At 55.0% G+C, this 55,934-nt stretch carries 59 protein-coding genes (2 of these 59 cut by a window edge); 44 read left to right on the plus strand and 15 right to left on the minus strand.

Annotated features, from left to right (window positions below):
• Positions 1-1,311 carry the 5' portion of a glutamine--fructose-6-phosphate transaminase (isomerizing) gene (glmS, locus tag GO984_RS08435; RefSeq protein WP_157022098.1) on the minus strand. 498 nt of this gene lie to the left of the window's left edge, so 1,311 of the gene's 1,809 nt are visible here — the first part of the coding sequence; it begins with the start codon at positions 1,309-1,311; the stop codon falls past the left edge of the window.
• Positions 1,311-2,666 carry a bifunctional UDP-N-acetylglucosamine diphosphorylase/glucosamine-1-phosphate N-acetyltransferase GlmU gene (gene glmU, locus GO984_RS08440; protein WP_157022099.1) on the minus strand — a complete coding sequence of 452 codons (1,356 nt, stop codon included), beginning with the start codon at positions 2,664-2,666 and terminating at the stop codon, positions 1,311-1,313. Before glmU ends, glmS begins: the two co-directional genes overlap by 1 nt.
• 130 nt (positions 2,667-2,796) lie before the next feature.
• Between glmU and GO984_RS08445 the strand changes: the two genes are divergently transcribed.
• Entirely contained in the window at positions 2,797-3,459 is a 663-nt protein-coding gene (locus tag GO984_RS08445) for an HAD-IA family hydrolase (protein ID WP_138161787.1), read from the plus strand.
• A 78-nt stretch (positions 3,460-3,537) separates the two neighbouring features.
• Positions 3,538-4,761, plus strand: a complete 1,224-nt coding sequence (locus GO984_RS08450) for a DegT/DnrJ/EryC1/StrS family aminotransferase (RefSeq protein ID WP_157022100.1) — start codon at positions 3,538-3,540, stop codon at positions 4,759-4,761.
• A 9-nt stretch (positions 4,762-4,770) separates the two neighbouring features.
• Here GO984_RS08450 and GO984_RS08455 read toward each other — a convergent pair whose 3' ends face one another.
• Together GO984_RS08455 and GO984_RS08460 are read right to left on the minus strand one after the other, a co-directional pair.
• Positions 4,771-5,526 (minus strand): HD domain-containing protein, encoded by a 756-nt coding sequence (locus tag GO984_RS08455; protein ID WP_157022101.1) that lies wholly within the window; start codon positions 5,524-5,526, stop codon positions 4,771-4,773.
• A complete protein-coding gene (locus GO984_RS08460; RefSeq protein WP_157022102.1) occupies positions 5,523-6,119 on the minus strand; it encodes a TetR/AcrR family transcriptional regulator in 597 nt (198 codons plus the stop codon). The genes GO984_RS08455 and GO984_RS08460 overlap by 4 nt, the downstream gene beginning before the upstream one ends.
• Positions 6,120-6,282: 163 nt before the next feature.
• Here GO984_RS08460 and GO984_RS08465 point away from each other — a divergent pair, with 163 nt between their 5' ends.
• Both GO984_RS08465 and GO984_RS08470 read left to right on the plus strand, forming a co-directional pair.
• On the plus strand, positions 6,283-7,446 hold the full coding sequence (locus tag GO984_RS08465) for an isovaleryl-CoA dehydrogenase (RefSeq protein ID WP_157022103.1): 1,164 nt from the start codon (positions 6,283-6,285) through the stop codon (positions 7,444-7,446).
• Positions 7,443-7,946: a lysozyme inhibitor LprI family protein gene (locus tag GO984_RS08470; RefSeq protein ID WP_157022104.1), complete on the plus strand. Its 504-nt coding sequence runs from the start codon at positions 7,443-7,445 to the stop codon at positions 7,944-7,946. Before GO984_RS08465 ends, GO984_RS08470 begins: the two co-directional genes overlap by 4 nt.
• A gap of 109 nt (positions 7,947-8,055) precedes the next feature.
• Here the strand turns inward: GO984_RS08470 and GO984_RS08475 are convergent, their stop codons facing one another.
• Positions 8,056-8,658, minus strand: coding sequence for an OmpW/AlkL family protein (locus GO984_RS08475; protein WP_157022105.1), 603 nt, complete (start codon positions 8,656-8,658; stop codon positions 8,056-8,058).
• Between the two features lie 149 nt (positions 8,659-8,807).
• Here GO984_RS08475 and GO984_RS08480 point away from each other — a divergent pair, with 149 nt between their 5' ends.
• The 29 genes from GO984_RS08480 to GO984_RS08620 all read left to right on the plus strand — a co-directional run bounded on the left by GO984_RS08480 (position 8,808) and on the right by GO984_RS08620 (position 36,772).
• Positions 8,808-10,337 carry an AMP-binding protein gene (locus GO984_RS08480; RefSeq protein WP_157022106.1) on the plus strand — a complete coding sequence of 510 codons (1,530 nt, stop codon included), beginning with the start codon at positions 8,808-8,810 and terminating at the stop codon, positions 10,335-10,337.
• The gene (locus GO984_RS08485; RefSeq protein ID WP_157022107.1) at positions 10,334-10,714 is read left to right on the plus strand and encodes a hypothetical protein; all 381 of its coding nucleotides are present in this window, start codon (positions 10,334-10,336) and stop codon (positions 10,712-10,714) included. Before GO984_RS08480 ends, GO984_RS08485 begins: the two co-directional genes overlap by 4 nt.
• Entirely contained in the window at positions 10,711-12,315 is a 1,605-nt protein-coding gene (locus GO984_RS08490) for a carboxyl transferase domain-containing protein (protein WP_157022108.1), read from the plus strand. The genes GO984_RS08485 and GO984_RS08490 overlap by 4 nt, the downstream gene beginning before the upstream one ends.
• Before the next feature lie 3 nt (positions 12,316-12,318).
• Positions 12,319-12,621 (plus strand): hypothetical protein, encoded by a 303-nt coding sequence (locus tag GO984_RS08495; protein ID WP_157022109.1) that lies wholly within the window; start codon positions 12,319-12,321, stop codon positions 12,619-12,621.
• An 81-nt stretch (positions 12,622-12,702) separates the two neighbouring features.
• Positions 12,703-14,643, plus strand: a complete 1,941-nt coding sequence (locus GO984_RS08500) for an acetyl/propionyl/methylcrotonyl-CoA carboxylase subunit alpha (protein WP_157022110.1) — start codon at positions 12,703-12,705, stop codon at positions 14,641-14,643.
• Positions 14,644-14,723: 80 nt separating this feature from the next.
• Positions 14,724-15,578 carry a hydroxymethylglutaryl-CoA lyase gene (locus GO984_RS08505; protein WP_157022111.1) on the plus strand — a complete coding sequence of 285 codons (855 nt, stop codon included), beginning with the start codon at positions 14,724-14,726 and terminating at the stop codon, positions 15,576-15,578.
• 40 nt (positions 15,579-15,618) lie between these two features.
• Positions 15,619-16,398 (plus strand): crotonase/enoyl-CoA hydratase family protein, encoded by a 780-nt coding sequence (locus GO984_RS08510; RefSeq protein WP_157022112.1) that lies wholly within the window; start codon positions 15,619-15,621, stop codon positions 16,396-16,398.
• A gap of 230 nt (positions 16,399-16,628) precedes the next feature.
• Complete coding sequence (locus GO984_RS08515; RefSeq protein WP_138161775.1) at positions 16,629-16,994, plus strand: NADH-quinone oxidoreductase subunit A; 366 nt, start codon at positions 16,629-16,631, stop codon at positions 16,992-16,994.
• Positions 16,985-17,518: a NuoB/complex I 20 kDa subunit family protein gene (locus GO984_RS08520; RefSeq protein WP_138161774.1), complete on the plus strand. Its 534-nt coding sequence runs from the start codon at positions 16,985-16,987 to the stop codon at positions 17,516-17,518. Before GO984_RS08515 ends, GO984_RS08520 begins: the two co-directional genes overlap by 10 nt.
• A 25-nt stretch (positions 17,519-17,543) precedes the next feature.
• Positions 17,544-18,152: an NADH-quinone oxidoreductase subunit C gene (locus tag GO984_RS08525; protein ID WP_138161773.1), complete on the plus strand. Its 609-nt coding sequence runs from the start codon at positions 17,544-17,546 to the stop codon at positions 18,150-18,152.
• Positions 18,152-19,366 (plus strand): NADH-quinone oxidoreductase subunit D, encoded by a 1,215-nt coding sequence (locus tag GO984_RS08530; protein WP_157022223.1) that lies wholly within the window; start codon positions 18,152-18,154, stop codon positions 19,364-19,366. The genes GO984_RS08525 and GO984_RS08530 overlap by 1 nt, the downstream gene beginning before the upstream one ends.
• Positions 19,367-19,454: 88 nt before the next feature.
• Positions 19,455-20,615: an NADH-quinone oxidoreductase subunit E gene (locus tag GO984_RS08535; RefSeq protein ID WP_157022113.1), complete on the plus strand. Its 1,161-nt coding sequence runs from the start codon at positions 19,455-19,457 to the stop codon at positions 20,613-20,615.
• A gap of 45 nt (positions 20,616-20,660) precedes the next feature.
• A complete protein-coding gene (locus GO984_RS08540) occupies positions 20,661-20,888 on the plus strand; it encodes a DUF5337 domain-containing protein (protein ID WP_157022114.1) in 228 nt (75 codons plus the stop codon).
• A gap of 6 nt (positions 20,889-20,894) precedes the next feature.
• Entirely contained in the window at positions 20,895-22,193 is a 1,299-nt protein-coding gene (gene nuoF, locus GO984_RS08545) for an NADH-quinone oxidoreductase subunit NuoF (protein WP_157022115.1), read from the plus strand.
• Between the two features lie 8 nt (positions 22,194-22,201).
• The gene (locus tag GO984_RS08550) at positions 22,202-22,567 is read left to right on the plus strand and encodes a hypothetical protein (protein ID WP_245231044.1); all 366 of its coding nucleotides are present in this window, start codon (positions 22,202-22,204) and stop codon (positions 22,565-22,567) included.
• A 98-nt stretch (positions 22,568-22,665) separates the two neighbouring features.
• A complete protein-coding gene (locus tag GO984_RS08555) occupies positions 22,666-23,073 on the plus strand; it encodes a DUF5333 domain-containing protein (RefSeq protein ID WP_157022116.1) in 408 nt (135 codons plus the stop codon).
• A gap of 3 nt (positions 23,074-23,076) precedes the next feature.
• On the plus strand, positions 23,077-25,095 hold the full coding sequence (gene nuoG / locus GO984_RS08560; RefSeq protein WP_157022117.1) for an NADH-quinone oxidoreductase subunit NuoG: 2,019 nt from the start codon (positions 23,077-23,079) through the stop codon (positions 25,093-25,095).
• On the plus strand, positions 25,092-25,478 hold the full coding sequence (locus GO984_RS08565) for a hypothetical protein (RefSeq protein WP_138161767.1): 387 nt from the start codon (positions 25,092-25,094) through the stop codon (positions 25,476-25,478). The genes nuoG and GO984_RS08565 overlap by 4 nt, the downstream gene beginning before the upstream one ends.
• A 6-nt stretch (positions 25,479-25,484) precedes the next feature.
• On the plus strand, positions 25,485-26,522 hold the full coding sequence (gene nuoH, locus GO984_RS08570) for an NADH-quinone oxidoreductase subunit NuoH (RefSeq protein WP_157022118.1): 1,038 nt from the start codon (positions 25,485-25,487) through the stop codon (positions 26,520-26,522).
• Position 26,523: 1 nt separating this feature from the next.
• Complete coding sequence (gene nuoI, locus GO984_RS08575; protein ID WP_138161765.1) at positions 26,524-27,018, plus strand: NADH-quinone oxidoreductase subunit NuoI; 495 nt, start codon at positions 26,524-26,526, stop codon at positions 27,016-27,018.
• Positions 27,015-27,422 (plus strand): carboxymuconolactone decarboxylase family protein, encoded by a 408-nt coding sequence (locus GO984_RS08580; protein WP_157022119.1) that lies wholly within the window; start codon positions 27,015-27,017, stop codon positions 27,420-27,422. The genes nuoI and GO984_RS08580 overlap by 4 nt, the downstream gene beginning before the upstream one ends.
• Positions 27,419-28,021 carry an NADH-quinone oxidoreductase subunit J gene (locus tag GO984_RS08585; protein ID WP_157022120.1) on the plus strand — a complete coding sequence of 201 codons (603 nt, stop codon included), beginning with the start codon at positions 27,419-27,421 and terminating at the stop codon, positions 28,019-28,021. The genes GO984_RS08580 and GO984_RS08585 overlap by 4 nt, the downstream gene beginning before the upstream one ends.
• A gap of 4 nt (positions 28,022-28,025) precedes the next feature.
• The gene (gene nuoK, locus GO984_RS08590; protein ID WP_138161761.1) at positions 28,026-28,331 is read left to right on the plus strand and encodes an NADH-quinone oxidoreductase subunit NuoK; all 306 of its coding nucleotides are present in this window, start codon (positions 28,026-28,028) and stop codon (positions 28,329-28,331) included.
• A 6-nt stretch (positions 28,332-28,337) separates the two neighbouring features.
• Positions 28,338-30,449 (plus strand): NADH-quinone oxidoreductase subunit L, encoded by a 2,112-nt coding sequence (nuoL, locus tag GO984_RS08595; protein WP_157022121.1) that lies wholly within the window; start codon positions 28,338-28,340, stop codon positions 30,447-30,449.
• Positions 30,449-31,996: an NADH-quinone oxidoreductase subunit M gene (locus GO984_RS08600; RefSeq protein ID WP_157022122.1), complete on the plus strand. Its 1,548-nt coding sequence runs from the start codon at positions 30,449-30,451 to the stop codon at positions 31,994-31,996. Before nuoL ends, GO984_RS08600 begins: the two co-directional genes overlap by 1 nt.
• Before the next feature lie 14 nt (positions 31,997-32,010).
• Positions 32,011-33,450: an NADH-quinone oxidoreductase subunit NuoN gene (gene nuoN, locus GO984_RS08605; RefSeq protein ID WP_138161758.1), complete on the plus strand. Its 1,440-nt coding sequence runs from the start codon at positions 32,011-32,013 to the stop codon at positions 33,448-33,450.
• A 111-nt stretch (positions 33,451-33,561) separates the two neighbouring features.
• Complete coding sequence (locus tag GO984_RS08610; RefSeq protein ID WP_157022123.1) at positions 33,562-34,311, plus strand: biotin--[acetyl-CoA-carboxylase] ligase; 750 nt, start codon at positions 33,562-33,564, stop codon at positions 34,309-34,311.
• A 15-nt stretch (positions 34,312-34,326) separates the two neighbouring features.
• A complete protein-coding gene (locus tag GO984_RS08615) occupies positions 34,327-35,115 on the plus strand; it encodes a type III pantothenate kinase (RefSeq protein ID WP_157022124.1) in 789 nt (262 codons plus the stop codon).
• Positions 35,105-36,772 carry a ribonuclease J gene (locus tag GO984_RS08620; RefSeq protein WP_157022125.1) on the plus strand — a complete coding sequence of 556 codons (1,668 nt, stop codon included), beginning with the start codon at positions 35,105-35,107 and terminating at the stop codon, positions 36,770-36,772. Before GO984_RS08615 ends, GO984_RS08620 begins: the two co-directional genes overlap by 11 nt.
• A 92-nt stretch (positions 36,773-36,864) precedes the next feature.
• Here the strand turns inward: GO984_RS08620 and GO984_RS08625 are convergent, their stop codons facing one another.
• The 4 genes from GO984_RS08625 to GO984_RS08640 form a co-directional block, all read right to left on the minus strand.
• Positions 36,865-37,059, minus strand: a complete 195-nt coding sequence (locus GO984_RS08625; protein WP_167740263.1) for an RSP_7527 family protein — start codon at positions 37,057-37,059, stop codon at positions 36,865-36,867.
• A 491-nt stretch (positions 37,060-37,550) separates the two neighbouring features.
• Positions 37,551-39,059 (minus strand): DEAD/DEAH box helicase, encoded by a 1,509-nt coding sequence (locus tag GO984_RS08630; RefSeq protein ID WP_157022127.1) that lies wholly within the window; start codon positions 39,057-39,059, stop codon positions 37,551-37,553.
• Positions 39,060-39,243: 184 nt separating this feature from the next.
• Positions 39,244-40,194: a glycosyltransferase family 2 protein gene (locus tag GO984_RS08635; RefSeq protein ID WP_157022128.1), complete on the minus strand. Its 951-nt coding sequence runs from the start codon at positions 40,192-40,194 to the stop codon at positions 39,244-39,246.
• A 30-nt stretch (positions 40,195-40,224) separates the two neighbouring features.
• On the minus strand, positions 40,225-41,832 hold the full coding sequence (locus tag GO984_RS08640; protein WP_157022129.1) for a peptide chain release factor 3: 1,608 nt from the start codon (positions 41,830-41,832) through the stop codon (positions 40,225-40,227).
• 163 nt (positions 41,833-41,995) lie between these two features.
• Here GO984_RS08640 and GO984_RS08645 point away from each other — a divergent pair, with 163 nt between their 5' ends.
• Both GO984_RS08645 and GO984_RS08650 read left to right on the plus strand, forming a co-directional pair.
• Positions 41,996-42,352 (plus strand): BrnA antitoxin family protein, encoded by a 357-nt coding sequence (locus GO984_RS08645; protein WP_209279390.1) that lies wholly within the window; start codon positions 41,996-41,998, stop codon positions 42,350-42,352.
• A 148-nt stretch (positions 42,353-42,500) separates the two neighbouring features.
• Complete coding sequence (locus GO984_RS08650) at positions 42,501-42,968, plus strand: hypothetical protein (RefSeq protein ID WP_157022130.1); 468 nt, start codon at positions 42,501-42,503, stop codon at positions 42,966-42,968.
• 17 nt (positions 42,969-42,985) lie between these two features.
• Here the strand turns inward: GO984_RS08650 and GO984_RS08655 are convergent, their stop codons facing one another.
• Positions 42,986-43,996, minus strand: a complete 1,011-nt coding sequence (locus GO984_RS08655; protein WP_342448069.1) for a Hint domain-containing protein — start codon at positions 43,994-43,996, stop codon at positions 42,986-42,988.
• Positions 43,997-44,209: 213 nt separating this feature from the next.
• On the opposite strand from GO984_RS08655, the gene GO984_RS08660 reads away from it, so the two are divergent.
• The 5 genes from GO984_RS08660 (at position 44,210) to GO984_RS08680 (ending at position 49,906) form a co-directional block, all read left to right on the plus strand.
• Positions 44,210-44,989 carry an SDR family oxidoreductase gene (locus GO984_RS08660; RefSeq protein WP_157022131.1) on the plus strand — a complete coding sequence of 260 codons (780 nt, stop codon included), beginning with the start codon at positions 44,210-44,212 and terminating at the stop codon, positions 44,987-44,989.
• Positions 44,990-46,108, plus strand: coding sequence for a hypothetical protein (locus GO984_RS08665; protein ID WP_157022132.1), 1,119 nt, complete (start codon positions 44,990-44,992; stop codon positions 46,106-46,108).
• A 176-nt stretch (positions 46,109-46,284) separates the two neighbouring features.
• Positions 46,285-47,331 (plus strand): methyltransferase domain-containing protein, encoded by a 1,047-nt coding sequence (locus tag GO984_RS08670; RefSeq protein WP_157022133.1) that lies wholly within the window; start codon positions 46,285-46,287, stop codon positions 47,329-47,331.
• A gap of 90 nt (positions 47,332-47,421) precedes the next feature.
• A complete protein-coding gene (locus GO984_RS08675; protein ID WP_157022134.1) occupies positions 47,422-48,525 on the plus strand; it encodes an ABC transporter ATP-binding protein in 1,104 nt (367 codons plus the stop codon).
• A 193-nt stretch (positions 48,526-48,718) separates the two neighbouring features.
• Entirely contained in the window at positions 48,719-49,906 is a 1,188-nt protein-coding gene (locus GO984_RS08680) for a flavin monoamine oxidase family protein (RefSeq protein WP_157022135.1), read from the plus strand.
• A gap of 686 nt (positions 49,907-50,592) precedes the next feature.
• Here the strand turns inward: GO984_RS08680 and GO984_RS08685 are convergent.
• On the minus strand, positions 50,593-51,066 hold the full coding sequence (locus GO984_RS08685) for a winged helix-turn-helix transcriptional regulator (RefSeq protein WP_245231045.1): 474 nt from the start codon (positions 51,064-51,066) through the stop codon (positions 50,593-50,595).
• A 56-nt stretch (positions 51,067-51,122) separates the two neighbouring features.
• Here GO984_RS08685 and GO984_RS08690 point away from each other — a divergent pair, with 56 nt between their 5' ends.
• Positions 51,123-52,022: an SDR family oxidoreductase gene (locus tag GO984_RS08690; protein WP_157022136.1), complete on the plus strand. Its 900-nt coding sequence runs from the start codon at positions 51,123-51,125 to the stop codon at positions 52,020-52,022.
• Positions 52,023-52,073: 51 nt separating this feature from the next.
• On the opposite strand, the gene GO984_RS08695 is transcribed toward GO984_RS08690, so the two are convergent.
• Together GO984_RS08695 and GO984_RS08700 are read right to left on the minus strand one after the other, a co-directional pair.
• The gene (locus GO984_RS08695; RefSeq protein ID WP_157022137.1) at positions 52,074-52,784 is read right to left on the minus strand and encodes a helix-turn-helix transcriptional regulator; all 711 of its coding nucleotides are present in this window, start codon (positions 52,782-52,784) and stop codon (positions 52,074-52,076) included.
• Between the two features lie 33 nt (positions 52,785-52,817).
• The gene (locus GO984_RS08700) at positions 52,818-53,126 is read right to left on the minus strand and encodes a hypothetical protein (RefSeq protein ID WP_157022138.1); all 309 of its coding nucleotides are present in this window, start codon (positions 53,124-53,126) and stop codon (positions 52,818-52,820) included.
• 221 nt (positions 53,127-53,347) lie between these two features.
• On the opposite strand from GO984_RS08700, the gene GO984_RS08705 reads away from it, so the two are divergent.
• From GO984_RS08705 to tatC, 3 genes are read left to right on the plus strand one after another with little or no spacing between them, the layout of a single operon-like run.
• A complete protein-coding gene (locus tag GO984_RS08705) occupies positions 53,348-53,563 on the plus strand; it encodes a twin-arginine translocase TatA/TatE family subunit (RefSeq protein WP_157022139.1) in 216 nt (71 codons plus the stop codon).
• Positions 53,564-53,569: 6 nt separating this feature from the next.
• On the plus strand, positions 53,570-54,055 hold the full coding sequence (gene tatB, locus GO984_RS08710) for a Sec-independent protein translocase protein TatB (RefSeq protein WP_157022140.1): 486 nt from the start codon (positions 53,570-53,572) through the stop codon (positions 54,053-54,055).
• Positions 54,052-54,978, plus strand: a complete 927-nt coding sequence (tatC, locus tag GO984_RS08715; protein ID WP_157022141.1) for a twin-arginine translocase subunit TatC — start codon at positions 54,052-54,054, stop codon at positions 54,976-54,978. Before tatB ends, tatC begins: the two co-directional genes overlap by 4 nt.
• Before the next feature lie 107 nt (positions 54,979-55,085).
• Here tatC and GO984_RS08720 read toward each other — a convergent pair whose 3' ends face one another.
• Complete coding sequence (locus GO984_RS08720) at positions 55,086-55,748, minus strand: imm11 family protein (protein WP_157022142.1); 663 nt, start codon at positions 55,746-55,748, stop codon at positions 55,086-55,088.
• Positions 55,749-55,875: 127 nt separating this feature from the next.
• A protein-coding gene (locus GO984_RS08725; protein ID WP_157022143.1) for a Stf0 family sulfotransferase crosses the window boundary here: on the minus strand, positions 55,876-55,934 show its 3' end. The gene runs 709 nt beyond the window's last position; the window shows 59 of its 768 coding nt (coding positions 710-768); the start codon falls outside the window, past its right edge; it ends in the stop codon at positions 55,876-55,878.

The following is a 55,934-nucleotide window of genomic DNA, read 5'->3' on the forward strand; positions in this document are numbered from 1 at the left end:
GATCAGCCCTGGGATGGCACGCAGGTCAGCGGGCAAACTCTCAGGAAGTGCAATACCACGCTGTTGGGCGGCACGCAGGGCCATGATCAACAGGATTACCAATTGGCAGGTGAAGGCCTTAGTCGAAGCAACTGAGATTTCGGGGCCAGCGTATAAGGGAAGGACGACGTCGCTTTCGCGCGCAATCGAACTTTCAGAGACATTTACCATCCCAACGATCTGGTTGGCTTTGCCGTTCATGTACCGCAGGGCAGCCAGGGTATCTGCGGTTTCGCCGGATTGGCTGACGAATAGTCCAAGGGTGCGATCTGATACCGGAGGTTCACGGTAGCGGAACTCCGAGGCGACATCGACCTCGACCGGCATTTTGGCGATTTGTTCAAACCAATACTTCCCAACCATACAAGCGTAATAGCCGGTACCACAGGCGACCATGGTCAGGCGGTCGACCTTAGTGAAGTCCAGCTCGTCAGGTAGGGTTATCTCATCAATCTCAGACAGATATGCGTGCAGGGTACGGTCAATGGCCAAAGGTTGTTCGGCGATTTCCTTGGCCATGAAGTGCTTGTGGCCGTCTTTGTCGACACGGGTTGCGTCCAGTTGAATGCGGCGTTGTTCGCGGCTGGTCTGGTTTCCCTCGGCGTCCCAAATTTTCAGGCTGGTCCGAGTCAGGATCGCAAAATCACCTTCTTCCAAATAGGTGATCTGGTCGGTGAGCGGGGCCAAGGCAAAGGCATCCGACCCCACATACATTTCATTGTCTCCATGACCTATCGCTAGCGGAGACCCCTTGCGGGCGCCAATCATCAAGTCTTGTTCGCCATGAAAGAGAAATGCGAGTGCAAAGGCACCCTCCAGCCGTTCAACCGTTTTGCGTGCAGACTCGGCTGAGGAATGGCCCTGGTTCTTGTAGTGTTGACACAATAGCGCAACGGTTTCTGTGTCGGTTTCGGTTTCAAAGGAAATACCGTGCGTGGCCAGTTCCTCGCGCAGGTCTTTGAAATTCTCGATGATGCCATTGTGTACAACAGCAACTGTTCCAGACGAATGAGGATGGGCGTTGCTGACCGTTGGCGCCCCGTGGGTTGCCCAGCGGGTGTGTCCGATGCCAGATTTGCCGGCCAGCGGCTGATGCACCAGCAAGTCACTTAAATTGACAAGCTTGCCAACGGCGCGGCGGCGATCCAGCGCACCGTCGTTGACGGTTGCAATACCAGCGCTGTCATAGCCTCGATATTCCAGCCGCTTCAGCGCCTCCACCAGAATGGGAGCAACCTCGTGACTGCCCAGAACCCCTACAATTCCACACATCAGCTTGCGTCCTCGCCACGTTTTTTCTTTTTGGCACGCAGCAAATCCATCAATTTGCGCGCGCGGCCAGGTTTGCTTACCTGAGGGGCGCGGGCGATTGCCAGAGCGCCGTCTTCAACATCTTTGGTGATCACGGCGCCTGATGCGGTCATGGCGTCATCCCCAACTTTGACTGGCGCTACCAGCAGGGTGTTGGAGCCAATAAAGGCGTTAGCCCCAATTTCGGTATGGTGTTTCATAACGCCGTCGTAGTTGCAAGTGATCGTACCTGCTCCGATATTGGTTTTCTTGCCAACAGAAGCATCACCGACATAGGTCAGGTGATTGACTTTGGCCCCCTCTGCGATCTCGGCATTTTTGATCTCAACGAAGTTGCCGACATGAGTGTTTTCGGCAAGTTCCGCACCAGGGCGCAAGCGGGCGTAGGGGCCAACTTTGGCGCCGCGGCTGACATGACAGCCTTCCAGATGCGAAAAGGCCCGGATCAGCGCGCCGCTTTCCACCGTTACACCGGGACCAAATACGACGTTGGGTTCAATCACCGTATCGCGACCTATTATGGTGTCCAGTGACAGATAGACGGTTTCAGGGGCCATCAGTGTGACGCCAAGCTCCAGCAATTCGGCCCGTGCACGAGATTGGAACACTGCGTCAGCCCGGGCAAGATCTGCACGAGAATTCACCCCCAGAGTTTCGGATTCGTCGCAGGCCACTGCTGTCACTCTGCGCCCCTCGGCGCGGGCCAGTTCAACAACATCGGTCAGATAGTATTCAGACGAAGCATTGGCATTGCCGACTTTGGAGATCAGATCAAAGAGCAGTTTTGCGTCACAGGCCAAAAGCCCTGAGTTGCAGAATGTGATTTCGCGCTCTTCATCACTGGCGTCTTTGAATTCGACAATTCGTTCTAGACTGTCTCCATCCATTAGCAGGCGCCCATAGCGCGCGGGATCGGCGGCCTCAAAGCCGAGAATGACCAAGTCAGCGCTAGTGCGGGCTGCGATCATACGCTCGATGGTATCAGCTTGCAGGAAAGGTGTGTCGCCATACAAGACAACCACATCTCCGTCATAGTCCTTTAACACCGCGCGCGCCTGATCCACAGCATGGGCCGTGCCCAGCTGCTCTGTTTGTAAAACTACGGTTGCCTGTTCGTCGATATCTTCCACGGCGCTGCGCACAGCCTCCGCCTCGTGGCCCGCAACAACAATTGTGTGGTCAGGCTCCAGTGCGCGGCCTGTCATCATGGTATGTGCCAGCATTGGTGCTTGGGCTATGGGGTGCAGGACCTTCGGCAGGTCCGAGCTCATCCGTGTGCCTTTGCCTGCGGCGAGGATGATCAGGGCGGTGCTCATATGGCTTTTCTCTTTGTTTTCTTGTTTAACCCGTTTTATCCGCTGTAGAGCGCGGTGCAAGCCATCAGCGCATCAAACAAGATTGCGGGTTGCAATATCATATGGCGAAATTACGCCGAAAGGGGCGAGAATGCGAACAGTGATTTTTGATCTGGACGGAACATTGGCTGATACCTCTGGCGATTTGCTGGCGGCAGCGAACTGTTGTTTTCGCCAGATGGGGCTCGGGGATGTGTTGGAACATCCTAAAGACGCAGGTCTCGCACTGCGTGGTGCCCGAATGATGCTGAGTGAAGGTTTGAAACGTGTCGAGCAATACGACGCGGCAGTTGTTGAAGAGTACTTTCCTGTATTTATAGATGTTTATCGGCAGTCCATAGACCTGCATACAGTGTTGTATCCAGGAGCGATGGTTGCAGTGAAAGCGCTTAAGGATGCTGGTTATGGTGTTGGAATCTGCACAAATAAACCCGAAGATCTAGCGGATCAGTTGTTACGTTGCCTAGGTGTGCGCGATGATTTTGATTCACTTATCGGCGCTGATACACTTGCGGTACGCAAACCAGATCCGGAACCGCTACGCGAGGCAGCGCGTCGGGCCGGTGGGGATCCGGCAAAGACCATTCTAATTGGTGATACTGATACTGACCGCAATACGTCAGCCGCCGCCGGTGTCCCGTCGATCCTGGTCACCTTTGGCCCGTCGGGGCAGAATATGTCGGCATTGAATCCAGAAGGATTGTTACACGATTTTGAAGACCTGCCTGAGATGGTCTCACGACTGATTGGCTAACAACGATAGAGCAAGCGGGGAGAGATTTGCGTCCGTCGCACAATTTTGGTCCGCCTACTTCAGTGCAGGGAAAACAAGATGAACGAGAAATTTTCGGGTAGTTTCACCCAGCAGGAACCACTTTCTGATGCCGCCATCGCCGCCGCTCTGGAGGTGATGCAGCATGGGCGTTTGCATCGCTACAATGTCGTCGAAGGCGAGTTGGGCCAAGCGGCGTTGCTAGAGCAGGAGTTTGCGGCACAAATGGGCGCAAGATATTGCCTGTCTGTTGCTTCGGGTGGCTATGCTCTTGCCACAGCATTACGGGCTGTTGGGGTGGAGCACGGTGATTTGGTTCTGACCAATGCCTTTACGCTGGCACCAGTGCCAGGTGCAATTGCATCTGTTGGTGCTGTACCCGTCTTCGTCGATGTAACCGAAAACCTGGTGATTGATCTTGATGACCTTGCCTCCAAGGTTGGACAGGCAAAGGTGCTGATGCTGTCGCATATGCGAGGCCATCTATGTGATATGGACCGCTTAATGCAGATCTGTAATGATGCTGGTGTCACAGTCATCGAGGACTGTGCCCACACCATGGGAGCGACCTGGAACGGGGTAGCATCGGGGCGACATGGTGCGATTGGTTGCTATTCCTGCCAGACCTATAAACATGTGAATTCCGGCGAAGGCGGGCTGTTGGTTACTGATGACGAGGACGTCGCTGCCCGCGCCATCATGCTGTCTGGCTCATACATGTTGTTCGAACGACACCTGGCCGCGCCGGATCGTACGGTGTTCGACCGCATCAAATACGACACTCCTAATATCTCGGGGCGAATGGACAATCTTCGCGCTGCTATCCTGCGGCCGCAGCTCCGCGATCTGGATGCCCAGGTGGCGCGTTGGAACGAACGGTATCGTTGTATCGAGGATGGGTTGCGTGAAACACCCGGCTTACAGCTGACTGAACGGCCTGCTGCGGAAACATATGTTGGTTCCTCAATCCAGTTCCTGTTGCTTGATTGGGCCTCTGATAAAGTACAAGAGGTTATACGGCGCTGTGCAGATCGCGGTGTCGAACTGAAATGGTTTGGCGCTCCGGAACCAGCGGCTTTCACCTCGCGCTATGACAATTGGCGCTATGCGCCAGTGCATAGCCTGCCTCAAAGTGATCGTATTCTGGCTGGTATTGTTGATATGCGTGTGCCTTTGACGTTCAGTTTAGACGATTGCGCCCAGATCGCCCGAATTATTCGCGCTGAAGTTGGAGCGGTGTTTCAGCAGGAAAGGGCTTTGCCGAGTCAGGCCCGGCAAAGATAGGACCTAAAGTCACTTGTCCAATGGGTTTGCAAGCGCGAGCTTTTTGAAGCCAAGATTGCCCAAAAGGCCTGCGCGGCTGTGCGGATGATGCTCGGCGCTGATCGTTTCTACAATATCTGCAGTAAAATTTCCCCGTGGGAACTGGCTCAGAACACTGTGAACGGTACTTCGCGACAGCAGGTGCAGATTGCGACCGGTGACATCAAGGTGGGCTCCCAGAGACAGCAGATGCGCCTCCGCTCCAAAACGGCTTGCGGGGATGTCCAGATTTAGATGCAGGGAAATCGCATCAAACACACTGGTGCGGCGCGAGACATCCCAGTTTTGCTCTTGCAAAAACAGATCGGCAAGTCGCGCGCCATTTACGGCGAAACAGCATGACTTGGCTTTTGGTAGCTCAGCTTCAGCAAGGCCCAGATCATGCAGCAGCGCCGAAACATATAGAAGCTCGGGGTCGGGACGCAGCCCCTTGCTACGCGCAAGGATCATGCCCCAATAGTAGGTGCGATGGCTGTGCAAATTCAGACTGCGATTAAGGGTCTCGCTTACTTTGTCTTCGGCTGCCTTGCTGGTGGCGCTGTCTGGAACCATTATATCCGATAGGTCGATATCTACGGCAGCAGGTCCTTTGTTCAATCGGAACTTTCTCGCGATTTCACCCAGCTGGGTTCCCGCCAGCTGGCGCAGCATGGTTATCCGGTCACGTCTGCGCATAATGCCGTTTGTTGTCTGCGCCCAGGCCTTCGCGCCAAAATGATAGGTCATAAATAACCTGCCTTTTCCTGTTCGTTGCGTTTGTTTTGGAAAATGTCACGGATCAAAGATGCATCGCCAAGCACATGCCCCACCGCAAATGCGCCCTGCATGGCAGCGAAAAGAGAGGCCGCAGCGGTCTGTGCCGCGGATTCATTTAAACCAAGAGCACCATATTGCTTTGCCAGCCAGTCAATTGTGTGCCGCATGACCCGCTGTCGTGTTGGCTGGGCATCCGCGGGCCGAGAGGCGTCACAGGCCATGTCCTCGGCCAGCGCCAAGACAGGGCAACCCAGTTCTGCCCGGTTGTCTGCCAATTGAGCGGCTCCATCCCAGAACAGCCGTAGCCGTTGGCGCGGGTCATTTGTTTGGCTTTCGATCATTGCAAGCTGTTCTGCGTAGGTTTCGTGGTGCTTTTCCATAACCGCATCTGCCAAGTCTGCTTTGGTCCGAAAGTGATAAAAAATGCCACCTACCGGTACATTTGCATGCGTCGCAACATCCGCCAAACTCGCACCGCCATATCCCAGGGTATGGAACAACTCGGTTCCGGCAGTCACCAGTTTCGATCTTTTCTCGCTTGCACGTTTCTGTTTCGCTTGCATGGTCGCCCCCTTTTTCGCTGAGATACCGGCCTAAATTAAGTGAGTCAACTGACTTAGTAAATTTGGAAATTCAACCCAAAGTATGCTTGACGTAAGGGGGATGGGTGCGATTAAATGAACGTGTGTTCAAATAAGTTCTAATTGAGTCGAGGGGACGTGCCGCATGTTCAACGCCAGTATGCAATTCGATCTAGGGGAAGACGTGAATGCGCTGCGCGACATGGTGCATCGCTGGGCGCAAGATCGGGTCAGGCCGATGGCGCAACAAGTTGACCAAACGAACGCGTTTCCTGCCGAGCTGTGGCAAGAAATGGGAGAATTGGGCCTGTTGGGGGTTACTGTCCCGGAGGAATTTGGTGGGGCCGGTATGTCTTACTTGGCTCACACGGTCGCTGTCGAAGAAATTGCCCGCGCCAGTGCGTCTGTGGCGCTGTCTTACGGCGCCCACTCCAACCTTTGCGTCAATCAGATCAAATTGAACGGCACTGATGAGCAGCGGACAAAGTACCTGCCACGTCTGGTCAGTGGTGAGCATGTCGGTGCATTGGCGATGTCCGAATCTGGAGCCGGGTCTGACGTGGTTTCAATGTCACTGCGAGCGGAGAAGCGAAATGACCATTACCGGCTGAATGGCAACAAATACTGGATCACCAATGGTCCGGATGCGGATACTCTTGTGGTCTACGCAAAAACCGACCCCGAAGCCGGGTCGAGAGGTATCACCGCATTCATCGTTGAAAAAGAGATGAAGGGTTTCTCGACGTCGCCGCATTTCGACAAACTTGGCATGCGTGGATCAAACACGGCCGAGCTGATTTTCGATGATGTCGAAGTGCCGTTTGAAAACGTCCTGGGAGAGGAGGGGCGCGGCGTCGCTGTTCTCATGTCTGGGCTGGACTACGAACGGGTGGTGTTGGCTGGCATTGGGACCGGGATCATGGCCTCTTGCATGGATGAAATGATGCCTTACCTGGCTGAGCGTAAGCAATTTGGTAAGCCAATTGGTTCTTTTCAGCTGATGCAAGGCAAGATTGCTGACATGTATACAGCGATGAATTCAGCGCGTGCCTATGTTTATGAAGTAGCCAAGGCTTGTGATCGGGGTACCGTGACCCGGCAGGACGCAGCCGCCTGCTGCCTATATGCGTCAGAGCAGGCAATGGTGCAGGCGCATCAGGCGGTGCAAGCGCTGGGTGGAGCTGGGTATCTGTCTGACAACCCGGTGGGGCGCATTTTCCGGGATGCAAAACTGATGGAGATCGGCGCAGGCACATCAGAAATTCGTCGCATGTTAATCGGTCGCGAACTGATGGGGAAAATGGGATGAAGATTGGTGTGACGCTCGCAGCACTGGTGTTAGGTGCAACCACTGCATCAGCACAGGACCTGAAATACTCCAACGCGGCCTCTGACAGCTGTGTGGCGCAGTCTGGTAGCTATGACGCCCAAAAAACCTGTATTGGTTTATCAGCCAGTGCCTGTATGGATGCCACCCCAGACGGATCGACCACGATAGGCATGATGCGGTGTTTGGATGGCGAACGCGACTATTGGGATACCCGGCTTAACCAAGTTTACAAGCGGGTCCGTGGTGACGCCAAAGCGCAGGATGCAGAGCTGGCCGAAATTGGTTCTTCCGCTCCTAAAACGGCTCCGGCATTGCGCGATATGCAGCGTGCCTGGATTGCCTACCGGGATGCCACATGTGATTTTGAACAGTCTCAATGGGGAGGCGGCAGCGGCGGCGGCCCGGCAGTCTTGTCTTGCCTGCTTCAAATGACGGGTGAACAGGCAATCTATTTGGAGCACTCTGGCTTGGGTGGCTAACGGAACAAAGCTTTCGAACAACGGACCTGCGAGACCGAGGGAAGGTCCGCTGGCTCAGTGAGTGGATGGTCCGCCCATATCGGTCGGCCATCCGTATTGGATCAAAGGATTAGAAACGGTGCACGTAGCTAACGCCAACCACAATCGGATCGATCTCGGCTGTGCCGATAGGTGCTCCGTTCAGGGTGGCGTCGCTGTCGATATCGATATACCGCAGGTTCAGACGCACCGCACCATGGTCAGAAATTTGCCAATCCGCACCAACCTGAACCGCGTAACCCCAGCTATCGTCAAGTTCCAGAACACCCAGTGGAGAGGCTTCCTCAAAGAAAGTAGTGTAGTTCAAGCCCAGCCCAAAGAAGGGTTTGATCTTCCCTTTTGTGGGAGGGTGGTAGTTCAACGACAGGGTTGGCGGCAGTTGTCGGGTGGTGCCCGCAAACGATCCGCCAATATTGATGTCATGTTCAAACGGGGTTGCAGCCAGCAGTTCAATCCCAAGGTTGTCGCGAATGAAGTACTCGGCGGTCAAGGACAGTTGTGTATCATCACCGATGGAGCTGGGACTGCCTGCAAGAGTGCCGTTGTCCGATTTGGGATTAACGTTGGCGACACCAACACCAAAGGTCCAGTCTCCCTGCGATTGGGCGATGGCGGGCGCGGCAAGGGCCGCAAATGCAGTGGTCAGCGCCAGGGCAGCGAAGGTGCGTTTCATCGGGGTTCAGCCTTTTGTTTAGTGTACGGCCACAAAGTGTCTGGAGATGAGGTTGTCTACCCTGATCTGGATCAAAAAAATGGCCTCTTTCGTATTGAAAATACAGCACAAAATTGCATACCGGCCATGCATCTGGAGCAGGGCGAAAGATGACTGAAATATGCAAATTTCCCGGACTTTTGAAAAATGGTAGTTGGGATCTACCCGATCAGCTTAACATGGCCGCACAGGCACTGGCGCATCCTGCTGAGCAACTGGCAGTGGTCGATCTGACAGGCACTGACCGTGTGGATGTCACCTATGGCGACTTGGCTGTCATGGTTGATGGGTTGGCGCGCTACTTGCTGACAAGGGTGCAGCCGGATGAGCCTGTAGGCGTGCTGCTGAGCCAGTCCCCCTGGTGTTTGGCAGCGCATTTGGCCATTTGGAAAGTTGGCGGCATTTCAGTTCCCTTGTTCAAATTGTTCAAACGCGATGCTTTGGCTAGCCGGGCCGGGGATGCCGGGGTGCGTTTCGTCTTTACGGATGTGGAGGGGAGCGAGCTGCTAGGTGATTTGGCTGAACCCGTCATAGTCTCTGACGCCGGACTATCCGGAGCTCCCGTAGAATTTGCCAGCACCACGCCGGAAACCCCTGCGGTTCTGATCTACACGTCAGGCACCACCGGCAGCCCCAAGGGTGCATTGCATGGGCATCGCGTACTCACAGGGCATCTGCCGGGTGTGTCCATCAGTCATGACCATTTAGGCCAGCCCGGCGATTGCCTGTGGACCCCGGCGGACTGGGCCTGGATTGGCGGGTTGTTCGATGTGGCCATGCCGGGTTTGGCGCTGGGCGTGCCGGTTGTCGCTGCCCGGCTCGACAAATTTACCCCCGATTCCTGTGCTGAGGTGATCAAACAAGGCGATGTGCGCAACGTGTTCTTTCCCCCAACAGCGCTGCGAATGCTGAAAGCAACAGGGCAGGGGCTCGACGGTCTGCGCTCTGTTGCCTCGGGAGGAGAGCCCCTGGGCGCGGAGATGCTCGCTTGGGGCCAGCGTCGATTGGGCGTGACAATCAACGAATTCTACGGGCAGACCGAATGTAACATGGTGGCCTCGTCCTGCGGGACGGATTTTGATCCGCTCCCCGGGTGCATCGGCAAGGCGGTGTTGGGACATGATTTGGCGGTGATTGATGAACACGGTCATCCGACCAAGAAAGAGGGCGATGTTGCGGTGTGCCGTGGATCGGCCTCGATGCTGCTTGAATACTGGAACCGACCCGAAGAAACGGCTGCCAAGTTTCGGGGTGATTGGTTGGTCACCGGCGATCGTGGTGTCTGGGAAGGCGACTATCTGCGCTTTGTCGGACGCGAGGATGACGTAATCACCTCGGCTGGATACCGGATCGGTCCGGCTGAGATCGAGGATTGCCTGCTAACCCACCCGGCAGTGGCTACGGTTGGGGTGGTGGGCAAACCGGATGAGATGCGCACCGAGATTGTGAAGGCCTATGTGGTGTTGAAGCCGGGCATGACTGCGATCGTGGCAGAGTTGCAAGACTACGTTAAAGAGCGGTTGGCGCAATATTCCTATCCACGTGAGGTCGAGTTTCTGCACGCGCTGCCGATGACAGTGACTGGTAAGGTGATCCGCAAGGAGTTGAAGCGCCGTGCAGCAGGGGAGAGGCAAACGTGAAATTTTCTCAATTCTTGCTATCTATCGCACAATTACGCTGCCCGAACTGTAGCTCTCTGCAAGAGCCGTATGACCTGACCAAGACTGCAGGTTGGATGGCGGAAGATGAAGGTGACCATGTTCCGTTCATAGCATGCAATAAATGCTGCAAGAAATTGCGATTGGCCGATAGGCATGGGGCCCGCTGGGCATTCCAATTCGTGTTTGTAGGAGGAAGCCTATTAGGATTGGCTGTTGTGGGTTTCCTAGGTTTGCAGCTTTCCGAACCAAGCCTGTCTATAATGGAAATTGCCGTTCTTACAGTGCTCTGGTTGGCGTTTGGCGCCGTTCTATTCAGTTTTTCAATGCGCTATCTAAAAGTGGAGATCGTCGAATGAAACTCACATCCAAGGTGATGCCGTCCTCTGAGAGCTTCAAGCAGAACCAAAGCGCTCATCTAGACGCGCTTGCTCAGATCTCCGAGGCCGCAGAGGCTGCACGCATGGGGGGCGGCGAACGATCGCGCGCCCGCCACGAAAGTCGTGGCAAGATGTTGCCGCGCCGTCGGGTGGCTAACCTGCTAGATCCCGGGTCTCCGTTTTTGGAGATCGGCGCAACTGCCGCTCACAACATGTACGACGGTGCAGCACCTGGGTCCGGCGTGATCGCTGGTATTGGCCGGGTACAGGGGCAGGATGTCATGGTGGTCTGCAATGATGCCACGGTAAAAGGCGGCACCTACTTCCCGATGACGGTGAAAAAGCACCTGAGGGCGCAGGAGATTGCTGAGGAAAACCATCTGCCTTGCATTTATCTGGTCGACAGTGGTGGTGCCAACTTGCCGCAACAGGACGAGGTGTTCCCAGACCGCGACCACTTTGGCCGGATCTTCTACAATCAGGCGCGGATGTCGGCCAAGGGTATTCCGCAAATTGCGGTGGTCATGGGCAGTTGCACTGCAGGGGGGGCCTATGTGCCCGCTATGTCGGATGTCACCATTATCGTGCGTGATCAGGGGACGATCTTTCTGGCCGGGCCGCCACTGGTCAAGGCGGCAACGGGTGAAGTGGTCTCGGCCGAAGATCTTGGCGGCGGTGATGTTCATACGCGTCTTTCGGGGGTCGCGGACTATCTGGCCGAAGATGATGCCCATGCGCTGGCACTGGCGCGACGGGCTGTTCTGTCGCTGAACCTGCGCAAGCCACAAACGGTTGACTGGGCGAGCTCAGAAGAGCCCGCTTATGATCCCGAAGAGATTTTGGGCGTGGTGCCGGGTGATCTGCGCACGCCGTATGACATTCGCGAAGTGATCGCGCGTCTGGTGGATGGCTCGCGTTTTGATGAATTCAAGCCGCGCTATGGGGAGACGCTGGTGACGGGTTTTGCCCATGTCAAAGGCTGCCCTGTGGGCATTGTTGCCAACAACGGCGTGTTGTTCTCAGAAGCGGCTCAAAAAGGTGCGCATTTTGTTGAGCTGTGCAGCCAGCGCAAAATCCCACTGGTGTTCCTGCAAAACATCACCGGATTCATGGTGGGGCGTAAATACGAAAACGAAGGTATTGCCCGCCACGGTGCCAAAATGGTGACGGCTGTGGCTTCGACCAATGTGCCAAAGATTACCATGCTGGTTGGTGGCTCGTTTGGCGCAGGCAACTACGGTATGGCCGGACGTGCGTACCAGCCACGGTTCCTGTGGACTTGGCCCAATTCGCGCATCTCGGTGATGGGCGGCGAACAAGCTGCTGGCGTTCTGGCGACGGTAAAGCGCGACGGTATTGAGCGTCGCGGCGGCAGCTGGAGCGCCGAGGAAGAGACTGCGTTCAAGCAACCCACCATCGATATGTTCGAAGAGCAAAGCCACCCGCTCTATGCCTCGGCCCGGTTGTGGGATGACGGCATAATCGACCCGCGCAAGAGCCGCGATGTGTTGTCGCTGTCCCTGAGTGCTGCGCTGAATGCCCCAATTGAGGAGACACGCTTTGGCGTGTTCCGGATGTAAGACATGAGGTTTCGCGGTTTAATTCAAGATGCGTTTCAGCATAACGACAAGAAGGGACTTGTTCTGACGTTGAATCATGTCGAAGGGGTGCCACAGGTGGATATGACCGTACACATTGCTAGGCAGAAAACTCAAATTCTCGATATCGGGCGAAACTCCACCGATGGGCAGCCGGTCTCAACCCGCGCTTGCCTGACAGGGAAACCGGTACCTGCATATGGCTCGATCTTAGTGGACTGGGCACCAGCAAACCCAGACTTCCGTGCGCTTCGCAGCCAATGGGTTGAAGAAGCGAAAACTGGATGAAACGTATCGTTACCCACGTACTGAAGAATTTGCAGGTCCCGCACCTGACCCAATTTCGCCAACCCCGAGAGGATGGATCTGATGTTCGATAAAATCCTGATAGCCAACCGAGGCGAAATCGCCTGCCGTGTGATGGAAACAGCCCGTGCCATGGGGGTAAGAACCGTAGCCGTCTATTCAGACGCTGACCGGGGTTCGAAACACGTGGCCATGGCTGATGAAGCCTATCAAATAGGCCATGGACCTGCGCCAGCTGACAGCTATTTGTTGGGCGATGAGATCATTGCGACAGCGCAAAAATGTGGGGCTCAGGCAATTCACCCTGGATATGGTTTCCTGTCCGAGAACCCGGAATTTGTCGATGCGGTTGAGGCGGCTGGGCTGACCTTTATCGGGCCTTCTGCGGACGCCATTCGGGCCATGGGCCTGAAAGATGCTGCCAAGGTTCTGATGGAGAAAGCAGGCGTGCCAGTGGTGCCGGGGTATCACGGGACCAATCAAGATAGCGAGCACCTGTCAGGCGCAGCGGACGGCATTGGATATCCGGTACTGATCAAGGCGGTGGCTGGTGGCGGAGGCAAGGGGATGCGACTGGTCGAGCGAGCCGCGGACTTCATGGAGGCGCTGGAAAGTGCCCGAAGTGAAGCAATCACCGCCTTTGGCAATCCTGATGTTTTGGTTGAAAAATATATTCAGCAACCGCGTCATATTGAAATTCAGGTGTTTGGTGATGGAACCCATGCTGTACATTTATTTGAGCGTGATTGTTCATTGCAGCGTCGCCATCAAAAAGTGATCGAAGAAGCCCCGGCACCAGGCATGACGCAGGAGATGCGGGCCGCAATGGGGCAGGCGGGTGTCCGCGCGGCTGAGGCAATTGGCTATAAGGGCGCAGGCACAGTCGAATTTATCGTGGATGGGTCGCATGGCCTGCGCGCTGATGGGTTCTGGTTCATGGAAATGAATACCCGCTTGCAGGTGGAACACCCGGTAACCGAAGCCATCACCGGTGTAGATCTGGTGGAGTGGCAGTTGCGTGTGGCTGCAGGTGAACGCTTGCCAAAGCGCCAAGACGATCTGACGATCAACGGGCATGCCTTTGAAGCGCGGTTGTACGCCGAGGATGTGCCCAAAGGGTTTCTGCCCGCCACCGGTACTTTGACCCATCTGCAATTCCCTGCTGAGTGCCGGGCCGACAGTGGCGTGCGGGCTGGTGACACGATCAGTCCCTGGTATGACCCGATGATTTCGAAGGTTATTGTACATGGTCCGACGCGTGCAGTGGCACTGGCCCGGTTGAGCCGGGCGCTGGAGGGAACCCAGGTTGGGGGTACTGTGACCAATCTTGCCTTTCTTGGGGCCTTGGCCGGACATCAAGGCTTTGCCCGTGGTGAAGTCGATACGGGGCTGATTGCCCGAGATCTCGATGTATTGGCAGCCGCACCAGTGGTCGAGCCTTTCCATAGAGTGGCAGCTGGTATGGCCGCACTGAACTTGATTGAACCAATGTCTGACAGTGGGTTTACGCTGTGGTCGTCGTTGCGCCGGGTGGTAACTCTGAGTCTGCAGGGGGAGGAGTTTGAAGTGGAAGTTGAAGTGGACGGTAAAGACCTGCAACTTTGGCATATTGCAGGCGAAAAAGTGATTGTGAGCCGTCGGGGTGAAAGCTGGATCATCGGCAGCCGCCTGATGCCTGATGTTACTCACTCGGGTGGCGCTATTACTGTTTTCGATGGATATGGCCTAGCATTCGACGTTGTCGATCCGTTGGATCGCGATGCGCGAGCCGGAGGTGATACCAACGTTATTGAAGCTCCGATGCCGGGATTGGTCAAGGCTGTGTTTGCCAAGGCAGGACAAGTGGTGGCCGAGGGTGATCGGCTGGCAGTGCTGGAGGCCATGAAGATGGAACACGCGCTTCTTGCTGCCCGTGATGGGGTGGTGGCAGAGGTTCTGGCAACCTCTGGCGACCAGGTCGAAGCGGGGGCGGCATTGGTCCGGTTGCAGGACGAGGGCGAATAACCTTGCTAAAACAGTGAAGGGAACGCAGGCTGAGAGTCGGGAATTGAGTATTTTAGCAAAAAGAAACAGGGAGCCTGAGTATGGGTGATAGGGTCGAGATTTTTGAAGTTGGGCCGCGCGATGGTCTGCAAAATGAAAAACGTGAAATCCCTGTTGCTGAAAAACTGGCCTTGGTGGACTGCCTGAGCCAAGCCGGGTTCAACCGGATTGAAGTGGCCAGCTTTGTTTCTCCCAAAAGAGTGCCGCAGATGGCGGGCAGTGGTGAAGTGCTGGCTGGTATCAAACGTGCCAAGGGAATTCGCTATGCTGCGCTGACGCCAAACATGCGGGGGTACGATGCAGCGATATCTGCTGGCGCAGATGAGATCGCGGTGTTTGCCTCGGCCTCAGAAGGATTCTCGCAGGCCAATATCAACGCTTCAATTGCAGAATCGATAGAGCGGTTTGAACCGATCTTAGAGGCCGCCCGTCATATTGATCTCCCGGTGCGCGGCTACATTTCATGCGTGACCGATTGTCCCTATGACGGCGCAGTGGCGCCTGAAAAAGTCGCTGAACTGGCGGATCATTTGTTTGCACAGGGCTGCTACGAAATTTCGTTGGGCGACACGCTGGGTCAAGCTACTCCGGATTCAGTGGCGCGTATGCTACTGGCGGTGCGCGAAGCGGTGCCTGCAACCCGGCTGGCAGGGCATTTTCACGACACAGCGGGGCGGGCAATCGATAATATCGATGCTGCGCTTGCAATGGGCGTGCGGGTGTTTGATGCCGCTGTGGGCGGGCTAGGGGGCTGTCCGTTTGCCCCAGGAGCGTCAGGCAATGTTGCTACCGAACTGGTGCACGAGCATCTGACACGGCTGGGGTATGAGACCGGGCTGGACGGGGATGTGCTGGTGAAGGCGGCTGAAATGGCGCGCGCCATGCGAGCAGGCTGAAGTGGCGCAACGGTTTCAACAATAAACTACTGGAAAACGAATGTTCAACACAATCACTGTGGCCACGGATTCGCGCGGGGTTGCGACACTAACCTTGGATAGGGCGAACAAACACAACGCTATGTCCGGCGAGATGATAGATGAACTGACCACTGCTGCTTTGCAGATGGCACAGGATGATACTATCCGCGTGGTGATCCTGACTGGCACCGGCAAGAGCTTCTGTGCAGGCGGTGACTTGTCTTGGATGCAAGCACAGATGGCGGCAGATTCGGCGACTCGGTTTGTTGAAGCGCGCAAGCTGGCCGAAATGCTGCAGGCATTAAACACATTGCCCAAGCCGTTGATTGGGGCCTTGCAAGGAAATGCCTTTGGCGGCGGTGTTGGCATGGCCTCTGTTTGTGATGTGGCTATTGGCGTGGACCACTTGAAAATGGGCCTGACAGAAACCAAACTGGGAATCATCCCGGCCACGATCGGCCCCTATGTTCTGGCCCGAATGGGCGAAGCGCGGGCGCGTCGTGTTTTCATGTCAGCGCGATTGTTTGGTGCAATTGAAGCTGTTGAACTTGGATTGCTGAGTAAAACTGTACCAGCGGACCAATTGGCAGATGCCGTGGAGGCAGAGGTTTTGCCCTATTTAAGCTGCGCGCCTGGTGCGGTTGCCGCAGCAAAACAACTAGCCCGTGATCTTGGTCCCCGTATAGATGACAGCGTTATTGACCATACGATTGGGGCGTTGGTGTCACGCTGGGAAACTGCAGAGGCCGCTGAAGGGATCGGAGCCTTTTTTGAGAAACGAAAGCCGAGCTGGCAATAAATCTGGTCAGCCCAATAAAATATGTATCTTGGCCTGACGTTTTTGGCCGGGTTTTAATACTTACTCATTCATTTTATCGAATGTAGAAAAAATGCGTGTCAGTGGCGATTCAACTGCTTACAAAGCCATTGCCTGTGTTGACGATGCCAAAGCGCGAGAGTAGACACAGGCGAAAGTCAACACGCCAATTGACGGCGCGCAGGAACCCGCGCGCAGGAAAGGAGCCACTCGTGGAAGAGATGTTGCGGGAATACCTCCCGATCCTGGTGTTTCTGGCCGTAGCGGTCGGCCTTGGAATTGTGCTCATTCTGGCAGCAGTTGTGCTGGCAGTTCGCAATCCAGACCCAGAAAAAGTTAGTGCTTATGAATGCGGATTCAATGCCTTTGATGATGCGCGAATGAAATTTGATGTCCGATTCTATCTGGTGTCGATTCTTTTCATCATTTTTGATCTGGAAATCGCCTTTCTGTTTCCCTGGGCCGTGGGCTTCAAGGACATCAGCATGACTGGCTTCTGGTCGATGATGGTCTTCTTGGGCGTTTTGACCATTGGCTTTGCCTATGAGTGGAAAAAAGGGGCCCTGGAATGGGAGTGATGACCGGAGCCAATACGGCAGGTGTCGACAAGGAAATTGTCACCCAGGCGCTGAATGCTGAATTGCAGGACAAGGGCTTTCTGCTGACCTCAGCCGAAGACATCATCAACTGGGCCCGCACCGGCAGCTTGCACTGGATGACTTTTGGTCTGGCTTGTTGTGCGGTTGAGATGATGCATACCTCGATGCCGCGGTATGATGCTGAGCGTTTTGGTATTGCGCCACGCGCCTCCCCACGTCAGTCGGACGTGATGATTGTTGCGGGTACGCTGACCAACAAGATGGCTCCTGCGCTGCGCAAGGTCTATGACCAGATGCCCGAACCACGCTATGTGATCTCGATGGGCTCCTGTGCAAATGGCGGTGGCTACTATCACTACAGCTATTCGGTTGTACGCGGCTGTGATCGTATCGTGCCTGTAGATATCTATGTACCGGGCTGCCCGCCGACGGCTGAGGCGCTGCTCTATGGTCTGATGCAGCTGCAACGCAAAATTCGCCGCACTGGCACACTGGTGCGCTGATTGGCGCTGAGTTGGAGAGTAATTGATGACTGATGCGCTGAAAGAGCTTGGCTCTTATCTGGAACAGAAACGCCCGGATTGCGTGCTGGGGTGGGATATCACCCATGACGAACTGAATGTTGATGTGGCTCCGGCCAACATCACCGGGTTTGTCGATTTCCTAAAGACTGACCAAACCTGCAAGTTCTCGTCTTTGGTGGACATCACTGGCGTTGACTACCCTGAACGTGCCAAGCGGTTTGACGTGGTGTACCACTTCCTGTCGATGTACCAGAACCACCGCATCCGTCTGCGGGTTTCGGTGCGAGAGGACGAAATGGTGCCGTCGATTGTAGACATTCACCCCTCGGCCAACTGGTTTGAGCGTGAAGTCTACGATATGTTCGGCATCCTGTTCACCGGCCACCCGGATCTGCGCCGCATCCTGACCGATTATGGCTTTCGCGGCCATCCACTGCGCAAGGATTTCCCAACCACCGGCTATACCGAAGTTCGCTATGACGAGGCGCAAAAGCGCGTTGTGTATGAACCGGTCAGCTTGGTGCAGGAATACCGCCAGTTTGATTTCATGAGCCCATGGGAGGGTGCTGAATACATCCTGCCGGGCGATGAGAAGAAAGAGGAGGCGAAATGATGGACGGCTCCAAAGGTTTCGACGACGCCCAAACCGGCGAACAGAAAATCCGTAACTTCAACATCAACTTTGGTCCTCAGCACCCGGCGGCACACGGTGTGCTGCGTCTGGTGCTGGAGCTAGACGGCGAGATCGTGGAACGCTGCGATCCGCACATCGGCTTGCTGCACCGTGGCACCGAAAAGCTGATGGAAAGCCGCACCTACTTGCAAAACCTGCCGTACTTCGACCGCCTCGACTATGTGGCGCCGATGAACCAGGAACATGCATGGTGTCTGGCGATTGAAAAGCTGACTGGCGTCGAGGTTCCACGCCGTGGCTCGCTGATCCGCGTGCTATACTCCGAAATCGGCCGTATCTTGAACCACCTGCTGAACGTGACCACTCAGGCAATGGACGTTGGTGCGCTGACACCGCCGCTCTGGGGTTTTGAAGAGCGCGAAAAGCTGATGGTGTTTTATGAGCGCGCCTGTGGCGCCCGTCTGCACGCGGCCTACTTCCGGCCCGGTGGTGTCCATCAGGACATACCCGATGCGCTGATCGACGATATCGAAGCCTGGAGCCACGAGTTCCCTGAGCGCCTGCAAGATATTGACGACCTGCTGACCGAAAACCGGATCTTCAAACAGCGGAACTGCGACATTGGCGTGGTCAGCGAGCAGGATATTCTGGACTACGGCTTCTCGGGCGTGATGGTTCGTGGCTCCGGCCTGGCTTGGGATCTGCGTCGCTCGCAACCCTATGAATGCTACAACGAGTTTGATTTCGAGATCCCCGTTGGCAAAAACGGGGATTGCTATGACCGTTATCTGGTCCGCATGGAAGAGATGCGCCAGTCGATCTCGATCATCCGCCAGTGTGTGGCCAAGCTGCGTGACTGTCCCGGTGATGTGATGGCGCGTGGCAAGCTAAGCCCACCAAAACGTGGTGACATGAAAACCTCGATGGAAAGCCTGATCCACCACTTCAAGCTTTACACCGAAGGCTTCCACGTTCCCGCGGGTGAAGTCTACGCCGCAGTAGAGGCCCCCAAGGGGGAATTCGGTGTCTATCTGGTTGCTGACGGATCCAATAAACCCTACCGCAGCAAGATCCGCGCGCCTGGGTTCCTGCACTTGCAGGCGATGGACTATGTCGCAGGTGGCCACCAGCTTGCTGACGTTGCTGCGATCATCGGCACCATGGACGTCGTGTTCGGAGAGATTGACCGTTGATTATTGCTCCATCCCCCGTGCTTCTTTTTGCTGAAAATACTCCCGCCGGAGGCATCTTCGCGGGCAACACACACAGAAAGACGAATTAATGCTGCGCCGTCTTCACTCAGAACAACCCGATAGCTTTGCCTTCACTCCAGCCAATCTGGCCTGGGCTGAAGGGCAGATCACCAAATACCCTGATGGCCGTCAGGCCTCGGCGGTTATTCCGCTGTTGTGGCGTGCACAGGAGCAAGAGGGCTGGCTGTCGAAACCCGCCATCGAACTGGTCGCCGACATGTTGGGTATGGCCTATATCCGCGTGCTCGAAGTGGCCTCGTTCTACTTCATGTTCCAGCTGCAGCCGGTTGGCTCGGTTGCTCACATTCAGATCTGCGGTACGACGTCCTGCATGATCTGTGGTGCTGAAGATCTGGTTGCTGTCTGCCAAGAGAAGATCGCTAACAAGCCACATGAAGTGTCGGCGGATGGTAAATTTTCCTGGGAAGAGGTCGAGTGTCTCGGCTCCTGCACCAATGCTCCGATGGCGCAGATCGGCAAAGACTACTACGAAGACCTGACTGCTGCGAGCTTTACCAAGCTGCTGGAAGAGTTGTCTGCTGGTAAGGTTCCGACACCTGGCCCGCAGAATGGTCGTTATAGCTCAGAGCCGCTGTCTGGCCTGACTTCGTTGCAGGAATACGAAAGCGGTAAGACCAAATATAACGCAAGCGTACAGCTGGCGTCGGACATTGGCGACACTGTCAAACGTATTCAGGGCGACGAAGTCCCATTGCTGACCCCGTGGGTTGGCAAAGATGGTGTTGTTGCGGGTCGCGCGGCCGAGGCTCCGACCCCTCCGGCACCTGCAACTCCAAAACCTGCTGCCAAGCAGGCCGAAGAGGCTAAGAAAGCGGCCAAGCCTGCTAAGAACGCTGCACCCGCCAAAACAACGGAAGCCCCTAAGGCCGATGTTGCTGAGGCAGAACCAGAAGTTTTGAAAGCTGCCCGTGGCGATAAGGCTGATAACCTCAAGTTGCTCAAAGGTGTTGGTCCCAAGCTGGAAGAAACACTGAACAAGCTGGGCTTTTTCCACTTTGATCAGGTTGCGGCCTGGGGGGAGGCTGAAGTGGCTTGGGTTGATGCCCGTCTCAAGTTCAAGGGCCGCATCGAACGTGACGGTTGGATCGAGCAGGCCAAAAAACTGGCGGCTGGTGAAGAGACCGAATTTGCTAAACGTGCCAAAGACGACGGCACCTACGACAAGTAATCCTTCTTCGCTCGGTTGAGCGGAGATCAAGACACATAGGACCACATGAGCAAGGAACAAGACCAAGCCATTGCCCGTAAAGGGCGCCACATCTCTCTGGTGATTGCCGGAACGATGGTTGCGTGGATTGTCTTGTCTCTCATTGGCGGCCCCGTTCTGGGACTGCCGGGGCGCTTTGCTTTGCTGTTCGATCTCGCCGCGCTGGCGGGTCTGATTTATGCAGTGGTCAACATTATTCAACTCTGGCGCATGCGCCAGGATAGTCAAAGGTAGGCAGACATGCTGAAGGACCAGGACCGGATCTTTACCAACCTCTACGGTATGCATGATCGCACGCTGAAAGGTGCGCAGGCACGGGGCCATTGGGATGGCACCGCTGCAATCCTTGCCAAAGGGCGTGACTGGATCGTGCAGTCGATGAAAGACTCTGGCCTGCGTGGTCGGGGCGGTGCGGGTTTCCCCACCGGCCTGAAGTGGTCGTTCATGCCAAAAGAAAGCGACGGTCGTCCGGCTTATCTGGTCATCAACGCTGATGAATCCGAGCCCGGCACCTGTAAAGACCGCGAAATCATGCGCCACGATCCGCACACGCTGATCGAAGGTGCGCTGATTGCGTCTTTCGCGATGAATGCCCACACCTGCTACATCTACATTCGCGGCGAATACATCCGCGAAAAAGAGGCACTGCAAGCGGCGATTGACGAGGCCTATGACGCTGGCCTGCTGGGTAAGAACGCTGCCAACTCTGGCTGGGACTTTGATCTGTTCCTGCACCACGGGGCAGGGGCCTATATCTGCGGTGAAGAAACCGCACTGATCGAAAGCCTCGAAGGCAAAAAAGGCATGCCTCGGATGAAGCCTCCGTTCCCGGCTGGCGCTGGTCTGTACGGCTGCCCATCGACGGTGAACAATGTCGAATCCATCGCTGTTGTGCCCACTATCCTGCGCCGTGGCCCGGAATGGTTCAGCTCGTTTGGTCGCCCGAACAACGTCGGTACCAAGCTGTTTGGTATTTCCGGCCACGTCAACAACCCCTGTGTGGTTGAAGAGGCGATGTCGATTTCCTTCGAAGAGCTGATCGACAAGCACTGTGGTGGCATAAAAGGCGGCTGGGACAACCTGCTGGCCGTGATCCCTGGTGGATCTTCGGTTCCTTGTGTGCGCGGCGAAAACATGCGCGACGCGATCATGGACTTTGATTATCTGCGCAACGATCTGGGCTCGGGCCTGGGCACTGCGGCGGTCATCGTCATGGACAAGCAGACCGACATCATCAAAGCGATCTGGCGTCTGGCCAAGTTCTACAAACACGAAAGCTGTGGCCAGTGCACGCCTTGTCGTGAAGGCACCGGCTGGATGATGCGCGTGATGGACCGTCTGGTCAAAGGCGAGGCCGAGATCGAAGAGATCGACATGCTGTGGGACGTGACCAAGCAGGTCGAAGGCCACACGATTTGCGCACTGGGTGATGCGGCTGCATGGCCAATCCAGGGCCTGATCCGCAATTTCCGCGAAGAGATTGAAGACCGCATCAAAGCCAACAAGACCGGCCGCATGGGCGCGATGGCGGCGGAGTGAGCAGGACTATGAAATATCAGTTTTCTGGCAAAATTGTTTTGCCTGTAGTGCTGTTGCTTGGTGCTGTTGCCCTTTCGGCCTGTGATAAGGCAAAGAGCAAGCGCCCCGTCTATGATGGGGTGCCATTTAGCGTCAAAACAAAAGCGGTTGATAAGAAAGTCTCGCGCGCAAACTTTGTTGTCGAAGTTAAGGATGCAGGCTTGTCGCTGGACGGCGCGCGGTTGGCAGCGGAACATGCCGGCGTCACTTATTGTTTGTCGGAAGCAGGGTATGGCACATCGAACATCCTATGGGACGTAGAGCCTCGGGATCCTGACGCTCAGCTGCGTTTGGTAGATGGGACAGCAGTGTTCCACGGAACCTGCGACGCGTGAGCGGATTTACGGCATATCAAGGCCTTACGGGCACGCTGCTATTGAATAGCGGCCGCACCAGTGCGTGCGATGGGATCTCCAACTATCAGGAGAAAACTATGACTCGTGCCTTATCTGTCGCTATCGCCATTTTTGCCGCAACCCTTCCCGGTGTGGCATCTGCCAAACCAAGCCTGCGGGACGTGCCGCAAGTAGAAAACATCATTTTTGCCGCAGCCGTTGCCCATGAGGTCAGCGAAAAGTGTGGCAGCATCAAATCCCGCCGTATGAAGGCACTGGGGATGGCCTGGGACCTGCGGTCCTATGCTAACAAACTGGGATATTCAGATTCCGAGATCCGCGCCTACGTGGAATCGGACGTTGAAAAAGCGCGCATGCGCAACAAGGGTGAGCGCTTTCTCAAGGCCAATGGCGTTGAGTATGGCTCCCCTGAAACCTTCTGTGTGTTTGGGCATGCGGAAATTGAGAAATCCAGCGCGATTGGCGCGCTACTGAGGGCGAAATAGACCATGTCTGACCTGCGCAAGATCAACATTGACGGTACAGAGATCGAAGTGGATGGGGCAATGACCCTGATCCAGGCCTGTGAAGAGGCCGGGGTCGAGATCCCTCGTTTCTGTTATCACGAACGCCTGACCATCGCCGGCAACTGCCGCATGTGTCTGGTCGAAGTCGTGGGTGGCCCGCCCAAACCCGCTGCGTCTTGCGCAATGCAGGTCCGCGACCTGCGCCCGGGTCCCGAAGGCCAAGCACCGGTTGTGAAAACCAACTCGCCTATGGTCAAAAAAGCCCGTGAAGGCGTGATGGAATTCATGCTGATCAACCACCCGTTGGATTGCCCAATCTGCGATCAGGGTGGCGAGTGTGATTTGCAGGACCAGGCGATGGCATACGGCCTGTCGGGAAGCCGGTTTAAAGAAGCCAAGCGCTCGGTTGATGATCTGGATCTTGGTCCGCTGGTTGCGACCACAATGACCCGCTGCATCAGCTGCACCCGTTGTGTGCGCTTTACCTCCGAAGTGGCAGGCATCACGCAGATGGGCCAAACCGGCCGTGGTGAAGATGCTGAGATCACCAGCTATCTGAACCAGACGCTGGACAGCAACATGCAGGGCAACATCATCGACCTGTGCCCGGTTGGTGCTCTGACCTCCAAACCATACGCTTTTACTGCTCGCCCGTGGGAGCTGACCAAAACAGAAACCATCGACGTAATGGATGCCTTGGGCAGCAACATTCGTGTTGATACCAAAGGCCGCGAAGTGAAACGCATCCTGCCACGCAACAACGATGGCGTGAACGAAGAGTGGATTTCGGACAAGACACGGTTTGTCTGGGATGGTCTGCGCCGCCAGCGCCTGGATCGCCCCTATGTGCGAGAAAATGGCAAGCTGCGCCCCTCCAACTGGGGGGAAGCCCTGGGTAAAGCTGCCGAGGCGATGAAAGGCAAAAAGGTTACCGGTTTGATTGGTGATCTGGTTCCCGTCGAAGCGGCCTATGCGCTGAAGCAACTGGTGACCGGTCTGGGTGGCAAGGTTGAATGCCGTACTGACAACGTGCGCCTTCCTCTGGACAACCGCGCAGCTTATGTTGGAACTGCATCAATCGAAGACATCGACAATGCCAAGGCGATCATGCTGATCGGTACTGATCCGCGCAATGAATCTCCGGTTCTGAACGCCCGCATCCGTACAGCCTGGAGCAATGGCGCAAACATCGGCTTGATCGGTCAGCCGGTTGACCTGACATATGAATACGCCCACTTGGGTACAGACCGTGCAGCTCTGGACGCCTTGCTGAAGGGTGAAACCGCTGGCGCGCTGGGTAAAGACACTCTGGTCATCGTAGGGCAGGGCGCTCTGCGCGAGGCTGATGGCCTTGCTGTTTTGGCGCATGCCCAAAAATTTGCCGAGATGACAGAGTCCAAGCTGTTGGTTCTGCACACCGCTGCCTCGCGCGTTGGTGCGATGGACATCGGTGCCGCGACGCTGGGTGGAATGGAAGCCGCTCTCGAGGGGGCTGAAGTGATCTATAACCTCGGCGCGGATGAAGTTGAAATCGACGCGGGTGCCTTTGTCATCTATCAAGGCTCGCACGGCGACCGCGGTGCACACCGTGCCGACATCGTTCTGCCGGGTGCTGCTTATACCGAAGAGAACGGCCTGTTTGTAAACACTGAAGGTCGCCCGCAGCTGGCGATGCGTGCCGGGTTCGCTCCGGGTGAGGCCAAAGAGAACTGGGCGATCCTGCGCGCATTGAGTGCTGAACTGGATGCTACCTTGCAGTTTGACTCGCTGGCGCAGCTGCGCAGTGCGTTGGTTGCCGAGGTTCCACATCTTGCCAAGATCGACGAGGTCCCAGTTAACGAAGGTGAAGCTCTTGAATTGGGCAAACTGGGCAAGGCCGCGTTCCTGACTGTGATCAAAGACTTCTACCTGACCAACCCAATTGCCCGCGCGTCGGAATTGATGGCTGAGCTATCTGCCAACGTCATGGCACGCGGCAATGAAAAAATCGCTGCAGAATGATCCGAGCTGCACTCATATCCCCTTTTCTGCTGGCTGGGTGTACGCCTACGTCGGCCGATCAGGCTGCGGATTTCAAGCCTGACTATCAGGGCGTGAAAACCAGCCTGCTTGAAGGCGATTTGGTGCAGTTCCACGTCTCAATGACCGGAGCCCGCAGGGGTGAGGATGTTGATAACTATGCTGAATGCGCTGCCGCGCAATACGCGCTGATCCGGGGATACGGATTTGCACGACATTTGCGCACAAATTTGAACCAAGAGGGTGGCGTTTGGGCGGCTGATGCTGTCTACACCATCTCGCCCTCCCTACCGCGCGGTTTGCGCACCATCGACGCAGAAGTCGTGGTCGCGGACTGTGAGGCAAACGGAATACCCACGGTGTGAGGACCAATGGCTGAATTCTTAAACACCCCATTCGGAACCTTTGTTCTGATATTGGCGCAGGTGCTGGCAGTTGTCGCATTTGTCATGATCTCTCTGTTGTTCCTTGTGTACGGCGACCGGAAAATCTGGGCAGCGGTGCAGATGCGCCGTGGTCCCAACGTTGTGGGGGTCTTTGGCCTGCTGCAGTCGGTGGCTGACGCGCTGAAATACATCGTCAAGGAAATCGTGATCCCGGCAGGGGCTGACCGTGCCGTGTTCATTCTGGCGCCTTTGACCAGCTTTGTGCTGTCAATGATCGCCTGGGCGGTTATCCCGTTCAATGATGGCTGGGTCCTAAGTGACCTGAACGTCGCCGTACTCTACGTCTTCGCAGTGTCGTCACTCGAAGTTTACGGCGTGATCATGGGCGGATGGGCCTCCAACTCCAAATACCCATTCCTGGGCTCGCTGCGCTCCGCAGCGCAGATGATTTCGTACGAGGTTTCCATCGGCCTGATCATCATTGGTGTGATCATCTCGACTGGTTCGCTGAACTTTGGTGACATTGTTCGCGCACAGGACGGTGATCTGGGCCTGTTCAACTGGTACTGGCTGCCGCACTTCCCGATGGTGTTCCTGTTCTTCATCTCGGCGCTGGCTGAAACCAACCGCCCACCGTTTGACCTTCCCGAAGCGGAGAGTGAACTGGTTGCCGGTTATCAGGTGGAATATTCGGCCACCATGTTCCTGCTGTTCATGGCTGGTGAATACATCGCAATCTTCCTGATGTGCGCGCTGATGTCGTTGCTGTTCTTTGGTGGCTGGCTGTCGCCAATCCCAGGCCTGCCCGACGGCGTTCTGTGGATGGTTGGCAAGATGGCGTTCTTCTTCTTCCTGATCGCCATGGTCAAGGCCATCACTCCACGCTACCGCTATGACCAGCTGATGCGTCTGGGTTGGAAAGTGTTCCTGCCGTTCTCATTGGGTTGGGTGGTCTTCGTGGCCTTCGCTACAAAATTCGCTTGGTTCGGTGGGCTGTTTGTCCGCTACACGGTAGGAGGCTGATATGACTCAGATCGATTACACCCGCGCTGCCAAATACTTCCTGCTGCAGGATTTCTGGGTTGGCTTCAAACTGGGGTTCAAATACTTCTTTGCCCCCAAGGCGACATTGAACTACCCGCACGAAAAAGGGCCGCTGAGCCCGCGTTTTCGCGGCGAGCACGCGCTGCGTCGTTATCCCAACGGCGAAGAACGCTGCATTGCCTGTAAACTGTGCGAAGCGGTTTGCCCGGCGCAGGCGATCACCATCGATGCGGAACCCCGCGAAGATGGCAGCCGCCGCACCACACGCTATGACCTCGACATGACCAAGTGCATTTACTGCGGTTTCTGTCAGGAGGCCTGCCCAGTGGATGCCATTGTCGAAGGTCCAAACTTTGAATTCTCAACCGAAACCCGCGAAGAGCTGTTCTATGACAAGGAAAAGCTGTTGGAAAACGGGGAACGTTGGGAAGCGGAGATCGCCCGAAATCTGGAACTGGATGCGCCGTACCGATGAGCGATCCCAAAAACCCATTTGAGGCCATGCTGGCCCAGGCCCAAGAGATGGCAAAGGCGCTGAACCCAGCGCTTGAAGATGTCTCTGCCAAGGGGTTTGAGGCGCTCTGGCCCACCATGCCCAAAGAGGCGATGGAAATGATGTTCGGCAAATCCGCTAATCCGGATGGGCTGGACGCCAAGACCCGGCTGTTGCTGACGCTGGCCGGCCTGACATGCCAAGGGGCGCAGGCAGACACTGCTTTGCGCCAAACCGTGCGCCACGCCATCGAGGCAGGCGCCAAGAAACAAGAGATCGTGGAAACGATCGGACAGATGTCGGTATTTGCCGGCATTCCGGCCACGACCAAGGCGCTGGAAACCGCGCAAGAAGTCCTGGACGCACAAGGGGACGATGAGTCATGAGCGTGTTTGCCTTTTACCTCTTCGCCATAAGCGCCATCACCGGCGGGCTGTTCACAGTGATCAGCCGCCAGCCGGTGCATTCGGTGCTGTGGCTGATCCTGGCATTTTTGTCATCGGCAGGGTTGTTTGTTTTGCTTGGGGCGGAATTTGTCGCCATGTTGCTGGTGATCGTCTATGTGGGCGCAGTCATGGTGCTGTTCCTGTTTGTGGTGATGATGCTGGATGTGGATTTTGCCGAGCTTAAGGCTGAGATGGCCAAGTTCATGCCGCTGGCACTGCTGATTGGCTTGGTCATTCTAATGCAGCTGGTTATGGCTTACGGTGCCTGGGACAGTGCACATGGCGCATCAGAGCTGCTGGCCAATCCAATTACAACGGAACACCACAACACCGAGGCCCTGGGCCTTATCCTTTATGATCAATATTTCCTTCTGTTCCAGCTGGCAGGTCTGATCCTGCTGGTTGCCATGATCGGCGCAATTGTGCTGACCCTGCGCCACCGCAAGGACGTCAAACGCCAGGATATTCTGGGCCAGATGTTCCGCGATCCGGCCGAAGCTATGGAACTGAAAGATGTGAAACCGGGGCAGGGGCTGTAAGTCAATGATTGGTATCGAACATTATCTCACCGTCGCGGCGACCCTCTTCGTCATCGGCATCTTCGGGCTGTTTTTGAACCGCAAGAACGTGATCATTCTGCTGATGAGCATCGAGTTGATGCTGTTGGCGGTGAACATCAACCTTGTCGCGTTCTCCAGCTTCCTGGGTGATCTGGTCGGGCAGGTGTTTACCCTGTTCGTGCTGACCGTTGCCGCCGCCGAGGCTGCTATTGGTCTGGCGATCCTGGTCTGCTTCTTCCGCAACCGTGGAACAATCGATGTCGAAGACATCAGCGTGATGAAGGGCTAAGACATCATGGAAACCATTCTTCTCTTTGCCCCGCTCGTTGGGGCCATCCTCTGCGGGTTTGGCTACAAATACATCGGCGAGAAGGCCGCGATGTGGACAGCTACCGGTATGCTGTTCCTGTCGGCTTTCCTGTCGTGGATCTCATTCGTGACCTTCGACGGTGTCACCCAGCACATCGAAGTGCTGCGCTGGATTGAAAGCGGCTCGCTTTCGACATCCTGGGGCATCCGCCTGGACCGACTGACCACTATCATGCTGATCGTGATCACCACGGTGTCCTCGCTGGTTCACCTGTACTCGTTTGGTTACATGGACAAAGACCCGCAGTGGAAAGAAGGCGAAAGCTACAAGCCGCGCTTCTTTGCTTATCTGTCGTTCTTTACCTTCGCCATGCTGATGCTGGTCACATCCGACAATCTGGTTCAGATGTTCTTTGGCTGGGAAGGCGTAGGCGTTGCCTCGTACCTGCTGATCGGCTTTTACTACCGCAAGCCAACAGCAAACGCTGCCGCGATCAAAGCGTTTGTCGTCAACCGTGTTGGTGACTTTGGTTTTGCGCTGGGTATCTTTGGTCTGTTCTTCCTGACCGATAGCATCAACTTCAACGATGTGTTTGCTGCGGCGCCTAAGCTGGCTGAAACGCAGCTCACATTCTTGTGGACCGAGTGGAACGCAGCAAACTTGTTGGCCTTCCTTCTGTTTGTAGGTGCGATGGGCAAATCTGCACAGTTGTTCCTGCACACATGGCTGCCTGACGCGATGGAAGGTCCGACACCCGTGTCGGCGCTGATCCATGCCGCGACTATGGTTACCGCCGGTGTCTTCCTGGTCTGTCGCATGTCACCGCTGATGGAATTCGCTCCGGAAGCTATGGCTTTCGTCACTGTAGTTGGTGCCTCGACAGCCTTCTTTGCTGCGACTGTGGGTCTGGTTCAGACTGACATCAAACGGGTCATTGCTTACTCAACCTGTTCGCAGCTGGGCTATATGTTCGTTGCTGCCGGCGTTGGCATGTACTCTGCGGCGATGTTCCACTTGTTGACACACGCCTTCTTTAAGGCCCTGTTGTTCCTTGGCGCTGGCTCTGTCATCAACGCGATGCACCACGAACAGGAAATGACCGAATACGGTGGTCTGCGTAAAAAAATCCCATTCACCTATTGGTCGATGATGATCGGTACTCTGGCCATCACTGGCGTAGGTATTCCGCTGACACACATCGGTTTCGCCGGCTTTTTGTCTAAGGATGCAATTATTGAGAGCGCCTATGCGGGTGGTTCCGGTTATGGCTTCTGGCTGCTGGTTGTGGCAGCTGCAATGACCTCGTTCTACTCCTGGCGCCTGATGTTCCTGACCTTCTTTGGTAAGGCACGCGGCGACAAGCACACCCATGATCACGCTCATGAAAGCCCGATTACAATGCTGATCCCGCTGGGCGTCCTGTCCGTTGGTGCGGTTCTGGCTGGTATGCTGTGGTACGGGTCTTTCTTTGGCCACGCAGATCAGGTCGGTAAATTCTACGGCATCCCGGTTGCCGAAGCTTCGGCACACGGGGAAACCTCGGATCACGGCGAAGACGCTGGTCACGGTGAACCGGCTGCTGATGACGGACACGGCGAAGCCACAGCTGAAGGCGAACACCACTATGTGTTTGCTGGCAAGCCCGGCGAAGGTGGCCTCTACTTTGGTAAGGACAACACCGTGCTGGATGACGCTCATGCCGCTCCGGTCTGGGTAAAGGTTTCCCCATTCATCGCCATGCTGGGTGGTCTGTTGATGGCGATCTGGTTCTACATCATCAACCCGTCGCTGCCGGGTCGTTTGGCCACAGCTCAGAAACCGCTGTATCTGTTCTTCAAGAACAAGTGGTACTTTGACGAGTTGTACAATGTGATCTTCGTTAAACCTGCTTTGGCAATTGGACGCTTCCTGTGGAAACGTGGTGATGGTGGTACCATCGACGGCTTCCTGAACGGTGTTGCCATGGGCGTGGTTCCCTTCTTCACCCGTCTGGCCGGACGCGCACAAACGGGTTTCATCTTTACTTATGCCTTCTGGATGGTGCTGGGCATCGCAGCCCTTGTCACCTGGATGTCGATCGGCGGAGGAGCCCACTGATGGACAACATACTGTCTATTGTCACCTTTATCCCTGCAGTGGCGGCGGCCATTCTGGCTCTGTTCCTGCGGGGCGAGGATGAGGCAGCACAGCGTAACGCCAAATATGTGGCGCTGTTTGCAACTTCGATCACCTTCCTGGTGAGCCTGGGGATCTATTTCGAATTTGATCCGGCCAACACCGGCTTTCAGTTTGTCGAAGAAGCCGAATGGCTGATCGGCCTGAAATACAAAATGGGCGTAGACGGAATTTCGGTTCTGTTTGTGATGCTGACCACCTTTGTGATGCCGCTGACCATTCTGGCCAGTTGGAATGTTAGATCGCGCGTCAAGGAATACATGATTGCATTCCTGCTGCTGGAAACCCTGATGCTGGGCGTCTTTATGGCGCTGGACCTTGTCCTGTTCTACCTGTTCTTCGAAGCTGGCCTGATCCCGATGTTCCTGATCATTGGTATCTGGGGTGGGGCGAACCGGATCTACGCATCTTTCAAGTTCTTCCTCTATACTTTCCTCGGCTCGGTTCTGATGCTGGTGGCGATGGTTGCAATGTTTGCCGATGCAGGCACCACGGACATCGAAACCCTGATGACCCATACCTTTGCGTCTAACAGCTTTGATGTTCTGGGCATCCACGTTGTCGGCGGAATGCAGACCCTCATGTTCCTGGCTTTCTTTGCCTCATTCGCGGTGAAGATGCCTATGTGGCCAGTTCACACCTGGTTGCCTGACGCCCACGTTCAGGCGCCAACTGCTGGTTCGGTTGTTCTGGCGGCAATTTTGCTGAAAATGGGCGGCTACGGCTTCCTGCGCTTCAGCCTGCCAATGTTCCCGGTGGGCTCCGAAGTGATGACTGATCTGGTGTTGTGGATGTCCGCAATCGCTATCGTTTACACCTCACTGGTGGCGCTGGTTCAGGACGACATGAAGAAGCTGATTGCTTACTCATCCGTTGCACACATGGGCTTTGTCACTATGGGCATTTTCTCTGCCAACCAACAGGGTATCGACGGCGCAATTTTTCAGATGCTGAGCCACGGATTCATCTCTGCAGCCTTGTTCCTGATCGTAGGCGTGATCTACGACCGGATGCACACCCGCGACATCAGCGCCTATGGTGGTCTGGTTATCCGAATGCCTGCCTATGCACTGGTGTTCATGTTCTTCACCATGGGCAACGTTGGCCTGCCGGGGACGTCCGGTTTTGTTGGCGAATTCCTGACCCTGATGGGGGCGTTTCAGAAGAACACTTGGGTTGCTGCCATTGCGACGACTGGTGTGATCTTCTCGGCTTGTTACGCTTTGTGGCTGTATCGCCGCGTGGTGTTTGGAGATATGATCAAGGCTGGTCTGAAAACCATTACTGACATGTCGATGCGCGAGCGGGTTATCTTTGCACCGCTGGTGGTGATGACCATTCTGCTTGGAGTCTATCCTGCCGTTGTCACCGACATTATCGGTCCATCAACCGAGGCGCTGGTCGCCAATTTCAATCAATCACTGGCCGCTGCGGATCTGACCCCAGCGACCCAGACTGTGTCGCACTAAGGGGGCCCGGGCAGATGATCCAAGCTGATCTCAACGTAATCTTGCCAGAACTGATCCTGGCCGTTTACGCCATGATAGCGCTGCTGCTTGCTGTCTATTCCACCAAGGATAAGATGGGGCCATTGCTGGTCTGGTCCACCGCCGGTCTGATGGCGCTGTTGGCGCTGTGGATTGCGGGCAGTGGTAGTGGCAACAACGTTGCCTTTGGCGGTATGTTTGTCGATGATGGGTTTTCCCGTTTCGCCAAAGTCACCATCTTGCTGTCCGCAGCGGCTGTGCTGGTGATGGGGCAGGACTATATGGCGCGCCGTGGCATGCTGCAGTTTGAGTACCCGCTGCTGGTGTCGCTGAGTGTTGTTGGCATGATGATGATGGTTTCGGCCGGTGATCTGATGTCGCTGTATATGGGGCTGGAGCTACAGTCTCTTGCTCTCTACGTGGTTGCTTCGATGCGTCGTGACAGCGTTAAGTCGACTGAGGCCGGCCTGAAGTATTTTGTACTGGGGGCCTTGTCTTCAGGTCTGCTGCTGTACGGTGCATCTCTGGTTTACGGCTTTGCAGGCACAACCAAGTTCGAGGGCATCATTCAGGTGGCACAACACGGCGAAGTATCGGTTGGTCTGCTGTTTGGTATTGTGTTCCTGATCTCTGGTATGGCGTTCAAGGTTTCGGCTGTTCCCTTCCATATGTGGACACCTGATGTTTATGAGGGCGCTCCAACACCAGTGACCGCCTTCTTTGCTACTGCGCCTAAGATGGCTGCGATGGGTCTGTTTGCCCGTGTGATGCATGATGCCTTTGGCAATGCTGTCAGTGACTGGAGCCAGATTATCGCCTTGCTGTCTGTTGCATCTATGTTCCTTGGTGCTGTCGCGGCGATTGGTCAAACCAATATCAAACGCCTGATGGCCTATTCCTCGATTGCCCATATGGGGTTTGCGCTGATGGGGCTGGCTGCAGGTACGGTGTTCGGCGTACAGGCAATGCTGATCTACATGGCGATCTATGTCACCATGAATGTCGGTACCTTTGCCTTTATCCTAATGATGGAAAAGGACGGCAAGCCGGTCACAGATATTGCCTCTTTGAACCTGTATTCGCGTCGGGAGCCTGGTAAGGCACTAGCGATGCTGGTGCTACTGTTTTCGCTGTCGGGCGTACCTCCGATGCTTGGCTTCTTTGGCAAGTTCTACGTTCTGCGCGCAGCCTATGATGCTGGGTTGGCCTGGTTGGCGATTGCCGGGGTTGTCGCTTCAGTGATTGGGGCATTCTACTATCTTCGCATCGTTTACTATATGTACTTTGGTGAAGAGGGCGATGAGTTGGATCGCAATTCGTCTCCCGTTCTCTGGGGCTTTCTGATGGCCTCTGCGGCTGTCATGGTGCTTGGTATCATCAACATGTTCGGTGTCGAAGGTGCAGCGGCTGCAGCTGCGGCGACTCTGGTCAACTAGGTGTTCCCAAAGATCGACCGTTGATTGTGACGCGCCCCTCGGGGCGCGTCACTTTGTTTTAAATCCCGATCTTTGTCTGAAGCTGGATTTTGGGGTGAGAGTGAGGGTGCTATGAGGCAATGGCCTGACGGATATGGGCGGCGGATCTTGGACGAAGTCGACAGCACTCTCAATGAGGCGGCACGGATCGCACCGACTCTTGCAGGACCAGAGTGGATCCTGGCAAAGCATCAAACTGCCGCACGCGGTCGTCGTGGGCGGGCTTGGGTCAACCCGAAGGGAAACCTGTCCTGCACATTGGTCCTGCGTCCAAATGGATCGCCTGCACAGGCGGCACTGCGGAGCTTCGTAGCTTCGCTTGCGCTACTGGATGCTTGTGTTGCAGTGACGGGCCGGAGTGCCGGGTTTTCTTTGAAGTGGCCAAATGATGTCCTGCTCAATGGCGGCAAACTTGCCGGGATTTTGTTGGAAAGCGCTGGCGTAGGAGCGAACCTCAACAACCTATTTGTCGGAATTGGGGCGAACCTGTGCGAAGTTCCGCCTGTTGAACAACTAGAAGACGGTGCGCTGCGCCCTGTGTCATTGTTGTCCGAAACCGGAGCAGCAGTCACACCCGAAGAGTTTCTGGGCGAATTGGCTGCGGCTTATGCCCAATATGAACAACAGTTTGTGACCTATGGGTTTGAGCCAATTCGCAACGCCTGGCTTGGCTCCGCCGCTAAACTGGGTGAGGTGATTACCGCCAGGACTGGAAATTCGCAGACCACTGGCACATATGAGACGGTGGACGGCGAGGGTAACCTTGTCTTAAACACCGCCAAGGGTCGTGTGAGTATTCCTGCGGCAGACATCTATTTCTAGGTAAGGGTCAGCGCGATGCTTTTGGCAGTCGACTGCGGCAATACAAACACGGTTTTCTCTATTTGGGATGGAGAACAGTTCATCGGAACCTGGCGGACTGCAACTGATTGGCGCCGGACGGCGGATCAGTATTTTGTATGGCTGAACACCCTGATGCGGCTTCAGGGAATCGAGGCGGATATCACTGATATGATCATCTCGTCTACAGTGCCCCGCGTGGTGTTTAATCTACGGGTTCTGAGTGATCGCTACTATAACACCCGACCAATTGTGGTAGGAAAATCCGATTGTCTGCTGCCGGTCGAAGTCCGTGTGGATGAAGGCACGGCCGTTGGCCCCGACCGCTTAGTCAATACCGTAGCTGGCTTCGACCACTACGGTGGCAACCTGATCATGGTGGATTTTGGCACCGCGACCACGTTTGATGTGGTGGCCGAAGATGGCGCCTATATCGGCGGTGTGATTGCACCGGGTGTAAATCTTAGCCTTGAGGCCCTGCATCAGGCGGCCGCGGCACTGCCCCATGTTGACATTTCGAAGCCGCAGTCGGTAATAGGCACCAACACAGTGGCCTGCATGCAATCCGGCGTGTTCTGGGGCTACGTTGGTCTGGTACGCGAAATCTGTTCCCGCATCAAAGCCGAGCACGGCGCACCAATGAAAATCATATCTACAGGCGGGCTGGCGCCTTTGTTCCAGCAAACAGCACAACTATTTGACGCTTTTGAGGACGATCTGACCATGCATGGTTTGCAGATCATCCACAAATACAACAAGGAAAACGGTCTCCAAGATGAGCACTGAACGATTGATCTATCTGCCCCTGGGTGGGGCAGGCGAAATTGGCATGAATGCCTATGTCTACGGTTATGGTAAGCCCGGAAAAGAACGTCTGATCCTGGTGGATCTGGGGGTCGCCTTCCCGGACATGGACAGCACTCCGGGTGTTGATCTGATCATGCCTGACATGACCTGGCTGCAGGAACGAGCTGACCAGCTCGAAGGTATATTTATCACCCACGCGCACGAAGACCACATCGGCGGCGTGGCGCATATGTACAGCAAGCTGAACGCGCCGATCTTTGCGCGGGCGTTTACCGCCAATATTGCAAGGCGCAAGATGAAAGAGCACGGTCATCCCGAAGACGCCGTGCAAATTGTTTCTGCATGGCCTGAAGTGATCAAACTGGGTCCCTTCACCGTCGGCGTTGTCCCGATCTCTCACTCGGTTCCAGAAAGCGGAGGCATGGTGATTGATACACCTGCTGGCCGTGTTCTCCATTCGGGCGATTTCAAAACCGACCCAACCCCGATCGTTGGCGAACCGTTTGATCCCGCCGTGTGGAGTGAACTGAGCAAAGATGGCGTTCAGGCGTTGTTGTGTGACAGCACCAATGTGTTCTCGCCCAATCCCGGTCGATCGGAACTGGAACTGGGTCCTGAGATCACCAAGTTAGTCGAAGATGCCAAAGGCATGGTTGTTGCGACCACCTTTGCCTCCAACGTAGCCCGAGTAAAAACGCTGGCTGAAGCAGGTGAACGGGCAGGGCGCTCAGTTGTGCTGCTGGGACGTGCAATGCAGCGGATGGTCGAGGCTTCTATAGAAACCGGGGTTCTGACCCAGTTTCCAAAAGTGGTCAGCCCGGAAGAAGCCACCCAGATGCCACGAGAGAACCTGATGTTGCTGGTTACTGGCAGCCAAGGCGAACGCCGGGCTGCCTCGGCGCAGTTGGCACGCGGCAAGTACCGCGGTCTTCAATTGAAAGAGGGCGATCTGTTCTTGTTCTCTTCGAAGACCATTCCGGGGAACGAAAAAGGTGTGATCGGCATCATAAACCAGCTCTCGGAAAAGGGCGTGGACGTGGTTGATGACAGCTCGGGCGTGTATCACGTATCGGGTCACGCCAACCGGCCTGATCTAGAGACACTGCACGATCTGGTGAAGCCCAAGATGCTGATCCCGATGCACGGTGAACACCGTCACCTGCGTGAACACTCGCGTCTGGGTCTTAGCAAGGGCATGGCCAGTGCTGTTGTGGTCAATGGTATGTTGATGGATCTGACTGGGGACACCCCTGTTGTGGCAGAATACATCGATACCGGCCGCACCTATTTGGATGGTTCGGTGAAAATCGGCGCTATGGACGGCGTTGTTCGTGATCGGATCCGTATGGCTCTGAATGGCCATGTTGTTGTGACTGTCATTCTAGACGAAGAGGATGAACCACTGGGTGAACCTTGGTGTGACGTCAAAGGTCTGGCAGAAACCGGACGTTCCAAGGAAGGGCTGGTTGAAGTTCTGGAAAAGGATCTGAACCAATTTCTAAAACGGGCAGGCAAAAAGACCCTGCGTGATGACGATAAGCTGGAAGAGGGGCTGCGGCGTCTAACCCGGCAAAGTGCTCAGAACGAAATCGGCAAAAAGCCGGAGGTCACTGTGGTGGTCAGCCGGATGCGCTAAGCGCACGACACTCTCTTTGGTACAAAAAAAACGCCCCGGTTGTTCCGACCGGGGCGTTTTCTATTCGAAGTGAGCTGTGGTTGTGTGTTTGGTCACGCGTGGTGTGGGCGGTGAAACAGCCCGGAAACTTTCCGCGGCAGTGCAGCAATTGCGCGCCCAAGCGCACGGAACAAATCGCGCATTGCCTCAGCGCGAAGCTGGTGTGCGCGGGCCTCGATGTTGCGGATATCGGCGGCGGAGATTTGAGGATATTCAATTTTGTTCATGGTATCAACTCGCTGGGTCATCAGTCGTTTGGTTGTCTTACACATCAGATAGGCTGATTTGGCTTCAAGAACATCGGCCAATACGACATTGCCGCCATGCTGCAGGTGCAAACGTAAGTTAACACTCTAGTAGGGGACGACGGTAAGGTGGCCACTTCGAGAGAAAACCTGCTGTCGGATTGGGCATGGCTTCCACCGGACAGCTTTTGCTCATGTACCTCTGTGTATGTGTTCCAAGGGAATATCTAGGCTGCTCTAGTCCCAACAAAGTAGTTGATCATGTGCGATTCAATTGAAAGTAGGAGAGCCCAAAAGTGTTTCTAAACCGCTGGCTTTAAGGCTGTTTTCACTTGGCTGCCAGAAACAATTTGTGCCTTTAGTCTCAACTGGCGGTGCCGTTTGGGTCTCCGCAAGGTCTGCGCATTAGATCAACACAGCATCGGGACATCACAAAAAAATAAGGCCGTACCCCTGGGAGCACGGCCTTTTCAAAATTCAAGCGTGTTGTTGAGTTAGCTAGCGCGGCGCTCTTCAAAGCTCAGCGCAATAAAGCTGGGGAGGTGATCGCCTAAGCCGACCACAGATTTCCCGTTGTCTCGGCCACCGCGTGAACGGTTGGAAGAGGAACGCGAATTCGACCTGTTGTCGGAAGAACGGGACCGGTTATCGTTTGACTTGGGGCGTCGATCTTCAGATTTGGCCTGACGTTCTTCTGTTTTAGGCTGACGATCCTTCGCGCTGTCAGTGGTCTCATCCACTGCCTTGCGTGGCTCGCTTGTCTTCGCGGAAGACCGGCGCGTACGCGTGGTGTATTTCTTTTCCTCCGCACCATCTTTGGCACTGTCTTTTGCCGCTTCTTCTTTGGCCGATTTCAGCGGGTTTTCCAGACGAGGAATTTCCTTTTGGACCAAACGCTCGATGTCGGCGAGGTTCTTTTCGTCCTTGGGAACGCAAAGCATCATCGCCTTGCCGTCACGACCGGCCCGACCGGTGCGGCCGATACGGTGCACATAGTCTTCGGCATGGCTGGGGACGTCATAGTTGAAAACGTGGCTCACGCTGGGAACATCCAGACCACGGGCAGCAACGTCAGACGCCACAAGAACGCGAAGTTGACCTTCGCGAAATGCGTCCAGGGTTTTAGTACGCTGGCTCTGGTCTAGATCGCCGTGGATTGCAGCCGCATCGAAACCATATTTTTTAAGCGACTTGGCGCAAATATCCACATCCGTCTTGCGGTTGCAAAAGACGATCGCATTCGTGCACTTCTCACCTTCGGCCTCAATCAACGTGCGCAGCAGCTTGCGTTTCTCGCTGCCTTCACGATCCCGGCGCGAGGCTTTGAACATCACGACGGCCTGTTCGATGTTCTCAGATGCGGTTGCCTGACGTGCCACTTCGATCCGGGCAGGAGCCGACAAAAACGTGTTGGTGATGCGCTCAATCTCAGGCGCCATGGTGGCCGAGAAGAACAGTGTCTGACGGGTTAGCGGGTTGGTCAGGCCAAAAATGCGTTCGATATCAGGAATGAACCCCATGTCGAGCATTCGGTCGGCTTCATCTACTACCATGACTTTGACATCAGATAGAATCAGTTTGCCGCGTTCGAAATGGTCCAGCAGACGGCCCGGGGTGGCAATCAGAACATCAACACCACGGTCGATTGCTGCATCTTGTTCTTTGAACGAAACGCCGCCAATCAGCAGGGCTTTGGTCAGTTTCAGGTGCTTAGCGTAGGTGTCGAAGTTTTCGGCGACCTGAGCAGCGAGTTCACGCGTCGGGCACAGGACCAGACTGCGTGGCATTCTGGCGCGCGCACGGCCTCGGGCCAGCAAAGTGATCATAGGAAGGGTAAAAGATGCAGTTTTACCGGTTCCGGTCTGGGCAATACCCAAAACGTCACGACCTTCCAGCGCAGGCGGAATTGCCTCGGCCTGGATCGGTGTTGGGGTTTCATAACCCGCTTCATCGATTGCTTTGAGAACTTTAGGGTTGAGATTCAGATCAGAAAATTTCGTCATGTGTATCCGCGTTTCGCGGACGCTGACTTAGCCCGCACGTGCATTGATATGGCCGGACCCGGATGGTCTAAGTGCGATTTGCACTGTTGGCTCGCGGCGGGGAATAGCAAAATCACGGCGATGGGTCAAACAGAGTCGGCTAATCTGCGCTGGGAATGTGTTATTGGGGCATTTGGGAAACAAATCAACCGAATGCAGGGAATTGTTTCTGACGTTTTTCGGTGAGGTGAAGCCTGCGGATCTTCAGCAGTCCCTGGTCGTGTAGACGGGCGCGCAGTTCCGGTGTGTCAGCGCAGAGCTCATCATAGAAAGCGCGCAGCCCGGATAGGCCATTTTCAGTTTCTATTTCGGTCAAGAGCTCGTGTAGGGTGATCCCCCCCAGTTCGCGCCTACGATTGGGCGCAAGTTCTGGCCGGTATGACCCTTGCTGCAGGCGATAGCGGTAGTGAGCAAACCAGCTGTCCCAATCCTTACTGTGTACATGGCACAAATCGACCGGAGACAGTTCGATTTGATCAGGGTTGCTTTCGCCCTCGCGGAACACATTGTGGATACGAAACTCTATGCCCTCGGCACCGGTTCGTACAAAGAGTTTGCCCTGATCATGGCTAAGGAAGCCCGTTTTCAGCTGATCCCCAAAGCGAGGGTAGAGCTGGCGAACAATTGTACTGCGGGCTGGATCGTTTGGAATATGCCCCTTAAATGCGGTGCCATCACCGGCCAGCGATTCTATAGGGCGGGCCCGCGCACAAAATACATCCTGCGGCAGCGGACCAAGATGTGTATGAACAGGCTGCTCGCTCCACAAAAACTCATCGACATCCATATGGATCAGCCAATCAACATCGCCGGCCTGACGCCGATATGCGCGCGTTGCATTCAGCGTTTGGCGAACTTGGTGTTTAATGGGGCGGGACTTGCGTCGTTTTTGCCAATGGGCGTCGTCACACAGGATGACCCGGATCTTGGGGTGTGCCTTGAGAAAGGGCATTGCATCTGGGCATGGGGCATCAAGGTATAGAAACAGCCGGTGCGCGCCCGCCTCGAGGTGATAGGCAGCGAAATTCAGTATATCGATAGCTGGGGCCTTGATGGTGGCCACAAGACCCCAGCGAGAGTGTTCAGAGTTCGACATTTGCCGTTTCTCAGTGTTTCAGATGATTATCTAGACCATCATTTCCTTGGTAGCGGTAAGGTTTAGCTCTGGGTAGTCCCGAACAACGCGGTCAATATCCCACTGCAAACGTGTAAGATAAACGATATCTCCGTCGTGGTCATGGGCGATGTGTTGGCTGTTGGTGCTGATGAATTTATCAAGTACTTGTTTGTCACCGTTAACCCATCGGGCGCTGGTAAACTGGCTCTGTTCAAAACGAACAGGCAGGCCATATTCCATCTCGATCCGGCTTGCGAGCACTTCGAACTGGAGCTGCCCAACAACGCCAACGATAAATCCAGAACCGATAGAGGGTTTGAACACCTTGGCTGCGCCTTCTTCGGCAAATTGCATCAAGGCCTTTTCAAGATGCTTAGCTTTTAGTGGGTCACCGGGACGCACACTTTGCAGCAGCTCTGGCGCAAACGATGGGATACCGCTCACACGCAGGGCTTCGCCCTCGGTCAGTGTGTCACCAATGCGCAATTGGCCGTGGTTTGGAATGCCGATGATATCACCAGCCCAGGCCTCTTCCGCCAATTCACGGTCTGAGGCCAAGAACAGAACTGGGTTGGAAATCGCCATCGGCTTTTTGGTACGCACATGGGTCAATTTCATACCGCGACTAAAATGGCCTGAGGCCATGCGTACAAAGGCGACGCGGTCACGGTGCTTGGGGTCCATGTTGGCCTGCACTTTGAAGACAAAGCCGGCAACTTTCTTTTCCTCGGGCGCGATATCACGCGGATTGGCTTTTTGAACTTGAGGTTCAGGTCCGTAGTTGGCGATGCCATCCATCAACTCTTTGACACCAAAGGAATTAATTGCTGAACCAAACCAAATTGGTGTCATTGTTCCATCTAACAAAGCCTGACGGTCGAGTTTTGGCAGGAGTTCGCGCGCCATCTCTAGTTCTTCAAGAAATGTCTCGAGTAGATGTTCAGGCACGTGTTCAGCCAGTTTGGGGTCATCCAAGCCGTTGATTTCAATGCTTTCTGCAACTTTATTGCGGTCAGCGCGATCCATCAGTTCTAACCGGTCGCGCAGGATATCGTAAGTTCCAACAAAGTCGCGCCCAACCCCAATTGGCCAGCTGGCCGGTGTCACGTCGATCGCCAGATTTTCTTGAATTTCATCAATAATATCAAAGATTTCACGGCTTTCCCGGTCCATCTTGTTACAGAATGTCAAAATTGGCAAATCGCGCAAGCGGCAAACTTCGAACAGTTTCTGTGTCTGGCTTTCCACACCTTTGGCGCCATCGATGACCATGACCGCAGCATCTACTGCCGTCAGGGTGCGATAGGTGTCTTCGGAGAAGTCCGAGTGGCCGGGCGTGTCAACAAGGTTGAACCGTAAGTCTTCGTAATCAAACGACATTGCGGATGCTGACACTGAGATGCCGCGGTCTTTTTCCATTTGCATAAAGTCGGATCGGGTGCGGCGTGCTTCGCCTTTGGCACGCACCTGTCCGGCCATTTGGATCGCGCCACCATACAACAGAAATTTTTCCGTCAAAGTGGTCTTGCCCGCATCCGGATGCGAGATGATCGCAAAGGTGCGGCGGCGGGCGATTTCAGCCGGCAGATTGGGGCGGTTTGAAGCAATGTCAGACATGAGCGCGCGTATAGGTAAGAAAGTGGGCTGAGGCAAGGAAAACGGAGGGTGCGATCTGTACACTTTGCGTGCACCACCTGTGCACCGGGCGCCGTGCATTGGCGGGATTAACCTTTGGGGTCCAGATTTGTCGCTCCCGCAACAGGCACAGGGCTGTGATAACATGATCATCAATCGAAAGTCTGCCAGTACAGAAATGCAATTGGAACTGGAACGACACCAAGATGAACTGCGCAAGGTGTGGCTCGACAAAAGCATGCCGGAAGACTGGAACGGGATGGACAGCTGGGAGCGGTTGGACCGGGAGAAGACCCGTGTCACCGTGCGGCTGGATGCGGATATGGTGCGCTGGTTTCGCAAACTTGGCCCCGGCTATGGCCGCCGCATCAACGCGATTTTGCGGATCTACTGGATGGCGTTGTTAAGCGGTCACATCGAGGCCTATGACGGGGATAATGTGACGCCACGATTGTTCCTGAATGCCCATGCCAAAGTGCGAGAGTTGGAGGAGGGGAGATAAAAGGTGGGAGGGGTAGAATTCGGTTTTGATGCCAGAAACTGTCATCAGTCGACTCGAATCGCGTTGACCGCGAAATGCGCTATGTTCTATAAATGTTCTCTTCCTGGGTGCCGCAGACAGGCACAGAACATAGAAATAGGATATCGAGATGATTGAGCGTTCTTTTGCTGACTGCGTCAGCCAACAAATTGAGTTGCTGCAAGCCGGGAAACCTCTGGCGGCCTTTGACAAATTTTTTGCTGCGGATGGGGTGATGTTTGCCAATGACATCCTGTTTGCCACTGGTGCTGGTGAAGCTCGGCGTAAGCAGGAACCGTTCATAAATACGGCCTCTTTGATCGAGGGGATGATTACAGAGGTGCGGTCCATCGAGGTGCTGCAGATCTGTGTGTTTCGAAACAAAACCAGTTTCAGCACATCCGAAGGCATCCGGCATCAGATTGACGGGCTGTGCTGGCAACAATGGCGCAGTGGCAAGATTATCGAAGAACGTTACTATGACAACAGCCACATGAGACTGCTGATCGCGCAGGGGGTGCTAAAGCGTCCGGACATGATGATCGAGGCCTACAGGGGGCGTCAATCAGTTGGGTCTATGTCACTGGACTGCGCGTAGCTGCAGCTATGCCTTTTTCAGCGAAGTGAGGCGCGTTTCAAGGCCGCAATGGCGTCGGGGCGATCCAGCAGGGCTTTTTGCACATCCAATCCGTGGTTATCCCGTCGACCATGGGAGGTCAGATGTGGCGACAGCTGGTCAAGGAGCTCGGGCGGCAGCGCGGGTTTTGTGACGGGGTCAACCAGCAGGGATTCGGCGGCGATACCCTCGGCGTAGATGATATGGTGGCGATCAAACAGGATCTGAAAGTAGTCAATAAAACCACCATCTTGCACCACAACCGTGTGACCATTGATCAGGTGGCGTGCCTTGACCAGCAGTTCAGACGCGCCTGCGCCAATCTCGTCGCTGCGCTGATAAACAAACAACCGGTGATCGGGGCTGACCAGAAGATCGTTTTCGTTGTTCAGCGCGCCGGCACGGATCAATATAGGCGCCATGCCCCCAACGGCACGGTGCGTTGTCTGACCAATCCAGCGGACCATTTGTGGGCCTTCATCGCGGGTTAGAACTTTGTCGCCTGGCTGGAGCTGTTCAATTGGAACCTGAGCCCCGGATGCCATGGTGATATGCGTGCCGCGGCTAAACGAGACATTGGCAATTTGCGCCAGTTTCTTGCGGGCGTCTTTGCGTTCGCCGCGCACAAGCACATAGTCGGTTTGGGCCACTATTGGTGCCAAAGGTAACAGGAAAATATCAGAAATCATTCCGTCCTGATCAACCTCAACCAGTACCAGCGCCTCGGTGATGCTGCCATCGGGAGACATCAAGCTCAGCGCACAATCCAGATGCAACTGGGCATTTGCGGTCCCCAGTTCAGTGTCTTCAGCCACCCGCAGATCGCCGCCCATTTGGGCCAACAAGCCTAGCCGCTTTGGGGATGTGCTTTGGTCCAGTTGATAGGTGTCATCAAGCATCAGATCATCCAGCACCCCCAGCGTATCGCCCAGATTAGCGCCGACCTGCACGGAGAAACCGGTGGCAGGGTAGACAAGGACTGATTGGATATGGCCGTGTTCTGAGTGCACTTGGAAACCTTGGGTAAGAGTGAACCATAAGGTGATATTGGGGCAATCGTTGCACCAGTCCACACCTATAGCAGGGATTTGCCAAAGGTGTAGCAGCGAATTGTGGCTGTAGCTGGACCAGATGACGCAAATTTGCAGGCGGCCGGGCTGGTCAATTTAGGAAAGCCGGTGCAAGGATGGCGCAAAATTGCATCCATCTGAGGGAGAGAAACCATGGATCTGGGAATTTCAGGCAAGCGCGCACTGGTCTGTGCCAGCAGCAAGGGTTTGGGACTGGGCTGTGCCGAGGCGCTGGCAGAGGCTGGGGTCAATCTGGTGATGAACGCGCGCGGCTCGGAAGCCCTAGAGGCTTCGGCGCAGGCGATCCGTGACCAGTATGGCGTTGACGTGGTTACAGTTGCTGCTGACATTTCAACGGCTGAAGGGCAGGCGCAGGTGATTACGGCTGCTACGGGCGTGGACATTTTGGTCAATAATGCCGGTGGTCCACCTCCGGGCATGTGGATGGACTGGGATCGCGATGATTTCATTGCAGCACTGGACGCCAATATGCTGGCCCCAATTGCACTGATGAAGGCGCTGATGCCGGGGATGATGGATCGTGGCTGGGGCCGGGTGGTCAATATCACCAGCGTTTCGGTCAAGGCACCGGTTGCTGTGCTGGGATTGTCGAATTCGGCGCGGGCTGGGTTGACAGGCTATGTGGCCGGCACCTCGCGTCAAATTGCAGGGCAGGGTGTAACGATCAACAATTTGCAGCCAGGCATTCATGCCACCGACCGTGCCGTTGCATTGGACACGGGTGTGTCCTCGCAGCAAGGGATCACGATGGAGGAAGCCCAGGCGCAGCGCAGTGCAACCATTCCAGTCGGCCGCTATGGCACCCGGAGCGAATTTGGTGCCACCTGTGCATTCCTGTGTTCGCAGCATGCTGGGTTTATTGTTGGGCAAAACATTTTGCTGGATGGCGGTGCCTCCAACTTGGTGATGTAAATGGCAAGTGGATTTTCTTTGAAAGACCAGTTGTTCAATCAGGAGAAGGTCCGCTATTTGGCGGGCCTGTTTGCCGAGGCTGATCCTGGGTTCGACGCAGAACAGTTTGAATCGCGGGTGATGGAGCAGCTGCTTGGTTTTGAGTTGAAGCAGCGGATCAACTGGATTGCTGAAATGTTGGGGGAGGCCCTGCCCGGGACATTGCCAGAGGTTGCCCCGGTGCTGCTGCGCGCATTGCCTGAGCCGCTGGACCCAAAGAAGACAGATGATGATTTTGGCGATTTTATCTTTGCCCCACTGGGAGAATTTGTTGTAGCCAAAGGATTGGAGGACCACCGCGAGTTGGCGTTGGATCTTCTGGCCGAACTGACCCAAAGATTTTCGATGGAATGGGCGGTGCGACCGTTCCTGAACCGCTGGCCTGTTGAAGCAATGGCGCGGATGCAGGCCTGGACTGGGCACGACAGCTATCATGTGCGCCGTCTGGTCAGCGAGGGGACCCGCCCGAGACTGCCTTGGGGGCTTGCGGTTGGGCTGGATCTGCCTGAGCCACTGCCACTGCTGGAGGCGCTTCATGGTGATGCAACCCGCTATGTTACGCGATCAATTGCCAACCATCTGAATGACATAACCAAAAAAGACCCTGACCTTGTGCTGGATCTGTTGGAGAAATGGCGGGTTGATGCGCAGCAAGACCGGCGGGAACTGGATTGGATGACGGCTCATGCTCTGCGTGGATTGGTCAAATCAGGGCATCCGCGGGCCATGGAAATGCTGGGCTATGATCCTTTGGCGAAATTGGACGCGCGGTTGGATTTGAAGGCTGGCGCTGTGAGAATTGGCGAGGCACTGGAGTTTTCCTGCCACCTGAATACGGCGGAGGACTTGCCGGTTTTGGTGGACTACCGGCTGCACTTTCAACGCCCAGGTGGCAAAATATCCGCCAAGGTATTCAAGTTGAAGCAGGCCCGCGTAACAGGCGGAGCGCTGACCCTTAAAAAACGCCATCCCTTGAAGGGCAATGCCAGCACATTCACATTGGTGCCCGGTCAACATCGGATAGAGTTGCTGGTCAATGGACGGGTGCGCGACGACGTTGAGTTCGAGCTGATGGCCTGATCTGAACATCAACAGTTGGGGGCGCTGCCCCCAGCCCCCTATGGGGCCTCCCCCGGGATATTTAGGGCTAGATGAACGGGGGGCTCAACTTGTCACACTTATGTAAATTGGGATGGTTATGACTGCAGGAAAGAATGGCTGCCGCCCATTTGCAAACAGAGCCGGAGATCAACGTAATGAACCATGAAACTGTCCAGAGTTATTACGGTGAGGTTTTGCAGAGCAGTGATGATTTGCAAACCAATGCCTGTTGCAGCCCGGATGATATGCCGGATCATGTCAAAGCCGTTCTGGCGCAGATCCATGACGACGTTTTGACCCGCTACTATGGCTGCGGCTTGATTGCGCCGCTTGCACTTGAAGGTGCACGGATATTGGATCTGGGCTGTGGAGCCGGGCGGGATGTCTATGCTCTGTCTGCTATGGTTGGTGAGACTGGTTTGGTGGTGGGCGTTGACATGACCGCCACGCAGCTGGATGTCGCGCGGGCGCATCAGGATTACCACGCAGAGAAATTTGGCCATGCGCATTCAAATGTTGAATTCCACCACGGGTTCATCGAACAGCTAGAGGCGCTAGATCTTGAGCCGGGTTCGTTTGATATCATCGTGTCAAACTGTGTCATTAATCTTGCCACCGACAAGGCGGCAGTCCTGCGGGGGGCGCATCGGTTACTGAAGCAGGGCGGCGAGATGTATTTTTCGGATGTCTATGCAGATCGTCGCATCCCCAAGGCCATGGCCGAAGACGACATGCTGTATGGCGAATGCCTGTCAGGTGCGCTGTACTGGAACGATTTTTTGTCCTTGGCAAAAGACTCGGGTTTTGACGATCCACGCCGGGTGACTGCGCGCGCTTTGACGATTGAAAATCCAGTTTTGGAGGCCCGGGTGGAGCCTTTGAAGTTTCTGTCGGCGACCTACCGATTATTCAAATTGGAGGGGTTGGAGCCCGCCTGCGAAGACTATGGTCAGGCGGTGATCTACCGCGGCACGATCCCGCATGCGCCACATTATTTTGAGCTGGACGATCATCATCTCATTGAGGCAGGCAAGGTGTTCCCCGTCTGCGGTAATACGTGGAGAATGCTGCAAGACACGCGTTTTGCGCCACATTTCGAGTTCATCGGTGATTTTGATACCCATTATGGGATTTTTGCGGGGTGCGGCGGAGAAAGCCCATTTAATGAAATGGACAGTGGTGGCGTTTCAACCTGCTGCTGATGGCTTGCGCCACCGCGTTGGGGTTGCTATCTGCGCGGGGAAATCCGATGGTTTTCCTTGGAAATCTCCTAAAAAGGCTTCACAACTCCGATGAATACTGCTCCCGAGGCCAGCCTGATGCAAACCACACCACGTCTGGAAATCCGCAACCTGAAGCGACATTTTGGTGGTCGGGCGGTGGTTGATGATGTGTCGCTGAGCATCAAAGCAGGACAAGTGACCTGCCTGTTGGGACCGTCTGGCTGTGGCAAGTCAACAACCCTGCGCATGATTGCTGGTGTCGAGATGCAAGACAGCGGTGAGATCTATGTCGATGGTAAGCTGATCTGCGACACTGTTTTCAGGGTCCCACCTGAACGGCGTGAAATTGGGTTGATGTTTCAGGACTTCGCGCTGTTTCCACACCTGAGCGTGGCCGACAACGTAGGTTTTGGCCTGAAGGGGGCAAAGGAAACGAAGCGGGCACGGGTTGAAGAGCTGCTCGAGCGGGTTGACTTGATGCGGTTTATTGATGGCTATCCTCATCAACTGTCAGGTGGAGAGCAGCAACGGGTTGCGCTGGCGCGGGCGCTGGCTCCGCGGCCAAGAATTATGCTGATGGATGAGCCGTTTTCAGGGTTGGACAACCGGCTGCGCGATGGCATTCGCGATGAAACCCTGAGCCTTTTGAAAGAAGAAGACACAGCGGTTCTGCTGGTCACCCATGAGCCAGAAGAAGCGATGCGGATGGCTGATGAGATTGCACTGATGCGCGGTGGCAAGATTGTACAGCAGGGCGCGCCCTACAACGTTTATAACCGACCAGTTGATCATGCTGCGGTGGCGTTCTTTAGTGATACCAACGTTTTACAAGCGCGGGTACAGGGATCTCTGGCTGAAACGGCCTTTGGGGACTTCCTTGCGCCCGGCTTGCCTGATGGCACCGATGTGGACATTGTTTTTCGCCCTCAACATCTGAAGATTGATTTTGACCGTGCCGGATCCGGTCCATTGCCAACCCCAAGTGATGGGGTGGCGGCACGCGGCACGGTGGTACGCGCGCGCTTTTTGGGCCATGAAAGCCTGGTGGAATTCAAAATGGATCATGACGGCTCTACTCTGAAGGCCACAGTGCCAAATGTATTCCTGCCGCAGGCGGGCCGGGTGATGTGGCTGACTGTGAAACGCAATCGGTGCTTTGTATTTGCGCGTTGACTAAGGCTGTCTGCTGCTTAGGCTTGAATATTGGAGCTGGTCTTTTGAAGCGGAAACATTGCTCTTAGTACTGTGACCGGCAGCTAAGAACTGTATCTGTACCAATTTCTGAGCCTAGACCGGATGTGAACCAAGTATTTGATGTAACCAGTTTAAAGCGCAACTGAGCTGCGAAACTTAGGGAGCGGCTGCGATGACAGAGATTACAAGACATCTGTTTCTAAGGCAGTGTCTGGCGCTGGGGTTGAGCAGTTCATTAGCAGCCGCACTTAGCGCGACTGGGGTTTTCGGGGCATCAAAACCGTCCAAAGTTGTCATTGTTGGCGCGGGAGCTGCGGGGTTGACCGCAGGGTATCTGCTGCGCAGGGCGGGGGTGGAAGTGCAAATCGTTGAGGCGGCGAAGCAGATCGGCGGACGGGTCAAACGATTGAAGGGGTTCGCTGATTTCCCGGTCGATCTGGGCGCAGAGTGGATTCACGACGAGCCTTCTGTTCTTGGCGATATTGTGGATGATCCCTCTGTCCTGATGGATGTGGAAACGATCGACTATGAGCCACAACAATTTCAGTCCTGGGTGGATGGCCGGTTGAAGCAACAGAACTGGCTCCGGCGTGTATATGCGGAGTATAAGTTCAAGACGACAACCTGGTACGGGTTCTTTGAGCGGTTTATTGTCCCGACGGTTCGCGACCAAATTCATCTAAATAGCCCGGTCGCCAGCATAGACTACAGTGGCAGTCAGGTGGTGGTGAAGACGAAGAGAGGCCAGGTGTTCAAGGGGGATAAGGTTATCGTCAGTGTGCCAGTCACAATGTTGCAGCGCGATGCCATCCGATTTGACCCGCCCATGCCGAAAGCGCAAAGCCGTGCAATTCGGGGTGTTGTAATGGGCGACGGTATCAAAGTCTTTGTCGAGTTTTCAAAGCGGTTCTATCCAGATGTTTTGATTTTTGATCGAGGGACCAAGGTTGCATTGGGTGGGGATTACAAAACGGTTTATGACGCTGCATTTGGGAAGGGATCTAGGCGTCATATTCTGGGTCTGTTTGCAGTCAACGCGCAGGCCGGGCCCTATGTGCGGCTGAGTGATCGGGATGTTGGAGCCAAACTGATTGGTGAACTGGACCAGATCTATGGCGGGCAGGCTTCGCGCTATTATGTCAAACATGTGGTGCAGAACTGGTCGAAAGAACCTTATATACGAGGGTCTTATTCTTATGACTTCGATGATGCTGAATTCGACAGCATGGCCGAAATACTGGCTCCTTTGCAGCAGCGTGTGTTCTTTGCTGGGGAGGCATTGGGTGGTCGCAATCAGGCCACCGTTCATGGCGCCTGCCAGTCAGCGCATCAAACTGTGAAACGGGTGCTTGCCAGCTAGCCCTAATGAGGGCCTTTGCCGGGTGCTTCTTGCCTGCTGTTGTTGCAGAGACCGTTGATGCAGTGACCTTTGCTGAGATGGTTCCTGATAGAACGATGTTTTGGTCTGGGGTGGCGATCAATAAACCAATGCTGCAGGTTTCGTCTTGTCCATTGATAACGCCGTCCCAACCATCCCGCTTATTACAGCCAGACACAACAGGACCGGCTTCCTGTATTGGGATTACGGGAAACTGGGTTGCGGTTCTGATCTTAGGTCTGCCCCGCCTGGGTTGACCAGCAGCCCGATGCTACAGGTGCCGTGATCTGTGTCGGGCTGCAGCATATTGGGGATGGTTTTGGATTGTTCGATGGATGTTTGTGCAGCCAGTGCACTGCAACACTACGTGGTGACAGTTGTTGAAATGAGAAGATTTTTCATTTTGATCACCCCTTTGCGCCCCTGAAACCATACAAAACGAGACCAAATTAAAATGAAATTGGATGCCGACTTCGCTTTTGATAGATGTGGAGCCGAAACGGTATAGCCACAGTGGCAAGCAGGTTATGTTAGGAGCATCTGCATCTGGCACCGAGGCTGTAGAACGTATGCTCTGGGCCCTTTGTGAGAACAGGGGTATTTTCGAAATGGATCTGTTGCTCTGACAATATTTGAGCGGGGGAGGATGTTTGCGAAACATCCAGTGTTTAATTTCGGTGTTCGCTGGGGGCCTTAGCAGTCTTGGCTGAAAAGGCAGCTTGCGCCTCCTTCACCTCAGCTTCATGTTCCATAGCCCAGTTTGCCAAGGCTGATATGTGAACCAAGAGTGAAACACCCAGTGGCGTTAGGCTATAGGCCACAGATGGCGGACGTGTGTCAAAAACTTCACGGTGAACCAGCCCGTCGCTCTCCAGCGCACGTAGCGTAACGGTTAGCATGCGTTGCGAAATGCCATCGACGGCGCGCAAGAGTGCCCGAAACCGCTCAGTTCCGCGTCCAAGTCGCAGAACAACCATTACGCTCCATTTGTCACCAATGCGGTCCAGCAGATCCCGTACAGGGCAAACGCCGCTGAATTCGTTGGCGATCCATGAATCGACACCGTCGTTCATCTCCTCGATATCAAGCTTGGTTACTTCGGTGTGCCTATCCAATGAATTAGTGCCTCCTTTCGCTGCCATTTCTGGTCTCCTATCTACGGTTCCTAAGAGTAACCTTAGTACCATGGAGAACCACAATGAACCAGACAGTCGCGATTTTTGGAGCGACCGGAGCGCAGGGCGCACCTGTCGTACGTGAAGCCCTTGTCAAAGGGATGACCGTACGAGCCGTCGCACGAGATATCTCAAAAATCTCAAAATTGCACCCAGAGGCACAGGCCTTTGCTGCCACATTGGACGATGAGGAGGCCCTTGCGAAGGTATTGGATGGTGTCGACGCCGCATTTGTCCACTTGCCAATGCCTCAGTCCCCGGAAGACCCTGCCAATTGGATGAAAGCCCTATTTGGCGCGGCTCACCGTGTTTCCCTGCCTTTGCTGGTATATACCACTGGCGCAACATCCGGTTCGCGATATCCGTCCTCGATGATGATTGATGGGGCAACCGGTGGTATGCAGGCGGTTCTTGCAAGCGGCATCCCTTCGATTGTGCTACAACCCACTATCTACTTAGAAAACCTTCTGCCGGATTTGTTTGTTCCGCATCTGCGGAGCGAGGGCATTCTGGATTACCCGCCGCTTCCAGCGAGCATGAAAGTTACCTGGACGTCGCATCATGACCAGGCAAAAGTGGCCGTTGCAGCCCTTTCGCGTCCTGACTTGGCAGGTAAAAGCTACGAAATCGGGACACCTGAGGCTGTAACTGGTGACGAACTGGCTACGCAACTCTCGGAATGGGCTGGTAAGACGGTACAATATGCCCCGCTTTCACCTGCTGACTTTGGTCAACGTGTTAGCGATGTACTCGGAAATCCGGGTGTTGCATTTGCTTTGACCGATTTGTATGGCGCGCTAGCGAAAATGGGCAACGACGATATGGCAATCGACACCAATGCCGTTGAAGCAACCTTTGGTGTTAAGCTCTCAACTATCGCAGATCACATCAAAACCTGGGCCGATGCAAAACAGATTGCATAGCTCATGTAACAGCCGGGCCGGGTGCTTCACTCGGCCCGAAACGATCTGAAGCTAGGTACTCGGAGAGATCTGATCCGTCTGCACAGATGCCACTTCTTGGCTCTGATAATCTTCCAGCCGCTTTCCCGGTTCATCGACAAACAGCTCGGGCAGGGCGGTGGCCTGTTCGATCAGGTCAACGCGGAATACACGGAAGGCGCTGCGCGTTTCGCACCAGGCTGTGAGGGTCCAAACCCGACCCCAATATTCCATATGCAGCGGTCTGATGGTCCGGGCGGTCAGCACGCCGTCGATACGTCTGTAGTCGAGATGAAGTTTTTGACGCGCCTTGATGGCGGCACGCAGCGCAGGCATGTGAGTAAAGCCAAGGGTTGCATTGGAAAAGGGATAGACTGCAAATTTCCAGGCGTCGGCCTCGGCCACAGTGCTGGTGGGCAGTACGGCGTCGATTTTGTCAGCTAAGGACTGCGCGGCGGCCTTCAGATCATCGTCGGCGGCTTCGGCGACAATGGCCATGCCGAGGTTGAGCGCCTCAAGTTCTGCGGCGGTTAGGGTGACGGGGGGCAGGGTGATCGCCTCGCGCACCATGTAGCCGACGCCGCGCTCACCCTCGACCGGGACTCCGCTGGCGACCAGCGTGTCCATGTCGCGGTAGATGGTGCGGACCGACACCTCGAGCCGGTCCGCGATGTCCTGTGCGCGATGCAATTTGCCGTCGCGCAGGATCTGGATGATATCAAAGAGGCGGTCGGAACGTCGCATGGGAGTACCCTTGTCCCGTCCCGACCTGTCTCGTCAAGCAGCCATGTCCCACAGCACGTCTTCGTGGCGCATATTGGCGCTGTCTGGAACGATGGACTTCATCAGTTCGGCGGTGCATCCATCTGCCATAAAGGCAGCGGCTGCGGATTTAGCATTCTCCATGGTTTCCCAGACCACATAGTCGGTCCAGCGGCCATCTTCGCCACGGCTGAGTTGACGGTGGACAAAGCCGGGCTGTGCACGGCAAAAGGCCTCGGTGCCCTTGCTGATCTCTACAAAGGATTCGTTGGTGATGCCGTCGATCAGGGCAAAAGTTACAATCTCAGCAACTGCGGTTTTCATGTGTCGTCTCCTGTTTTGTGTTGACGCTCTGGACCTAGCAGGGGGCAACTGACATAAACCTGTCAGTTGAGGTTCGGCTCGCTGAAAAAAAATGCAATATCAGCTCGGAATGGCCTGTCAGTCCGGCGTTGTTGCTTTCGATCAAACATCGGCGGGCGTAGAACCACTAGTGAAACGAATACACGGCGCGGATGGGCGCCGAAACTAAAGGAGACATTCTCATGTTGAACAATATTGGCCTTCCCGGCCTGCTGCTAATCGCTGTTGTGGTTCTGGTTCTGTTTGGCCGTGGCAAAATCAGCTCGTTGATGGGTGAAGTGGGCAAAGGAATCACATCGTTCAAAAAGGGCATCAATGAAGGCACTAAAGAGCTGGAAGAAGATGCAGCTGAGGCCGCCACGGATGTCACGCCTGAAACTGACAAAGACAAGGCGTAATCCGCTATGTTCGATTTGGGTTGGACCGAAATGCTGGTGGTCGGTGTTGTTGCACTGATTGTGGTTGGCCCCAAGGACCTGCCGGTGATGTTCCGTACGGTTGGTCGGTTTGTTGGCAAGGCCAAGGGCATGGCGCGCGAGTTTAGCAGCGCCATGAACGATGCTGCTGATCAGTCCGGTATCAAGGACGTCTCCAAAAGCCTGAAGGCGGCGACCAATCCGGTTGGTACGGCAATGGACGGTGTGCGTGACGCAGCGCAGGATATGGCCAAGAGCATGGACTTTACCGGTAAGGGCCCAGACTTGGACAAGTTCGACCCTGACAGTGAAACCGGGAAACTGGCTGCTGAACGGGCTGAGGACGCCAAGAAAATCCAGGCGGCTACAGCGCGTACTGCTGCTGAGCGAAAAGCCCGTGAAGCTGCTGAGGCGCTGGCCAAGGCAGAAGAAGCCGAGGCGGCGCTGAAGAGTGACGATGAGAGTAAATCATGAGCCAGACTGACGAGATCGAAGACAGCTCAGCCCCGCTGATCGAGCATCTGGCTGAGCTGCGCAATCGGTTGATCCACATGGTGGTGGCATTTTTGATCGGTATGATCATCTGCTTTACCGTGGCGACACCGATTTTCAATTTTCTGACCAATCCCCTGTGTCAGGTGCTTGCGGACCGGGGGCAGGACTGCGACCTGATCTTTATCTCGCCGCAAGAGGGCTTTTTTGTTGCGATCAAAGTGTCGCTGCTGGGCGGTCTGATTCTGTCGTTCCCCTATTTGGCGATGCAGGTTTGGCGCTTTGTGGCACCGGGGCTGTATAAAAACGAGAAAGGCGCGTTTCTGCCGTTCCTGTTGGCGTCACCTTTCATGTTTGCACTGGGTGCCAGCTTTGCCTTTTACGTTGTGACGCCGCTAGCCTATGAGTTCTTCCTTGGTTTCCAGCAGTTTGGATCCGGCGGAGAGGCTGTTCCGGATGCAACCGCGGCACCATTGAGCGTGGTATTTCAGGGCTCGGCCCAGGAATATCTGAACCTGACGATCAAGTTCATCGTGGCCTTTGGCATGTGTTTCCAGCTGCCGGTTCTGCTGACCCTGATGGGTAAGGTTGGACTGGTCAGTGCCGAGGGGCTGAAATCGGTTCGTAAATACGCTGTTGTTGCAATCTTGTTGCTGGCTGCGCTGGTGACACCGCCGGATGTGATCACGCAGGTGATCCTGTTTGTGGTAGTCTATGGCCTGTACGAAGTCTCGATCTTCCTGGTGGGCCGTGTCGAAGTAAAACGTGAGGCCAAGTTACGGGCCGAAGGGTTCTATGACGACGAGGACGACATGGATCCTGCTGATGCTGAGCCTCACTTTGATGATCCAATGTTGGCTGAGTTCGATGAGGATGACGAGGTTGACGACAGTAAGGACAAATAGGTCTGAGGTTAACTGAACATAAAGGCGCGCCAGAGATGGCGCGCCTTTTTTGTTTGGAATTCCATGCAACGAAATGGCTGACTAGTCTATGAAAGTGCTGCCAAGGTTCATGTTTCCGTCTGTTCGAGCTTCCAAAAAGCTAACCCGCGACAGCCAGCTTGTTCCGCAAGTAATTTGAAAGTCTCAGAACATAAAACAGTACCAGTTAGTGCATCCCGCCACAGCAAGTTTTGGCCAATGGCCTTGCTCCGGATGGTCCTGGGCGAGTTGATTATAAAAAAGCTCGTCCCATCACTTCTATTGATTTCTGAAATGCTTGACTGGTCTCGATCCCACGAGTCGACTTCGGTTTGGATCGCCATGAAATAGTAATCTTGGTCTAGCAATTCGCGGTGAAATCTTCGGTTCCAGATAGGTCCTGCTTTCACAAAGTCGCAGTTGCCAAGGTTCGCATTTTCGATGGCTTCTTTTAATGCTCTTCGCACAATCAACGGTGGGCGACCATCAGGATAAGGAATACCCATAACGTCTGGCAACTCTTCAATCCTAGGATTTACTAGTACCCACTGATTTGCCAACTCTTTGCGTGTAATTGGGCCAAAGCAACCGTCATGGGAATATTCTAGATCGCGAAGCCCAGACCACCATGAAGTCGGAAATGGAGAAGGCGGCTCTTTCACAGGTGCAAGTTCGTAAGTTATGGAAATTTCTGAATTATCAATTGTTAGTTCGTAGCAACAGGTCATGGTTTCACTATCATCTTGTCCCAAGTCAGATCTAATTTAAAAACGACAATAAGGCGACGGTGACTTTGTGCAAAGAATTTGGAAAGGCGCGCCAGAGATAGCGCGCCCTTTTTTGTTTGGTTGTCTTTGAGAAACCGCTCGATGGCGGTGTTCAGCTGTCTATTTCTGACATCTCCGAAATGAATCGGTCTGACCAGTCTTTGTTCGTTG

Origin of the sequence: Parasedimentitalea huanghaiensis (genome assembly GCF_009753675.1) — a bacterium.
In the GTDB taxonomy this organism is placed as follows: Bacteria; Pseudomonadota; Alphaproteobacteria; order Rhodobacterales; family Rhodobacteraceae; genus Parasedimentitalea; species Parasedimentitalea huanghaiensis.

Bases quoted from the DNA above. Each gene is read 5' to 3' on its own strand.
- glmU (WP_157022099.1), bottom strand. From the start codon at position 2,666: ATGAGCACCGCCCTGATCATCCTCGCCGCAGGCAAAGGCACACGGATG.
- GO984_RS08445 (WP_138161787.1), top strand. From the start codon at position 2,797: ATGCGAACAGTGATTTTTGATCTGGACGGAACATTGGCTGATACCTCT.
- GO984_RS08450 (WP_157022100.1), top strand. From the start codon at position 3,538: ATGAACGAGAAATTTTCGGGTAGTTTCACCCAGCAGGAACCACTTTCT.
- GO984_RS08455 (WP_157022101.1), bottom strand. From the start codon at position 5,526: ATGACCTATCATTTTGGCGCGAAGGCCTGGGCGCAGACAACAAACGGC.
- GO984_RS08460 (WP_157022102.1), bottom strand. From the start codon at position 6,119: ATGCAAGCGAAACAGAAACGTGCAAGCGAGAAAAGATCGAAACTGGTG.
- GO984_RS08465 (WP_157022103.1), top strand. From the start codon at position 6,283: ATGTTCAACGCCAGTATGCAATTCGATCTAGGGGAAGACGTGAATGCG.
- GO984_RS08470 (WP_157022104.1), top strand. From the start codon at position 7,443: ATGAAGATTGGTGTGACGCTCGCAGCACTGGTGTTAGGTGCAACCACT.
- GO984_RS08475 (WP_157022105.1), bottom strand. From the start codon at position 8,658: ATGAAACGCACCTTCGCTGCCCTGGCGCTGACCACTGCATTTGCGGCC.
- GO984_RS08480 (WP_157022106.1), top strand. From the start codon at position 8,808: ATGACTGAAATATGCAAATTTCCCGGACTTTTGAAAAATGGTAGTTGG.
- GO984_RS08490 (WP_157022108.1), top strand. From the start codon at position 10,711: ATGAAACTCACATCCAAGGTGATGCCGTCCTCTGAGAGCTTCAAGCAG.
- GO984_RS08495 (WP_157022109.1), top strand. From the start codon at position 12,319: ATGAGGTTTCGCGGTTTAATTCAAGATGCGTTTCAGCATAACGACAAG.
- GO984_RS08500 (WP_157022110.1), top strand. From the start codon at position 12,703: ATGTTCGATAAAATCCTGATAGCCAACCGAGGCGAAATCGCCTGCCGT.
- GO984_RS08505 (WP_157022111.1), top strand. From the start codon at position 14,724: ATGGGTGATAGGGTCGAGATTTTTGAAGTTGGGCCGCGCGATGGTCTG.
- GO984_RS08510 (WP_157022112.1), top strand. From the start codon at position 15,619: ATGTTCAACACAATCACTGTGGCCACGGATTCGCGCGGGGTTGCGACA.
- GO984_RS08520 (WP_138161774.1), top strand. From the start codon at position 16,985: ATGGGAGTGATGACCGGAGCCAATACGGCAGGTGTCGACAAGGAAATT.
- GO984_RS08525 (WP_138161773.1), top strand. From the start codon at position 17,544: ATGACTGATGCGCTGAAAGAGCTTGGCTCTTATCTGGAACAGAAACGC.
- GO984_RS08530 (WP_157022223.1), top strand. From the start codon at position 18,152: ATGGACGGCTCCAAAGGTTTCGACGACGCCCAAACCGGCGAACAGAAA.
- GO984_RS08535 (WP_157022113.1), top strand. From the start codon at position 19,455: ATGCTGCGCCGTCTTCACTCAGAACAACCCGATAGCTTTGCCTTCACT.
- GO984_RS08540 (WP_157022114.1), top strand. From the start codon at position 20,661: ATGAGCAAGGAACAAGACCAAGCCATTGCCCGTAAAGGGCGCCACATC.
- nuoF (WP_157022115.1), top strand. From the start codon at position 20,895: ATGCTGAAGGACCAGGACCGGATCTTTACCAACCTCTACGGTATGCAT.
- GO984_RS08550 (WP_245231044.1), top strand. From the start codon at position 22,202: ATGAAATATCAGTTTTCTGGCAAAATTGTTTTGCCTGTAGTGCTGTTG.
- GO984_RS08555 (WP_157022116.1), top strand. From the start codon at position 22,666: ATGACTCGTGCCTTATCTGTCGCTATCGCCATTTTTGCCGCAACCCTT.
- nuoG (WP_157022117.1), top strand. From the start codon at position 23,077: ATGTCTGACCTGCGCAAGATCAACATTGACGGTACAGAGATCGAAGTG.
- GO984_RS08565 (WP_138161767.1), top strand. From the start codon at position 25,092: ATGATCCGAGCTGCACTCATATCCCCTTTTCTGCTGGCTGGGTGTACG.
- nuoH (WP_157022118.1), top strand. From the start codon at position 25,485: ATGGCTGAATTCTTAAACACCCCATTCGGAACCTTTGTTCTGATATTG.
- nuoI (WP_138161765.1), top strand. From the start codon at position 26,524: ATGACTCAGATCGATTACACCCGCGCTGCCAAATACTTCCTGCTGCAG.
- GO984_RS08580 (WP_157022119.1), top strand. From the start codon at position 27,015: ATGAGCGATCCCAAAAACCCATTTGAGGCCATGCTGGCCCAGGCCCAA.
- GO984_RS08585 (WP_157022120.1), top strand. From the start codon at position 27,419: ATGAGCGTGTTTGCCTTTTACCTCTTCGCCATAAGCGCCATCACCGGC.
- nuoK (WP_138161761.1), top strand. From the start codon at position 28,026: ATGATTGGTATCGAACATTATCTCACCGTCGCGGCGACCCTCTTCGTC.
- nuoL (WP_157022121.1), top strand. From the start codon at position 28,338: ATGGAAACCATTCTTCTCTTTGCCCCGCTCGTTGGGGCCATCCTCTGC.
- GO984_RS08600 (WP_157022122.1), top strand. From the start codon at position 30,449: ATGGACAACATACTGTCTATTGTCACCTTTATCCCTGCAGTGGCGGCG.
- nuoN (WP_138161758.1), top strand. From the start codon at position 32,011: ATGATCCAAGCTGATCTCAACGTAATCTTGCCAGAACTGATCCTGGCC.
- GO984_RS08610 (WP_157022123.1), top strand. From the start codon at position 33,562: ATGAGGCAATGGCCTGACGGATATGGGCGGCGGATCTTGGACGAAGTC.
- GO984_RS08615 (WP_157022124.1), top strand. From the start codon at position 34,327: ATGCTTTTGGCAGTCGACTGCGGCAATACAAACACGGTTTTCTCTATT.
- GO984_RS08620 (WP_157022125.1), top strand. From the start codon at position 35,105: ATGAGCACTGAACGATTGATCTATCTGCCCCTGGGTGGGGCAGGCGAA.
- GO984_RS08625 (WP_167740263.1), bottom strand. From the start codon at position 37,059: ATGACCCAGCGAGTTGATACCATGAACAAAATTGAATATCCTCAAATC.
- GO984_RS08630 (WP_157022127.1), bottom strand. From the start codon at position 39,059: ATGACGAAATTTTCTGATCTGAATCTCAACCCTAAAGTTCTCAAAGCA.
- GO984_RS08635 (WP_157022128.1), bottom strand. From the start codon at position 40,194: ATGTCGAACTCTGAACACTCTCGCTGGGGTCTTGTGGCCACCATCAAG.
- GO984_RS08640 (WP_157022129.1), bottom strand. From the start codon at position 41,832: ATGTCTGACATTGCTTCAAACCGCCCCAATCTGCCGGCTGAAATCGCC.
- GO984_RS08645 (WP_209279390.1), top strand. From the start codon at position 41,996: ATGATCATCAATCGAAAGTCTGCCAGTACAGAAATGCAATTGGAACTG.
- GO984_RS08650 (WP_157022130.1), top strand. From the start codon at position 42,501: ATGATTGAGCGTTCTTTTGCTGACTGCGTCAGCCAACAAATTGAGTTG.
- GO984_RS08660 (WP_157022131.1), top strand. From the start codon at position 44,210: ATGGATCTGGGAATTTCAGGCAAGCGCGCACTGGTCTGTGCCAGCAGC.
- GO984_RS08665 (WP_157022132.1), top strand. From the start codon at position 44,990: ATGGCAAGTGGATTTTCTTTGAAAGACCAGTTGTTCAATCAGGAGAAG.
- GO984_RS08670 (WP_157022133.1), top strand. From the start codon at position 46,285: ATGAACCATGAAACTGTCCAGAGTTATTACGGTGAGGTTTTGCAGAGC.
- GO984_RS08675 (WP_157022134.1), top strand. From the start codon at position 47,422: ATGAATACTGCTCCCGAGGCCAGCCTGATGCAAACCACACCACGTCTG.
- GO984_RS08680 (WP_157022135.1), top strand. From the start codon at position 48,719: ATGACAGAGATTACAAGACATCTGTTTCTAAGGCAGTGTCTGGCGCTG.
- GO984_RS08685 (WP_245231045.1), bottom strand. From the start codon at position 51,066: ATGGCAGCGAAAGGAGGCACTAATTCATTGGATAGGCACACCGAAGTA.
- GO984_RS08690 (WP_157022136.1), top strand. From the start codon at position 51,123: ATGAACCAGACAGTCGCGATTTTTGGAGCGACCGGAGCGCAGGGCGCA.
- GO984_RS08695 (WP_157022137.1), bottom strand. From the start codon at position 52,784: ATGCGACGTTCCGACCGCCTCTTTGATATCATCCAGATCCTGCGCGAC.
- GO984_RS08700 (WP_157022138.1), bottom strand. From the start codon at position 53,126: ATGAAAACCGCAGTTGCTGAGATTGTAACTTTTGCCCTGATCGACGGC.
- GO984_RS08705 (WP_157022139.1), top strand. From the start codon at position 53,348: ATGTTGAACAATATTGGCCTTCCCGGCCTGCTGCTAATCGCTGTTGTG.
- tatB (WP_157022140.1), top strand. From the start codon at position 53,570: ATGTTCGATTTGGGTTGGACCGAAATGCTGGTGGTCGGTGTTGTTGCA.
- tatC (WP_157022141.1), top strand. From the start codon at position 54,052: ATGAGCCAGACTGACGAGATCGAAGACAGCTCAGCCCCGCTGATCGAG.